Origin of the sequence: Parabacteroides sp. MSK.9.14 (assembly GCF_019041495.1) — a bacterium.
Taxonomy (GTDB): domain Bacteria; phylum Bacteroidota; class Bacteroidia; order Bacteroidales; family Tannerellaceae; genus Parabacteroides; species Parabacteroides merdae.
The window spans coordinates 1-57,671 of the sequence record NZ_JAHPXO010000009.1 but is presented as its reverse complement, the minus strand read 5'-3'; the positions used below and the strand labels follow the sequence as shown (position 1 = coordinate 57,671).

50 protein-coding genes and 1 pseudogene (1 of these 51 running past the window's edge) are annotated in these 57,671 nt (G+C 46.3%); 24 read left to right on the top strand and 27 right to left on the bottom strand.

All coding sequences use genetic code 11. The features are described from left to right. A protein-coding gene (locus KTG12_RS06840) for a hypothetical protein (RefSeq protein WP_005642210.1) crosses the window boundary here: on the bottom strand, positions 1 to 687 show its 5' portion. The gene continues 219 nt to the left of window position 1, outside the view; only the first 687 of its 906 coding nucleotides appear in the window; it begins with the start codon at positions 685 to 687; its stop codon lies off the left edge, out of view. A gap of 99 nt (positions 688 to 786) precedes the next feature. On the opposite strand from KTG12_RS06840, the gene guaA (KTG12_RS06835) reads away from it, so the two are divergent. Further along, entirely contained in the window at positions 787 to 2,307 is a 1,521-nt protein-coding gene (gene guaA, locus KTG12_RS06835; RefSeq protein ID WP_005640163.1) for a glutamine-hydrolyzing GMP synthase, read from the top strand. A gap of 60 nt (positions 2,308 to 2,367) precedes the next feature. Then, positions 2,368 to 3,675 carry a glutamine-hydrolyzing GMP synthase gene (gene guaA, locus KTG12_RS06830; RefSeq protein ID WP_005640161.1) on the top strand — a complete coding sequence of 436 codons (1,308 nt, stop codon included), beginning with the start codon at positions 2,368 to 2,370 and terminating at the stop codon, positions 3,673 to 3,675. A 25-nt stretch (positions 3,676 to 3,700) separates the two neighbouring features. On the opposite strand, the gene KTG12_RS06825 is transcribed toward guaA (KTG12_RS06830), so the two are convergent. The 8 genes from KTG12_RS06825 to KTG12_RS06790 form a co-directional block, all read right to left on the bottom strand. Beyond that, entirely contained in the window at positions 3,701 to 4,261 is a 561-nt protein-coding gene (locus KTG12_RS06825; RefSeq protein ID WP_138272940.1) for a sugar O-acetyltransferase, read from the bottom strand. A gap of 9 nt (positions 4,262 to 4,270) precedes the next feature. Beyond that, entirely contained in the window at positions 4,271 to 4,969 is a 699-nt protein-coding gene (locus tag KTG12_RS06820; protein WP_022322830.1) for a 16S rRNA (uracil(1498)-N(3))-methyltransferase, read from the bottom strand. Between the two features lie 42 nt (positions 4,970 to 5,011). After that, a complete protein-coding gene (locus tag KTG12_RS06815) occupies positions 5,012 to 6,334 on the bottom strand; it encodes a NupC/NupG family nucleoside CNT transporter (RefSeq protein WP_022322831.1) in 1,323 nt (440 codons plus the stop codon). Beyond that, positions 6,331 to 6,960, bottom strand: coding sequence for a bifunctional nuclease family protein (locus KTG12_RS06810; RefSeq protein WP_005640152.1), 630 nt, complete (start codon positions 6,958 to 6,960; stop codon positions 6,331 to 6,333). The genes KTG12_RS06815 and KTG12_RS06810 overlap by 4 nt, the downstream gene beginning before the upstream one ends. A gap of 270 nt (positions 6,961 to 7,230) precedes the next feature. Continuing rightward, positions 7,231 to 8,031 (bottom strand): M48 family metallopeptidase, encoded by an 801-nt coding sequence (locus tag KTG12_RS06805; protein WP_022322832.1) that lies wholly within the window; start codon positions 8,029 to 8,031, stop codon positions 7,231 to 7,233. Positions 8,032 to 8,039: 8 nt separating this feature from the next. Continuing rightward, positions 8,040 to 8,960 (bottom strand): DUF5106 domain-containing protein, encoded by a 921-nt coding sequence (locus KTG12_RS06800; protein ID WP_005640147.1) that lies wholly within the window; start codon positions 8,958 to 8,960, stop codon positions 8,040 to 8,042. A gap of 213 nt (positions 8,961 to 9,173) precedes the next feature. Beyond that, positions 9,174 to 11,162: an OmpA family protein gene (locus KTG12_RS06795; protein WP_046451408.1), complete on the bottom strand. Its 1,989-nt coding sequence runs from the start codon at positions 11,160 to 11,162 to the stop codon at positions 9,174 to 9,176. A 56-nt stretch (positions 11,163 to 11,218) separates the two neighbouring features. After that, positions 11,219 to 12,439 carry an S-adenosylmethionine:tRNA ribosyltransferase-isomerase gene (locus KTG12_RS06790; protein WP_046451407.1) on the bottom strand — a complete coding sequence of 407 codons (1,221 nt, stop codon included), beginning with the start codon at positions 12,437 to 12,439 and terminating at the stop codon, positions 11,219 to 11,221. 118 nt (positions 12,440 to 12,557) lie between these two features. Between KTG12_RS06790 and KTG12_RS06785 the strand changes: the two genes are divergently transcribed. From KTG12_RS06785 to KTG12_RS06770, 4 genes are all read left to right on the top strand, one after another. After that, positions 12,558 to 13,088 carry a GNAT family N-acetyltransferase gene (locus tag KTG12_RS06785; RefSeq protein WP_216945416.1) on the top strand — a complete coding sequence of 177 codons (531 nt, stop codon included), beginning with the start codon at positions 12,558 to 12,560 and terminating at the stop codon, positions 13,086 to 13,088. 254 nt (positions 13,089 to 13,342) lie between these two features. Next, positions 13,343 to 14,419 carry a DUF2027 domain-containing protein gene (locus tag KTG12_RS06780; RefSeq protein ID WP_005642133.1) on the top strand — a complete coding sequence of 359 codons (1,077 nt, stop codon included), beginning with the start codon at positions 13,343 to 13,345 and terminating at the stop codon, positions 14,417 to 14,419. Positions 14,420 to 14,421: 2 nt separating this feature from the next. Beyond that, positions 14,422 to 14,889, top strand: coding sequence for a CYTH domain-containing protein (locus KTG12_RS06775; RefSeq protein WP_036657638.1), 468 nt, complete (start codon positions 14,422 to 14,424; stop codon positions 14,887 to 14,889). Between the two features lie 79 nt (positions 14,890 to 14,968). Beyond that, positions 14,969 to 17,128 carry a S46 family peptidase gene (locus KTG12_RS06770; protein WP_138272941.1) on the top strand — a complete coding sequence of 720 codons (2,160 nt, stop codon included), beginning with the start codon at positions 14,969 to 14,971 and terminating at the stop codon, positions 17,126 to 17,128. A 454-nt stretch (positions 17,129 to 17,582) separates the two neighbouring features. Here the strand turns inward: KTG12_RS06770 and KTG12_RS06765 are convergent, their stop codons facing one another. From KTG12_RS06765 to KTG12_RS06725, 9 genes are all read right to left on the bottom strand, one after another. After that, a complete protein-coding gene (locus tag KTG12_RS06765) occupies positions 17,583 to 18,803 on the bottom strand; it encodes an ABC transporter permease (RefSeq protein WP_046451406.1) in 1,221 nt (406 codons plus the stop codon). Between the two features lie 10 nt (positions 18,804 to 18,813). Beyond that, a complete protein-coding gene (locus tag KTG12_RS06760; RefSeq protein WP_046451405.1) occupies positions 18,814 to 20,013 on the bottom strand; it encodes an ABC transporter permease in 1,200 nt (399 codons plus the stop codon). 2 nt (positions 20,014 to 20,015) lie between these two features. Then, complete coding sequence (locus tag KTG12_RS06755; protein ID WP_022322839.1) at positions 20,016 to 21,011, bottom strand: HlyD family secretion protein; 996 nt, start codon at positions 21,009 to 21,011, stop codon at positions 20,016 to 20,018. An 18-nt stretch (positions 21,012 to 21,029) separates the two neighbouring features. Beyond that, complete coding sequence (locus KTG12_RS06750) at positions 21,030 to 22,463, bottom strand: TolC family protein (protein ID WP_022322840.1); 1,434 nt, start codon at positions 22,461 to 22,463, stop codon at positions 21,030 to 21,032. A 74-nt stretch (positions 22,464 to 22,537) separates the two neighbouring features. Further along, positions 22,538 to 23,743, bottom strand: coding sequence for an MFS transporter (locus tag KTG12_RS06745; protein ID WP_046451403.1), 1,206 nt, complete (start codon positions 23,741 to 23,743; stop codon positions 22,538 to 22,540). A 417-nt stretch (positions 23,744 to 24,160) separates the two neighbouring features. Further along, on the bottom strand, positions 24,161 to 24,694 hold the full coding sequence (locus KTG12_RS06740; protein ID WP_005640122.1) for an FHA domain-containing protein: 534 nt from the start codon (positions 24,692 to 24,694) through the stop codon (positions 24,161 to 24,163). Between the two features lie 176 nt (positions 24,695 to 24,870). Then, positions 24,871 to 25,398: an outer membrane beta-barrel protein gene (locus KTG12_RS06735; protein WP_046451402.1), complete on the bottom strand. Its 528-nt coding sequence runs from the start codon at positions 25,396 to 25,398 to the stop codon at positions 24,871 to 24,873. 27 nt (positions 25,399 to 25,425) lie between these two features. Next, entirely contained in the window at positions 25,426 to 25,956 is a 531-nt protein-coding gene (locus tag KTG12_RS06730; protein WP_005650336.1) for a hypothetical protein, read from the bottom strand. Positions 25,957 to 26,202: 246 nt separating this feature from the next. Further along, positions 26,203 to 26,676 carry a DUF4425 family protein gene (locus KTG12_RS06725; RefSeq protein WP_005650338.1) on the bottom strand — a complete coding sequence of 158 codons (474 nt, stop codon included), beginning with the start codon at positions 26,674 to 26,676 and terminating at the stop codon, positions 26,203 to 26,205. Between the two features lie 892 nt (positions 26,677 to 27,568). Between KTG12_RS06725 and KTG12_RS06720 the strand changes: the two are divergent. Beyond that, positions 27,569 to 28,120 (top strand): annotated as a pseudogene (locus KTG12_RS06720) (sensor histidine kinase); the annotation flags it as partial. Positions 28,121 to 28,138: 18 nt separating this feature from the next. Here KTG12_RS06720 and KTG12_RS06715 read toward each other — a convergent pair. Together KTG12_RS06715 and KTG12_RS06710 are read right to left on the bottom strand one after the other, a co-directional pair. Then, entirely contained in the window at positions 28,139 to 29,017 is an 879-nt protein-coding gene (locus tag KTG12_RS06715) for an NAD kinase (RefSeq protein ID WP_005640113.1), read from the bottom strand. Positions 29,018 to 29,063: 46 nt separating this feature from the next. Then, positions 29,064 to 29,723, bottom strand: coding sequence for a CBS domain-containing protein (locus tag KTG12_RS06710; protein ID WP_005640112.1), 660 nt, complete (start codon positions 29,721 to 29,723; stop codon positions 29,064 to 29,066). Positions 29,724 to 29,808: 85 nt separating this feature from the next. Between KTG12_RS06710 and KTG12_RS06705 the strand changes: the two genes are divergently transcribed. The 6 genes from KTG12_RS06705 (at position 29,809) to KTG12_RS06680 (ending at position 34,514) form a co-directional block, all read left to right on the top strand. After that, positions 29,809 to 30,525, top strand: coding sequence for a pyridoxine 5'-phosphate synthase (locus KTG12_RS06705; RefSeq protein ID WP_022322842.1), 717 nt, complete (start codon positions 29,809 to 29,811; stop codon positions 30,523 to 30,525). Positions 30,526 to 30,574: 49 nt separating this feature from the next. Next, positions 30,575 to 31,285: a MotA/TolQ/ExbB proton channel family protein gene (locus tag KTG12_RS06700; protein ID WP_005640108.1), complete on the top strand. Its 711-nt coding sequence runs from the start codon at positions 30,575 to 30,577 to the stop codon at positions 31,283 to 31,285. 83 nt (positions 31,286 to 31,368) lie between these two features. Further along, complete coding sequence (locus KTG12_RS06695) at positions 31,369 to 31,779, top strand: biopolymer transporter ExbD (protein WP_005640106.1); 411 nt, start codon at positions 31,369 to 31,371, stop codon at positions 31,777 to 31,779. Positions 31,780 to 31,862: 83 nt separating this feature from the next. Then, entirely contained in the window at positions 31,863 to 32,717 is an 855-nt protein-coding gene (locus KTG12_RS06690) for an energy transducer TonB (protein WP_022322843.1), read from the top strand. 56 nt (positions 32,718 to 32,773) lie between these two features. After that, a complete protein-coding gene (locus KTG12_RS06685; protein ID WP_005642098.1) occupies positions 32,774 to 33,319 on the top strand; it encodes a DJ-1 family glyoxalase III in 546 nt (181 codons plus the stop codon). 253 nt (positions 33,320 to 33,572) lie between these two features. Next, on the top strand, positions 33,573 to 34,514 hold the full coding sequence (locus KTG12_RS06680; RefSeq protein WP_122121893.1) for a DMT family transporter: 942 nt from the start codon (positions 33,573 to 33,575) through the stop codon (positions 34,512 to 34,514). A 127-nt stretch (positions 34,515 to 34,641) separates the two neighbouring features. On the opposite strand, the gene KTG12_RS06675 is transcribed toward KTG12_RS06680, so the two are convergent. After that, positions 34,642 to 35,541: a 1,4-dihydroxy-2-naphthoate polyprenyltransferase gene (locus tag KTG12_RS06675; RefSeq protein ID WP_122121894.1), complete on the bottom strand. Its 900-nt coding sequence runs from the start codon at positions 35,539 to 35,541 to the stop codon at positions 34,642 to 34,644. Positions 35,542 to 35,630: 89 nt separating this feature from the next. On the opposite strand from KTG12_RS06675, the gene KTG12_RS06670 reads away from it, so the two are divergent. From KTG12_RS06670 to KTG12_RS06655, 4 genes are all read left to right on the top strand, one after another. Beyond that, a complete protein-coding gene (locus KTG12_RS06670) occupies positions 35,631 to 36,035 on the top strand; it encodes a hypothetical protein (protein WP_005640091.1) in 405 nt (134 codons plus the stop codon). A 113-nt stretch (positions 36,036 to 36,148) separates the two neighbouring features. After that, positions 36,149 to 36,355: a hypothetical protein gene (locus KTG12_RS06665; protein ID WP_005640088.1), complete on the top strand. Its 207-nt coding sequence runs from the start codon at positions 36,149 to 36,151 to the stop codon at positions 36,353 to 36,355. Between the two features lie 32 nt (positions 36,356 to 36,387). Beyond that, positions 36,388 to 36,597, top strand: coding sequence for a hypothetical protein (locus KTG12_RS06660; protein WP_005640085.1), 210 nt, complete (start codon positions 36,388 to 36,390; stop codon positions 36,595 to 36,597). A gap of 201 nt (positions 36,598 to 36,798) precedes the next feature. Beyond that, a complete protein-coding gene (locus tag KTG12_RS06655; protein WP_005640081.1) occupies positions 36,799 to 37,740 on the top strand; it encodes a calcium/sodium antiporter in 942 nt (313 codons plus the stop codon). Between the two features lie 8 nt (positions 37,741 to 37,748). On the opposite strand, the gene KTG12_RS06650 is transcribed toward KTG12_RS06655, so the two are convergent. From KTG12_RS06650 to KTG12_RS06640, 3 genes are all read right to left on the bottom strand, one after another. Then, entirely contained in the window at positions 37,749 to 39,044 is a 1,296-nt protein-coding gene (locus KTG12_RS06650; RefSeq protein WP_005650350.1) for an NCS2 family permease, read from the bottom strand. 11 nt (positions 39,045 to 39,055) lie between these two features. Continuing rightward, positions 39,056 to 39,772: a DUF5020 family protein gene (locus tag KTG12_RS06645; RefSeq protein WP_138272944.1), complete on the bottom strand. Its 717-nt coding sequence runs from the start codon at positions 39,770 to 39,772 to the stop codon at positions 39,056 to 39,058. Between the two features lie 185 nt (positions 39,773 to 39,957). Further along, on the bottom strand, positions 39,958 to 42,003 hold the full coding sequence (locus KTG12_RS06640) for a M13 family metallopeptidase (protein ID WP_155143934.1): 2,046 nt from the start codon (positions 42,001 to 42,003) through the stop codon (positions 39,958 to 39,960). A gap of 196 nt (positions 42,004 to 42,199) precedes the next feature. On the opposite strand from KTG12_RS06640, the gene KTG12_RS06635 reads away from it, so the two are divergent. Beyond that, positions 42,200 to 43,738: an alpha-N-arabinofuranosidase gene (locus KTG12_RS06635; protein ID WP_005642078.1), complete on the top strand. Its 1,539-nt coding sequence runs from the start codon at positions 42,200 to 42,202 to the stop codon at positions 43,736 to 43,738. A gap of 145 nt (positions 43,739 to 43,883) precedes the next feature. After that, positions 43,884 to 44,795 (top strand): nucleotidyltransferase, encoded by a 912-nt coding sequence (locus KTG12_RS06630; protein ID WP_119215688.1) that lies wholly within the window; start codon positions 43,884 to 43,886, stop codon positions 44,793 to 44,795. 549 nt (positions 44,796 to 45,344) lie between these two features. Here the strand turns inward: KTG12_RS06630 and KTG12_RS06625 are convergent. After that, on the bottom strand, positions 45,345 to 46,631 hold the full coding sequence (locus KTG12_RS06625) for a DcaP family trimeric outer membrane transporter (protein ID WP_155143932.1): 1,287 nt from the start codon (positions 46,629 to 46,631) through the stop codon (positions 45,345 to 45,347). Between the two features lie 127 nt (positions 46,632 to 46,758). On the opposite strand from KTG12_RS06625, the gene KTG12_RS06620 reads away from it, so the two are divergent. Genes KTG12_RS06620 through KTG12_RS06600 form a run of 5 tightly spaced genes read left to right on the top strand, consistent with a single transcriptional unit; the run spans position 46,759 to position 52,469 of the window. Continuing rightward, the gene (locus KTG12_RS06620; RefSeq protein WP_005642073.1) at positions 46,759 to 47,430 is read left to right on the top strand and encodes a peptidylprolyl isomerase; all 672 of its coding nucleotides are present in this window, start codon (positions 46,759 to 46,761) and stop codon (positions 47,428 to 47,430) included. A gap of 10 nt (positions 47,431 to 47,440) precedes the next feature. Further along, entirely contained in the window at positions 47,441 to 48,202 is a 762-nt protein-coding gene (locus KTG12_RS06615) for a peptidylprolyl isomerase (RefSeq protein WP_138272946.1), read from the top strand. Then, the gene (locus KTG12_RS06610) at positions 48,199 to 49,536 is read left to right on the top strand and encodes an MATE family efflux transporter (RefSeq protein WP_005640060.1); all 1,338 of its coding nucleotides are present in this window, start codon (positions 48,199 to 48,201) and stop codon (positions 49,534 to 49,536) included. Before KTG12_RS06615 ends, KTG12_RS06610 begins: the two co-directional genes overlap by 4 nt. Before the next feature lie 3 nt (positions 49,537 to 49,539). Next, positions 49,540 to 51,537 carry a fructose-bisphosphatase class III gene (locus tag KTG12_RS06605; protein ID WP_005640058.1) on the top strand — a complete coding sequence of 666 codons (1,998 nt, stop codon included), beginning with the start codon at positions 49,540 to 49,542 and terminating at the stop codon, positions 51,535 to 51,537. Between the two features lie 11 nt (positions 51,538 to 51,548). Continuing rightward, entirely contained in the window at positions 51,549 to 52,469 is a 921-nt protein-coding gene (locus KTG12_RS06600) for a DMT family transporter (RefSeq protein WP_138272947.1), read from the top strand. A gap of 341 nt (positions 52,470 to 52,810) precedes the next feature. Here KTG12_RS06600 and KTG12_RS06595 read toward each other — a convergent pair whose 3' ends face one another. Both KTG12_RS06595 and KTG12_RS06590 read right to left on the bottom strand, forming a co-directional pair. Next, entirely contained in the window at positions 52,811 to 54,310 is a 1,500-nt protein-coding gene (locus tag KTG12_RS06595; protein ID WP_005650356.1) for a RagB/SusD family nutrient uptake outer membrane protein, read from the bottom strand. A gap of 29 nt (positions 54,311 to 54,339) precedes the next feature. Next, positions 54,340 to 57,444 (bottom strand): TonB-dependent receptor, encoded by a 3,105-nt coding sequence (locus tag KTG12_RS06590; protein ID WP_039850142.1) that lies wholly within the window; start codon positions 57,442 to 57,444, stop codon positions 54,340 to 54,342. Positions 57,445 to 57,671 lie beyond the last annotated feature (227 nt).

Below are 57,671 nucleotides of genomic sequence, written 5' to 3'. Positions count from 1 at the left end.
CGGCTTCATGATACGCACAAAGATCGTCTTCTCTCCGACCGGAGCCGTAATGTTCTTGCTGATCCGGAAGTCAACGACAAATTGTTCCATCTTCTTGATCACCTTTGCCTTTTTTCCGCGACCATTGACAGGAGTTACATTGATACCCGTCGCATCCAAACGGCTTGCCAATGTGACACGTTCCGTCAGTTTCTCTTTTTCCTTCTTCAAAGTGGTAGCCGTAGAAGAAGCCTGCTTGTATTTCTTTACCGCTTCATTCTTTTCCACTTTCAATTGTTCGTTAGCACGATTCAGAGAGTCGATCTGAACTACATAATTACGCATGATCTTACGCAATGTCTGCAATTCCTTCTTTAGACGGGCAATCTCTTTCGTATTTGTCGCCTTTACAGTACGAAGTTCTTCCTGTAAGCGTTGTACTTTAGCTTGCTCGGTAGACAATAGATTCAGTAAGGAGTCGTTACCTATATTAAATTTATATCCTTCATATTGGAGAGACAATTCGTTAAATTCGTCTTCCAATGATTCCTTATCCAGAACATAAGCCTGCTCCAAGTCCTCCATCTGCTGATTCTGATGGAAAATATAGTAGGCAGCACCGGCGATAATCAACAATAACACAACCACTGCCATGATCAGCAATGACATCTTATTTATTTCTTTTGTCTCTTTCTTTTCAGCATCCATACGGTTACGATTAAAAATGAACACGCAAAGGTATGAAAAATGATTTAAATTTCGAATATTATTCCTACCTTTGTGCCACTCAATTAAATAATAATTTGCATGCACGAGAAACTTATTATTCTTGATTTCGGCTCGCAAACAACTCAATTAATCGGGCGTAGAGTCCGTGAGTTGAATATGTATTGCGAGATTGTCCCCTACAACAAATTCCCCCACGATGCTACAGGTGTAAAAGGCGTAATCCTTTCCGGAAGTCCCTATTCCGTATATGACGCCAATGCGTTCAAAGCTGACTTAAGTGAAATACGCGGTAAATATCCTGTATTGGGAATCTGTTACGGAGCCCAATTCCTGGCTTATACATCCGGCGGAAACGTTGAACCGGCCGACTCCCGCGAATACGGACGTGCCAACCTGTCGTATATCGACAATACAGACGAATTGCTGAAAGGCATCAATGTAGGTTCACAAATCTGGATGTCACACGGAGACACCATCACGGTCCTTCCTGAAAACTTCAAAGTAATCGCCAGCACGGACGATGTAAAAGCAGCTGCCTATCATGTGGAAGGTGAACAAACCTGGGGCGTACAATTCCACCCGGAAGTATTCCACTCAACTGACGGTACTAAATTATTAAACAACTTCCTGAATATTTGCGGATGCGCCAAAGACTGGACACCGGCCTCCTTTATCGAATCGACCGTTGCCGAACTGAAAGAACAATTGGGAGACGACAAAGTAATCTTAGCGCTTTCCGGCGGTGTGGATTCTTCGGTTACAGCCGTTTTACTACACAAGGCTATCGGCAAGAACCTGACTTGCATCTTCGTCGATCACGGCTTGTTGCGCAAGAATGAATTTGAAAACGTGTTGAAAGATTACGAACACTTGGGACTGAACGTGATCGGAGTCGACGCCAAAGAGAAATTCTATAAGGAACTGGCAGGTGTCAGCGAACCTGAAAAGAAACGTAAGATCATCGGCAAAGGTTTTATCGATGTGTTTGACGAAGAGGCCCACAAGTTGAAAGATATAAAATGGTTAGGTCAAGGTACCATTTATCCGGACGTAATCGAATCGCTATCCATTACCGGAACTGTTATCAAGAGCCATCATAATGTAGGCGGTCTGCCTGCCAAAATGAACCTGAAACTGGTCGAACCGCTACGCCTTCTGTTCAAAGACGAAGTACGTCGTGTCGGTATGGAGTTAGGTATGCAACCACATCTGATCAAACGTCATCCGTTCCCCGGTCCCGGTTTAGGTATTCGTATTTTAGGTGATATCACCCCGGAAAAAGTACGAATCTTGCAAGAGGCCGACGATATCTATATGTCGCTGATGCGTGAATGGGGCTTGTACGACAAAATCTGGCAGGCCGGAGTGATTCTCCTCCCGATCCAGTCCGTAGGTGTTATGGGAGACGAACGGACCTACGAAAATACGGTTGCTTTGCGTGCTGTAACCTCGACGGATGCCATGACGGCTGACTGGGCGCAACTCCCATACGAATTCCTTGCGAAAGTGTCCAACGAAATCATCAACAAAGTCAAAGGAGTAAACCGCGTTGTCTACGACATCAGCTCAAAACCGCCCGCAACAATCGAATGGGAGTAAAATTCCATATCCGCATTTCAAGTATACATAATGTAAAACCAATAAAAAATAAAGAATCGTATGAAACAAGATATGATTGTTATCCTGGATTTGGGCAGTCATGAAAACACAGTGTTGGCACGAGCAATCCGCGCATTGGGTGTCTATAGCGAAATCTATCCGCACGACATTACGGTTGAAGAACTCAAAGCACTTCCGAATGTAAAAGGTATCATCATCAACGGTGGTCCTAACAATGTAATCGACGGTGTCGCCATCGATGTAAATCCGGGAATCTATTCGATTGGAATCCCTGTTATGGCAGCCGGCCACGACAAGGCTCTCTGCGAAGTAAAATTAAATGAATTCTCCAGTGACATGGAGGCTATCAAAGAATCGGTAAAAACATTCGTATTCGACACTTGTAAAGCCGAAGCGAACTGGAATATGACGAACTTCGTCAATGACCAAATCGAACTGGTAAGACGTCAGGTCGGTGACAGAAAGGTATTGTTGGCACTTTCTGGCGGAGTCGATAGTTCCGTTGTTGCCGCATTGCTTCTGAAAGCTATCGGGGACAAGTTGGTTTGCGTACACGTAAATCACGGTCTAATGCGTAAAGGTGAATCGGAAAATGTCGTTGAAGTTTTCAAGAACCAGTTGAATGCAAACCTGATTTATAAAGACGTTACCGATCGTTTCTTAGATAAGCTGGCTGGCGTTGCCGATCCGGAAGAAAAACGCAAAATTATCGGTGGCGAATTTATCCGTGTCTTTGAAGAAGAGGCACGCAAACTGGATGGCATCGACTTCTTAGCGCAAGGTACTATCTATCCCGACATCGTGGAAAGCGGTACAAAGACAGCCAAGATGGTGAAATCCCACCACAACGTAGGTGGACTGCCCGAAGACCTGAAATTCGAATTGGTCGAACCATTACGCCAGTTGTTCAAGGACGAAGTTCGCGCTTGCGGTCTCGAATTGGGCTTGCCTTACGAAATGGTCTTCCGCCAGCCGTTCCCCGGTCCAGGTTTAGGAGTGCGTTGCTTAGGTGCTATCACACGCGACAGACTGGAAGCGGTTCGAGAAGCGGATGCCATCCTGCGTGAAGAATTCCAAAAAGCTGGATTAGACAAGAAAGTTTGGCAGTATTTCACCGTTGTGCCTGACTTCAAATCCGTAGGTGTACGCGACAATGCACGTTCCTTTGAATGGCCTGTTATCATCCGTGCCGTCAATACGGTAGATGCCATGACGGCTACTATCGAACCCGTCGATTGGCATATCCTAATGAAGATTACGGACCGCATTCTAAAAGAAGTCAAAAACGTCAACCGCGTTTGCTACGATATGTCTCCGAAACCCAATGCGACGATCGAATGGGAATAAGATAAAAAGGAAACATTCAAAAATATTACTCGTCTATTCGCTTGATCACCCGGCAAGGGTTTCCGACAGCAAGTGAATAGGCGGGTATATTTTTTGTCACCACGCTACCGGCTCCGATCACCACGTTATTACCTATTGTAACACCAGGAAGGATGATGGCTCCGGCACCGATCCATACATTATTACCGATCGTGATCGGGTAAGCATACTCCAAGCCCTTGTTGCGATCGGATGCACCCAATGGATGTCCTGCCGTATAAATGCCGACATTGGGGGCGATAAAAGCATTATCTCCTATACAAACCTTTGCCCCGTCCAATATAACCAGATTGACATTCGCATAAAAGTTCTCTCCCACTTCTATGTTATACCCGTAGTCACAGGCAAAAGGAGGTTCTATGATCAAGTTCTCCCCGGTCTTCCCCAAAAGTTTTTTCAGAAGTTCCGTCCGCCTGATCTGCTCGAAAGGACGTAAACGGTTATAATCATAAAGTAACTCTTTTGCACGCTCACGATCCGCCAATATTTCTGGATCATAATTAGCATCGTACAACAGGCCGAGACGGCATTTTTCTTTTTCGGTCATTGTTTGTTATTACTGATTCAACACATGTATCGTATGGCAAGCGACCAATGCCGCCGTTTCCGTACGCAAACGACTTTCGCCTAACGAAATAGGTTCGAATCCACATTTTAAGGCAAGCGCTATTTCTTCGGGACTGAAATCGCCTTCCGGACCGATCAGGACAAGTGCGTTTTCTCCCGGATGATACGTTTGTTTCAAAAGAGGTTTTACCCCTTCCTCGCAATGGGCAATAAACTTACGACCGGCAAAAGGCAGACTAACGAACGTGCGGAAATCGGTCATTCCGTTTAGTTCCGGCAAAGTCGCTTTCTGTGATTGCTTCATTGCACTGACCAAAATCTTTTCCAAGCGGGCAGGCTTAATTTCCTTCCGTTCGGAAAAACGACAGTTCAAACAAGTAATGGCATTAATACCGATCTCGGTCGCTTTCTCCGCAAACCACTCCATACGGTCCATATTCTTGGTCGGAGCCACTGCTATATGAAGATTGAAGTTCCATAAAGCAGGCTGTTCCCACTGTTCCAGAATATTCACTTCGCAATGCTTAGGATGGGCACGGCTGATTGCCGCTTTAAAAAAAAAGCCTTTACCATCCGTCAACAAAATCTCGTCACCTTCAGTCAACCTGAGTACACGAATACAATGCCCGGCTTCTTCTTCCGGAAGCTCTAGGTTCACAGCTATCTCCGGCGTATAAAATATCTGCACTTGAATAAATTAAAAGTTAAAAATTAAAAGATTTCCCCATTGTCAATTGACAATTAACATCATTCCTATTATCGTAGCCGAAAGTACCGATACCAACGCACCGGCAATCATAGCCGGAAAGCCGAAACGAGTGATCAGTTCCCTCTTTTCGGGAGCCAACACGCCCATCCCTCCCAGCAAAATACCAATAGACGAGATATTAGCAAAACCACATAAGATATAGGTAGACATTAAAATAGATTTCTGATACAGAAACAAACCGGCATCTTTCCATTCCTGTAACTGGAAATAAGCGACAAACTCGTTTAAAATGGTTTTCTGTCCCAACAAAGAACCGACCAGCATCACATCCTGATAAGGAACTCCGATCAGCCACATAAAAGGAGATAAGATCACTCCCAATATAAACTGGAATGTCAGTCCTTGAGCCTTCCCGCCTGTAATGGATACGATCCAGTCATTCAGTCCGGTATAGCGTCCGATCACACCCTCCAAAATATAATTGGCAAGTGCGACCATTGCTATGAATACAAGCAACATCGCTGCGATATTCACCATCAGACGTACCCCCGTCGACGTACCGGCAGCCAACGCATCCAATACAGTGGAATGCTGTCCGACCTTCTCCATCTTCACCAAGCGGTCGTCGACCTTTTCTGTTTGCGGACAAAGAATTTTAGCCAGAACAATAGAACCCGGAGCAGCCATCAGCGAGGCCGAAAGCAAATGTTTCGCAAACAGAACCCTCGACACAGGATCACCTCCCGCCAACATACCGATATAAGTTCCCATCACTGTTCCGGCTATCGTCCCCATTCCGGAAACCATAACCAGAAATATTTCCGACCGGTTCATCGCCGGCAGATAATTCTTGATCAAAACAGGGGATTCCGTCATTCCCAAAAACACATTGCCAGACGCAACCAATCCTTCGGCTCCGGAAATATTCATGAAACGTCGTAGCAGCCAAGAAAATCCTCCCACTACGCGCTGGATAATCCCCCAATAATAAAATAAGGAAACCAAGGCCGAGAAAAAAATCACCACCGGAAGTGAGTTCAACAAAAAGATAAACCCTTCACTTTTAGTTACCAACGGCCCTAAAAGGAAAGCAACCCCGGACTGAGTAAAATCCATCAACTTAATAAAAGCCTTGCCCACCCATTCCAGAACAATTCCGACTACAGGGACATACAATACGGCAAGAGCAAAGACAAACTGCATAAACAATCCGCCACCCACCAATTTCCAATCGACCCGTTTCCGATCGTAACTCATCAGATAAGCAACCCCCAACACCGTAGAAATCCCTACTATACCACGTAAAAAAGACTCAAGACTAAAACCAAGTTGTTGTTCTATCATCTAGACCTGCCCTCCTCTTCACGACGCCGGATTTCATCTTTGTACATCTTTGCATACTCGTAGTTCTCATCGGCTATCGCTTCATCCAAACGATCCGACAATTCATCGACATCCAAAAGAGAAAGCCATTTTTTCAGCTTTGTTTCATCATGTATTTCCTCCGGCTCCAGAGCCAATATGGAATCATCGTCCTTGTCTTTCTCCTCTGCGGAATTTTCAAGCACGACACCACATTCACGGACAATCTCAGGTGTCGTATAGATATCGCATTTCACACGCAAAGCGATGGCGATAGCATCGGAAGTACGCGAATCCAAGCGAATCTGTTTTATTCCATCCTCAAAAAGCAGTTCGGAATAAAATACACCATCTTCAAACTTATAGATAAAAACCTCACACAAACGAACACCGAATGCCTGTGCAAAAGTTGCAAACAAATCATGCGTCAAAGGACGAGGAGGCGTGATGCGTTCCAAAGCGATCGCAATAGACTGGGCTTCCGACGTCCCAACAATGATAGGTATGCGGCGAACCCCATCTTCTTCAGCAAGAATCAAGGCATAAGCACCTGACTGTATCTGGCTGTTCGTTAAACCTTGCACCCGCAATTTTATTCTTGTATCCACACTATTTAGTTTTTTAGTCAATACACAAAAGTAATATTATTTCGGAATCTTAAAAACTTTCGAAAGAAAAGAAAAATACAAAGGGCCTAAAAAAAGAAAAGGTTGTCATCACGACAACCAATCTTCATTGCTAACCTTAAATCTAATACCATGAAAAACACAGTGCAAATATATAGATTTTATGTTATTCAGCATAGTTTTACGGCAGAATATTTATTTTTTTAGCATTATTTTAGCCTGCAAATCGACTGTTTAAAGGTGATTAACAGTTTATTGCTGATTCTTTGTATATTCATCCGCTTTTTCTTTCATCCTTTTGACACGCTTTTGTGTTTCGGGATGACTCGAAAACAGTTGGCGGAACTTAGATGATTTGGGAGCTTCCACACTTAATTCCAAGAGTTTATTAAGCGAATTATACATACTATAAGGATCGATACCGTTCGCGATACTGAACTCAAAGCCATAATCGTCTGCCGCATTCTCCTGCTTTTGCGAATACTGTGCACTGGCAAGCGTTTCGGCCAAACTCCCCAATTGCGAATCGGTCAGCTTGGCAACCGTATTGTTGGCAGCCCCGACAGCATTCTTGGAGGCCGAAGTCAGATAAGCCTGCTTCATGGCGTCTTTCGAATCCGTATGTAAAACATGACCGATCTCATGACCGATAACGGCCAGCACTTCATTATCATCCATAATCTTCATCAAGCCTCCACAAACACGAACGCTTCCGTCGCCGCAAGCAAACGCGTTCACGTCGATCACATTATACACCTTAAAATTCAGATCGAGACCTTCGACCTTGATATCTTTCGTCAGATTTGCCAAACGCTGTCCCATCGCCGTTTCCGGTCCGGCAATCTCATTATGCGTATCCATCCACTGGATATACTCGCGAGCCATGGCAGCCACGTCCTCGTCCGACAAAGTCACCGCTTTTGCTACATCGGATGCTGCATTCACTAATTTTTTAGTATTGATGGATTTACCTCCGATTTTAAACTGAGCCGAAACATTCAGGCTGACTCCGGCAACTAAAACCATTGATAATAAAATAGTCCTTACTTTCATATCGTTTGTTATTGTTTTAAATAATTCTCTACCTGATTAAATGTCACATCCTTCAATACAACTTTTTTATCCTTGTCCAACAGATAAAGGGTCGGTATCGCTTTCAGATCATAAATCTCATCATTTTTCAAACTCACCGTACTGTCATAAGAATTGATCCAGCCTGCAGGCATATAGGAAATATGTTTTTTCCAGGCCTCCAAATCCTCATCCGGGTAAACAGCCAGGATTTTAAGCTTGTTATTCTTGATCCACTCCGTCACAAACGGCGAAGCAGCGAGCTGATCCGTAATTTCCTTACAGGCATGGCAATCCGGATTATAGAAAAACAAGAGTAGACAATCAGCTTTCGTACGATACAAAGTTCCTTTTTTACCGTCCACCAGCGTGTACGTGAAATCTGTAGCCGGTTCTCCCACCCTGTTCTTAAGAGCTAATTCGAGCAAATGGGCCGGACGTATTTTACTGACTTCATCCAGAAACGGAGCTTCCAATACAGCATCCAATACATAAATATACAAAGACTCATCCCTCATGGGAGAATTCGGATCATAAAGATATTTTTCATACAGGCCGGAAAAATAGACGAACATCGAACTATCGGTCGACGCTTTACTCATCATCTCTTTGATAGAAGAAGCGGCCACTTTCGCCGGGACATATTTCATCATATCGATATAATTGGAAGTCGCTTGCTCCGTAATTTCCGGGAAATGAATCAGAGTTGTATCCGTAAAATCGAACTTATCCCAATAATGTTTTACCAAGTAAGCGGCGCGTTCTTCCGGTTCTGTAATGACACTGGGAACAGAAACCATTTGAAAAGTATGTTCTTTCGTGTTTCCTGCTTCCGTTTTCTCCACCTGTTGGCCGTTGCAGTTGCAAAAGATCAATATAAAAAATAATAGGTAAAGTATTCTTATCCTCATAGTATCTTGTTTTTATTCCCGCAAAGATATGATTTATCAGCAATTAAAAAACCAGAGAAACAAATAATTAACGGTCTTATGGAAAAAAGTAAGAGGTTATCCGAAAACCGACTGGCTCATTCAGAAAAAAAATGTCGGTGTTCTGTAGATAACCTCTTACGAGCTACAGGTTAAAATTCGAGGTACCTTATATTTTTTTACCTTATCGATAAATCAAAATAAATTATAGTTCGTCCGCAAGACTTTAAATTCCGTCCGACGGTTTATCTGATCTGCAATCTCTTGCTGCTCAGGAGTCATTCTTTCTATGAATTCTTCGGTCAGGACATCTCCTTCATTCAGGAAATCATAATTCTTGGCCATCCTCTTATTGATTGCTTTAGGAACACTTTCGCCATACCCTTTAGCCTCAAGTCGGTCTTGGGCAATTCCTCCGGCAATCAGATAGTCGACAACCGACTGTGCTCGCCGCTGCGCCAACCGTTCGTTGTACTGCTCCGAACCTTTCCGGTCAGTATGCGCTCCTAACTCGATCGTTACATTCGGATTGTCGTTCAGCATCTTAATCATTTCATCCAACGCTTTCTTCGATTCCGGACGCAAAGTCGCCTTGTCGAAATCATAGAAAATATTTTCGATCACGACAGGTTTACTGATCGGGGAAAGGAAAAAGTCCACGATATATGTTTCGTTCTTCTCCTCCGGCCCTGTTTTCAACTCAAAATTCTGATTCAAGTATCCACGTGCGCTTGCCATCATCACATAGCGGATATCACGTTCCAGTTCAACCCTGTACTTACCGTCTTTCTTTGCCAAAACTTTTTCGTTCAAACCATCCCTTCCGACAATACGGACCGTAGCATCTTCTATCGGGTTCTCGTCCACATCCGACACGATACCTTCGATAAAGATAGTGATAACCGGCAATTCGAAAGAATACAAATGGTCATATCCACGCGCATCATTGCGATTGGAACTAAAAAAGCCACTTTCTTTATTTCCGGCAAACGTGATACCGAAATCATCGCCGGACGAGTTGATCGGCGCCTTCATATTCTCGACATTCCACTTGCCCGTGCTGTCCAAGGTTGCTTTGAAAATATCCAACCCACCCATTCCCGGATGTCCATCGGAAGCAAAATAAAGCGTTACGGAATCCCGCACATAAGGAAACATCTCATCACCAGGCGTATTAATATCAGGCCCCAGATTTTCCATCGGTCCGAAGTCACTGCCCACGACACGCGCCCGAAACAGGTCTTTGCCTCCATAACCACCTACGGCATCCGACACAAAATACAGATACTTGCCGTCCGGCGATATCGAAGGGTGGCCGAGAGCCGTCACCGAATCTTTTACGATATTCGCCCTGGTTCCTTTTCCCCATTTGGCACTGCTGCGGGAAGATATATAGATTTCAGAAGTACGCGGCCCTTCCGGATCCTGTGCGCAATAGGTGTAATACATCGTATTCCCGTCTTTGGAAAAAGAAGGCGTTCCCTCGTCAAACTCGGTATTCACCTCGTCTTCGAGTTCGACCGGAGCCAACCAAGCTCCATTCTCGTCCTGCTTTACCAGAAATAAATCGTTGTTACGCTGTCCGGTGATGGCACTATTCGTTTCTTCCTTATCTTTCCCGGCTCCTTTCGGGGTACGGGTAGAAGCAAAATACAGTTGATCGTACTTTTCACCGTACAACATCGGACTGAATTCGGAACGGCGGGAGTTAAACTTGTCCATCCGCTTCACCGTATAGCGGGTCGGCGACTGTTTCCATTTCACGGCCTCCTCGCAACCGGTCACGCCGTTAAAGGCCAATACGCTGCCCGGTTCCGCCAGCAGGTAGTCGTTGTAATATTTGACTGCTTCTCCATAACGTCCGCTCTTCTGGTACATCTGCCCCAAGCGAAGATTCACGATACTGTCCGGATACTTATACCTGAGCGCGTTCATATAAGCACTGGTCGCACGCGGTGTATTGTTGATCAGACGGTTACACTCTGCCATCCTGAAAGCGATATATCCACGCAAGTCTCGCTTGGCAGGAGGAGTCTTCGTATATACTTTCCGGTAAATGGCCGCCGCTTCAAAATATTCGCCGATACGCTGCTTCTCTTCCGCATCGCTCAACTTCGCTGATTTACAGGAATACAGAAAAGACGCAGCCAACAACAGGAACAAATATGGGGTAAATTGTCTCATTTGCTATAATCTATGTTTTATATAAACAGGATTATGTACTATTTATTGTATGATCATTACAACAACAGCGAGCTGTCCCCGTAACTCAAAAAACGGAAATCATGCCTTAAGGCATAATCATAAATATTTTTCCAATCCCCTTTCACAAAAGCGGATATCAGCAACAACAACGTGCTTTTCGGCTGATGGAAATTGGTCACAATACCACGTACGATCTTGAACTCATAGCCTGGAGCGATAATGATCCGGGTAGCCGTCACCAACTTGTCCGCCTGGTGTCGGTCCAGATAATCCAAAATATTTTGCAAAGCTTCATCAGCTGTTAACCTGTTATTCGTCTCTTCGTAAGGCATCCATTGTTTGACGATCAGTTCATCGGCTGTGGCATCCGGATTCGAAGCCAACGTGACACCCATATAATAGAGGCTTTCAAGCGTACGGACCGAAGTCGTGCCGACCGCAATAATCTTACCGAGGTTATTCTTGATCCGTTCGATCGAACTCCGGCGCACCGAAATAAATTCGGTATGCATCTCATGCCCTTCGATCGTCTCGCTTTTCACGGGTTTGAACGTCCCGGCTCCGACATGGAGCGTCAGTTCTTCCCGTCCGATTCCCTGAGCATCGATAGCAGCCAGAACTTCCGGTGTAAAATGCAAACCCGCTGTCGGGGCGGCCACCGAACCTTTTATCTTGGAGTAAACCGTCTGGTAGGTCTGCAAATCGCTTTTCTCAGTTTCGCGATTCAAATAAGGAGGAATCGGCAATACGCCCGCTGCATCTAACAGATCAGCAAACGTACAAGTCGGATGATCCCACGTAAACTCGATGAGGTAGCTGTCCCCGCAGGTCTGCAATTTTTCCGCTTTCAGTATAACAGTCTCACCGTCGAGCTGCACCTCCTTCTTCAAAAGTCCTTCTTTCCATTTCTTCAGATTGCCGACCAAACAAGTCCAGCGGCAACATTCAGTCTGTTGAAAAACCAAAGCATAATCATGCGGCTCGACCGGCTCCAGACAGAAAATCTCGATCTTCGCCCCTGTCTCTTTCTGAAACAGAAGACGTGCCTGGATCACCCGTGTATTATTGAATACCATCAGAGAACCCTCCGGCAAATAATCCGTAATATGCTTGAATATACTCTCGCTGACTTTTCCTTCTTTATATAATAAGAGCTTCGATTCATCCCGTTTGGGTAACGGGAACTTGGCGATCCGCTCGTCAGGCAGCGGATAATCAAAATCTTCGATGCGTATCTGTTGCGTCTTTGTTGTCATGACTTTTACTATTACAGGCTCTTTTAATCGAACCGGATTGCAAAAGTACAAATTTATTGACATTTTGTCGTATTCTTCTTATCTTAGCAGAAAATTATAAACCTAAAGATATAAACCGATGGATTTCAATATCAGACAAGAACAGATAAAAGACTATGAAGCAGTTCATAAAGTAGTAGAACTCGCTTTCAGAGATATGGAAGACAGCGACCATAACGAACCTTTTTTAGTAGATCAACTACGTCAAACAGACGCTTTTATCCCAGAGCTTTCATTGGTTGCCGAGGTTGACGAAGAAATTATCGGCCATATCCTGATGACAAAAGTCGAAATCGTTTCAGAAAACAAATCCGTCACCTCTTTAGGGTTAGCTCCCGTTTCAGTTCTCCCTGAATATCAAAATCGGGGGATCGGATCAGCCTTGATCCGTGAAGCACACAAACGAGCCACCGAACTGGGATACGGTTCTGTCGTCTTACTAGGACATAAGGACTACTTTCCGAGATTCGGCTATAAACAAGCCATAGACTCCGGCATCGAATTTCCTTTCGATGTTCCCCACGAATATTGCATGGCAATCGAATTGCGTCCGAAAAGCCTTAAAGACGTACAAGGCATGATCCAGTATGCCAAACCATTTACGGAATAACCGAGAAGAGAAAGCAGGGAAAAAACTATCCGTTTTCATATTGCATGGAGATCAATATCCCGAAAGAACTCAAAAAATAAATACGAATAGTCAAAAACCCTTTCTGCTTTATAAGTGGCTCTTGAAGTTCCAAACCGTTTCATAAGATGAAACTTTTAGTCGGCAAGTGCATTCACCAGAAAATATCAACAAGAACAGGTATTACTCTTCAGGATTTACTACTTTTGTAGCAAATAACAAAAGTAAATAGAATGATGAGTAACATAAAAGTAGGAGACAAAGTGCGCTTCCTGAACAGCACCGGTGGAGGTGTCGTTCGTAGTTTCAAAGGGAAAGATCAAGTTTTGGTGGAAGATGAAGACGGATTCGAAGTACCGGCATTGATCCGCGAATGTGTAGTCGTAGGAGACAGCGAGATGCAGGTACACAGCTCCCGACGCTCACCGCTGCCTTCCGTGACACAGGCTGCTGTCCCGCAACCTAAGAAACCGGAACCTCAACCCGAAGTAGAAAAGGTAACGGAAACCATAGAAGGCGAACGGCTGAACATCTATTTGGCTTACCTCCCGATAGAGCCTGCCAAAGTGATACAGGGAAGCGGCTATGAAACCTATTTTATCAATGACAGCAATTACTATCTGTTTTTCAACTATATGAATCGCCAGAACAATAGCTGGATCAGCCGCTATAACGGCATTGTGGAGCCGAATACACAGATCTTCCTGGAAGAATTCGGTAAAGAAGAGTTGAACGACTTGGAACGTATTTGCGTACAACTGATCGCTTTCAAAAAAGACAAACCTTATTCATTGAAGAATGCCATTTCGGTAGAACTCCATCTCGATACGGTCAAATTTTACAAACAACACTGCTTCATGGAAAATGATTTTTTCGATGAAGATGCAATGGTATACCCAATCGTACGCCAGGACATCCCCGAAAAAGAATTACTGATCTCTGCTGCCGAACTCCAGCAAGCCATGCAGCAGAAGGTGCACGAAGACCGCCGTGTCCCCCAAACGATCGTCAAGAAGAAAGTAACCGACAGCTCAATTCTGGAAGTGGACCTGCATATCACCGAACTGCTGGACAACACCAACGGGCTGAGTAATGCGGATATGCTGGATTACCAGTTGGAGAAATTCCATGAAGTGCTCGCCAAATATGCCGCCAACAAAGGACAGAAAATCGTCTTCATCCACGGTAAAGGTGACGGGGTACTGCGCAAAGCAATCGAGAAAGAACTGAAAACAAAATACAAACAATATTATTACCAGGATGCCTCTTTCCGTGAATACGGCTTCGGGGCAACGATGGTAACAATCAAATGATCATGGCGATTGAAATTGAAAGGAAATTTCTGGTAAAAGGGGATTTCAGCAAACAGGTTTCCAAATCCGAACGTATCATGCAGGGATATATCTGCTCACAACCCGGACGGACGGTACGGATACGCATCCGGGGGGAAGAAGGATTCCTCACGATCAAAGGTGCATCGGACGAGAATGGGTTGAGCCGCTACGAGTTCGAGCAGAAGATACCACCCGCGGATGCGGAAGAACTGTTGAAACTCTGCGAACCCGGTATTATCGACAAAGTACGCAATCTGGTCCCTGTCGGGAAACACACCTGGGAAGTCGACGTCTTCCACGGCGACAACGAAGGACTGATCTTAGCGGAAATCGAATTGGCTTCTGAAGACGAACCTTTTGAACGGCCGGACTGGGTCGGACACGAGGTCAGCGGAGATCGTCGTTACTACAACTCGATGCTGACAAAATATCCGTACAAACAATGGTAAGATTTATGATTTCAGATTTATGAAGACGATAAAGTCATAAACCTGAAATCATAATTTATAAATCACAAATTATAAATCAATGAACAAACTCATCATCTCCCTCGCGGCAGCCATCCTGTCGCTACCGGTAGCAGCCGATGAAGGTATGTGGCTGCTGCCTCTACTGAAAGGACAAAGATTCCCAGAAATGCAAGCTTTGGGACTTAAATTGCAGGATTATGATATCTATAGCCCCGACTCAGCTTCCTTGAAAGATGCCGTCGTCATTTTCGGAGGCGGTTGTACGGGCGAGATCGTTTCGCCGGAAGGATTGCTCCTGACCAACCATCATTGCGGCTACGGTTGCATCCAGCGCCACAGCACGCTGGAACATGACTACCTGACAGACGGCTTCTGGGCCATGTCGCGCGATCAGGAACTTCCGAACCCCGGCATGACCGTCACTTTCATCGATAAAATAGAAGACGTGACCGACTATGTGAAAAAGGAACTGAAAAAAGATACCGATCCTAACAGCATGAACTTCCTATCTCCGAAATTTCTGAACGGACTGGCAAAAGCAAAAGTCGGAGAAAAGTTCCTGCAGGACAATCCAGGCACAGAAGTTGAGATAAAGGCGTTCTATGGCGGTAACCAGTATTTCATGTTCACAAAGAAAATCTATTCCGATATCCGCCTGGTAGGAGCTCCTCCCTCATCGATCGGAAAGTTCGGCGCAGATACCGACAATTGGATGTGGCCGCGCCATACAGGCGACTTCTCCGTTTTCCGTGTCTATGCCGATGCGAACGGCAATCCGGCTCCTTACTCTGACAAGAATGTCCCGCTTCGTCCGAAACGCTGGTTCAAGATCTCATTGAAAGGCGTCCAGGAAAATGACTATGCCATGATGATGGGATTTCCCGGCCGTACCAATAAATATTATACTTCCTGGGAAGTGGCGGAACGCCGTGATATTGACAACACGATCCGTATCCACATCCGTGACTTGCGCCAGAAAGTTATGTTGGACGAGATGTTGAAAGATCCAGCTGTCCGGATTCAGTATGCCAGCAAATATGCAGGCTCAACGAATGCTTACAAAAATGCGATCGGTAGCAACTGGGCCATAAAAAAACGTAATTTCGAACAAATAAAAAAGGAGGAACAGGACAAACTGATTGCCTGGTCCAACAAAATGTGCGAACCGAGCTACCCCGATGCCCTGATGGCGATCGAACAGATCGTATCGGACCGTAAAGACCTACGTTTCCGCAGTTGGATGTTGGATGAAGCGATCCTGCGAGGAATTGAATTTACAAGTGTGCCAACCCAAATGGATATGGTCATAGAAGCCTTGAAAGGGAAAGACAAAAAAGCCAGACAGGAACAACTCCGGCTGTTGGAACGGGCTTATCATGGATTTGCCAACAGCAATTACTCGGCCGACGTAGATAAGAAAATCGCCAAAGTGATGCTGAAAGAGTACCGCAGCCAAGTCGATCCGAAAGCGCAACCGACCTATTTCGAATTAATCGACAAGAAGTTCAAAGGAGACACAGACCGATTCGTCGACTATCTGTTCGAGAAATCCATCTTCGGCAGTGAGGATAATTTCAATAAATTCCTCTCTCGTCCGTCTGTCAAAGCACTGGAAAACGACCCGATGATTCTTTTTGCCAAGTCTGTCCGTGCAGAAGAAGCCAATCTGAAGAATGCGTTAAAAGGATTTGAAGATGGGTATGCAATGGCTCACCGTAGTTATGTAAAAGGTTTGCTGGCCATGTACGGCGATCGTGCCAATTTTCCCGACGCCAACTTTACCCTGCGCCTCACCTACGGACAGGTAAAAGGGTACAGCCCGCGCGACTGCGACTACTATGGCCATCAGACAACACTGGACGGAGTGATGGAAAAAGAAGATTCCACCAACTGGGAATTCGTAGTACCAACCCGCCTGAAAGAACTGTATGCTGCCAAAGATTTCGGACGCTACAAAACTTCCGACGGAAAAATGCCAGTTGCCTTCAGCACAACCACCCATTCGACCGGTGGGAACTCCGGTAGCCCTGTGATGAATGCAGACGGTGAATTGATCGGTATCAATTTCGACCGCAATTGGGAAGGAGTCGGCGGCGACATCCAATATCTCCCCGATTACCAACGCAGTATCATTGTCGACATCCGCTACGTTCTCTTCATCATGGACAAATATGCCGGAGCGGGATATTTGTTGGATGAGATGGAAATTGAAGAATAACTTTACACCAAGAGAGACTTGGCAGGTCATAACGCTATGCATTAACTACCCTAACTCATAAAGATAACACTATGCTTTACGGGTGTTATATTTTGTTTTTCATAAAACAAACTGTCGGCAGCATTCTCAAAAGGGTATAGGCTATTTCCGAAAAGCCTATACCCTTTTTATCATCTCCCTATAGCCTGTCCTCGTATAGGTCATAGGCTATATTTTTTCACCTTTAGGCTATCTTCCAAGGGACAGGAAACCTAATAAAACGACTCACGACTACTTTTGAATAAATGTTTTCGACAACTTTATGGTTTACCATTCACCTTCTAATCATATGCTTTGTTTAACAAGGCTTATGGAAGGTGAAGGTAATTCGTAAGAGTGAAGGAGGACATGAGCTTACCTTCATCTCTTAAACCTTTATGAAACAAAAGGTACAAGCAAAAGGTGACAACAAAAGCTATGACTTATGGGATGAAAAGTCATCAGTTATTGCCAGAGAAGCACTTTTTGCCATCGCTTTCCGGATATTATACCTATAAACCAAACATGCCGTCACAAAATAAAATGCACACTGTACCCACAAGGTAATATATTCGGGGTGTATCTCGCTCATCGAAGCCCCCATCGAGTTCAGCTTGACATAGGCCATTGTCGCCGGGGCTGCCGGGATGAGATAATGCACCAATTTCCAATACCAAGGCATCAGTTCCATCGGGTATGAGACACCGGAAAGAAAGATGAGGCCGACAGAAAAGAAGGCGATCATCAGAAGCGGCGCATCGGAGTCCGTAAAGAACAGGGACGCCGTAAGCCCGAAAAAACTAGTCGCCAACAAGAAAGGAATCATCAGCATAATGACATATAGCGGGTTGCCGATATCTGGGAGGCCGAACATCAAGGGGATCAACCCTAATAGGAACAAAGCGAAAACCGCATACAACATACCATAGACAAATGTCTTGCCGATCACAACCTGCGCCATCCGTTCCAAAGAGAGGTTCACAGGATTGCCGGCAAAACGGACAATCAAGCCGCTATACCGTTCGTCGCCACTAATCATAGCGATCACCATCATCAACGTCTGGAAGATGATCACGACCAGAACCGAAGGAATCAGGTAAGTTCCATAACCCTCAGTCGGGTTGTAGAGGGCAGTCCCGACCACCTCGACTGCCTGGGCAGAGGCTAGCTTCGTGGTAGCCTCCTTAGGCAGGAATACCAACATCTCCGGCCGGTAGTCATCGTTCAGCGCCAACATGGAGGCGGCCGAAGCTTCCTGCATGGCAAGGTAGTAAAGGAAAGCACTTGTCGTCTCGTACATGATGAAAACAGACTCTTCACCACGGGCAACACGATCTTCGAAGTCATCCGGCAGATAGAGAATACCAGCCACCCTGCCCGACTTCATCATATCCTGGGCTTCCGGATAACCGGTAGCCGTAGTCACGACATTGACCTGCGGGGTAGCGTCAAGCAGGCGGACATAGTGGCGGCTCAGTTCACTATGAGAATGATCGACAACGGCAACCGGAACTTTACGGACCAAGTCGGGAGCGTACATATAATTGTAAAGCAAGCCGTAAACAAAGATGCCGCCCATCAGTACAAGCAGGATGGCATAGCTGCCGGCAATCGTCTTGAACTCATCGTGTATAACAGATATTACCTTCATATTCATATTTCTTTTTTTAAGAGACGAGATGCCTCCACATCTCTTCGTTCACAATCGCTTTCTTCAGACGAGGCAACATCAGCAGCGCAGGAAGAAGGAAGCAGAGCAGCGCAACGTAATTCATCCAAGTCCAAGCAAAGCCGTAATCCCCATAAAGCAAGTTCTGGTATATCTCAGTGAAGTGGCGAACAGGGAACAAGTAGGAGGCATAATACACCGGAGCGTACATCGAGGGCACGGGAAAAGTCACCCCTGACAGCGTTGCACCGAGCGAACCGACCATCGACACGATACTGATAATGATACTAAGCACGGGAAAAACGGAAAAGATGAAGACCGCCAACGCTTGTGTCGAGACGACAAACAAGATCGCCGTTAGGTTGAGCGGCCAGAAACCGCATGAGAACGGTATGTGCATAAGGCCGAACATGACGTAGTTCGCCAATATGCTCATCAGGCTAAAGATAACGGTATAGGGCAACAGCTTTCCCACTACCGCCGTCAGGATATTGCCGCCTGCTGTTGAGAGCCACTCCGCCCCTGTCCCGAACTTGACCTCACCACCAATAACATAGACCGTTGTCAGCAGGATAATGACCTGGAAAAGGATAAAGAAGAAAGGATTGCTCAAGTAGACCGAATAGTCCAGATCGGGATTGAACAGAGGATGACTGCTCGCCTTGACGGGGAGCAGAAAGGTGGCAACCCGCTCCTCCCCGATACCCAAGGCGGTGGCTTGCATTACGACCGGAGCCATCGAAAGTTGACGAAGGACGGCTTCGAAAGCGCCGCGCACCTCACCGCCTACGCTCAGAAGAGCATAATGGTAGTAGTAGGCAAGCGTCGCCTGCCGTCCAGCTATAGCATCAGCCGTGAAGCCGGTGGGGATCACGAGGTAGCCGTATATCTCTTTCGATTGGGTAGCACACCGGGCTGCCGTCTCGTCGACATAGCGGTGTGTAACCTTGAAAGTGGGAACGGCTTCGACAGTCCGCACGACTTCCCTCGACATGGAGGTATTGTCTTCATCGACGACACCGACGGGTATGTTCTCCATCTGTCCGTTTCCGAAGATAGTGGACATGAAGAAGATACAGAACAGTGGCAGCACGACGCACACCCCGAAATAGAGACGTCTCGAGACCATCCGTACAAGTTCTCTTCGAAAAACCCGAACAAATTGACAATTCATCACACTATTCTTAAAATTGTTCATTATCAATTATCCATTGTCAATTCAACCAATACCGACATTCCAGGGCGCAGCCCTTCCACCTTTCTTACAGGCAGAGCATGTACCTCGAACGTACGAAGATCGTAGCTGCCCGTCTGCTTAGTCGATTTCCAAGTAGCAAAACTACCTAAGGGGCTGACATAATTGATCTTGAATTCGATGTTCTTCTTGTCAATAGCCGGGATATCGGCAACAAACGTCCCTCCCATCGGAAAGAACGGCAGGCGGTCTTCACGGACATTCAGTACGATATGCACGTCGTCAAGCACGATCAAGTTCATGATAGGCATCCCTGCTCCTACCAGCTCTCCCCTTTTCGGGAAGATTGTCGATATCTGGCCGGATTCCGGGGCTGTCAAGCGGGCGTCCTGCAAAAGGGCTGCAACCTCTTCGACCGTGCCTTTAGCTGCGTTCACCAAAGAGCGGGCACTCTCTCTATCCTGTATTTGGGCGCCGTCGAGCGCCATCTGGTATTGGTTCCAGGCCGCCCGTTCACCGGCTACGGCAGCATCATATAAAGCTTTCACTTCGTCTCGCCGTTGCGAAGAAACAACGCTGTCCCTATACAGGACTTCAATACGGTTGTAGGTGGTCTTTGCCAGTTCGAGGTCCGACTTCGATTTGTTCCAGAGCTGCTGGACAGTGGCAATGATCTGCTTGCGCGTTCCCCCGTCTACCTTCTGGTTTTGGAAACGGGCGATACTTTCGAGAGCGTTCACTTGCTGGTATTTGGCAAGCGCTTCAGGGCTGTTGATGACAACAAGGGTGTCTCCGGCCTTTACATTCTGTCCTTCCTTTACTAGGAATGTATCGATACGGCCAGGCAGTTTTCCGGAGATACGTATCTCGGTTGCTTCGATTTGTCCCTGCAAGATCACAGGTTTATCCTTCAACAAGAACATACCCACGAAAGACAGGATGATTACGGCAATCAGCACTACTATAAAGGAGATCGCCAGATATTTCTTCGATTTGTCCATGATTATACGGTTTTATGTTTATAAGATCTCTGTTTTACCGTCCATCCGGTATTGGTGGAAAGCTTCGGGAATACCACAAATGGACAGGAGATTGGCAAGCGCCACATCGTATTGGTAGTAGGCGAGCAAGAAGGCGGTCTTCACCTTCGAGAGCACCACCTCAGCGTCTACCACATCCGACGAGGTCGCCATTCCTTCCTTGAAGGATTTCTCGCGGATACGAACCAGTTCGTTGCTCATCTCAAGCGTAGTATTTAACGCCTTGACATTGTCCATCGCATTCTGCATCTGGGAGTAGAACTTATCGACTCCTACCTGCAAATCGGTCACGGCTTTCTCTTTCCCGATGGCTAACGACTGACTGGTCAGACGTGCCTGCCGGATACGTTTTTCCCGGTCGAGTCCGTCGAAAATGTTCCAGGTAAAGCCAACCCCGATCATCGTGCGCGGCATGAGATATTTGTCGACTCCATCCGCATAGAGAGTCTGCTTGCCGATCAGGGCGATATTGGGGAGATAACCTGAACGACCGATCTTCAACTGGTCGCCGGCGATATTTTCCTGTAGCTTCAGTTGGTTGACCAAGTAATTGTTAAAAGGGATCATCTCCTTGAAATAGTTGGCCGAGGGGATACTCTCGTTGATAAAAAGGGAAGTCGTCGTGCGGATCACCTGTTCTTCTCCTATGTTGATCAAGCTCTTGAGTGCCTGACTGGCGACTTCGAGGTCTTTCCGGGCGGATTCGAGTTCGCGCTTCGCCTCTTCCATGCTTACCTGGGCTACAAGACGCTCAGCCCGGTTGATCATCCCTTGTTGCTCTAACTTCAAAGCCTGGTCGTAATGGATTTTCAGGGAGTTGTAAGTTTCCGTCTTGACCTCGACAACCCGCTGGCCGAGACGTAAGCCAAAATAACTTTCGATCAGCAAAGCCTGTTGGTTCGCGCTTACCTGTTCGCGGTTGACTTCGGCAACGGAGACAAGTTTCTTGCCGATCTTGCCAGCATAGATGCGCTTGCCGCCAGTAAAAATGGGCCAGGTCAAGTTTGCATCGATCGACGTGACATTTTGCGAGATGAGCGGCAACGTCAATGTGTTTTGTCCAATCTTATCGAGAAGTGATGAGATAAACTGGTCGTTGGGCAGGATGGAATGGACATATTCTTTCGCCGGATCGGTGAACTGGTTCAGGGATTGGCGTACCTCGATCGGGTTCGACATATGCACATAAGCTCCCGCAGCACTGATAGTGGGATACCAAAAAGCATTGAGCTTCTGGTGTTCATTCTTCGCCAGCTCCACTTCCTTCCCGGCAATCCTGAGGCTTTTGTTCTCGCTTCGCAAGAGCGTAAGAGATTGCTCCAGCGACAAATCCATAGGCTCTGTCTGGGCAGAGGAAAAGACAGGAAGAAACCACAGCAGGGCGATGCTGAAGTGAGTAAAGTTACAAATCATAAATGTGTCTAAATTTAGTTTGTGCGAAATTTATGACTTATAACAAGGCGATCGCCTTTATTGTTCCCCAGCTACTACCGTTTCTTCTTAAGGTCAGGCAAGAACCACGTGACCAATCCGATAAGGGGCATATAGCCACATACGTTATAAACCGCCTCTATGCCATACCGATCAGCCATATTCCCCAACACAGCCGATGCAATCCCCGCTACCCCAAAGGCAAAACCGAAAAAAAGACCGGAGATCAGACCTAATTTATACGGTAATAATTCCTGTGCATACACTAGAATAGCCGGGAAAGCCGACGACAAGGTCAAGCCGACACAGAAGCTGAGAACCGTCGTCAGATATAGGTTTTCCACGTGAGGCATGATTAGTGTAAACGGGGCTGCACCTAAGATAGAAGCCCAGATCACGTACTTCCGTCCTACCCGGTCACCGATCGGTCCGCCTAACAGCGTTCCAATTGCCGTCGCAATCAGGAAAACAAAGAGATAAAGTTGAGAAGCTTGCACACTGACCCCGAACTTATGAATCAGGTAAAAGGTGTAATAGCTATTCAAACTCGCCATATAAATATATTTGGAGAAGATTAGGATCAACAGGATCGCTATCGAGAATACGGTCTTTCCCATCGGGAGTGGTCTGCTGACACTCGTCTTAAGCGTTTCTCCTTCCGCTTTCCTCAACCGGAGCAGGAAACTTTTATACCAATGCCCAACAGGGATCATCACCATAATCGCAGTAAAAGCCAGGATCGTAAACAAGGCGATATGCCTCCGCCCGTAGGGGGCGACAAAAACGGCTGCAAGCAACGGTCCCAACGATCCTCCCAAGTTTCCTCCGACCTGAAACAACGATTGCGCCAATCCTCGCTTTCCACCCGATGCGAGTGAAGTCAACCGGGAGGCCTCCGGATGGAAGACCGACGAGCCGATCCCTACCAATGCCACCGAACAAAGGACTAATGGCAGCGTATTGGCAAAAGCCAAGCTCAACAACCCCACAAGCGTAAAACTCATCCCTGTCGGCAACGACCATGCCGAGGGCCATTTGTCAAAAAAAAGTCCAGTCAACGGCTGACATACGGATGCAGCCGACTGGTAGACAAGCGTTATCAACCCGATCTGGGCAAAGCTCAACCCTAAATCTTCCTTAAATAGTGGATAAACAGCCGAGATAACGGACTGTAATGTGTCATTCAAGCAGTGACATATGCTCAAAGCGACCAGTATACGGAAAGTGATCCCCGTAGTGGCCTGTACCTTGTTCTGTTCCATTAATTAACCTCATTGCCTCTTTCGATTACAAAAGTACATATAAAAAAGAGATCTGTCAGAAAGATTGTTCGAAATATCCGATTTAACACTTACATTTTAATACAACGCCAAGATTACAGACTAACTGATAGCCTTTTAAGGTCTATTTGACCATAATTTATGAAACTTTCGTTTAGCATATTTGTAGTTCTTTATGTAAAAGGGCGTGAGCCAAACCCGATATGAGTTGTTTTATATTCGAAGTCGAATACAAAAGCATGAATAATGATTCTTTAGCTTAGCTTACTGCCCCCGGAGTCGAAAAGGATTTTTGCATCCATCTCTCCCGAAACCTACGCCAATTTCCCTATCTCCCTTATCGCCTTGATGTAGAGGTCAGTTTCACTCCGGACAGTATCTAAGTTCAAATAGAAAAGGCTACTCTTCCTCCCCTCCCGGTACATGAAGAATAAAGGTGGTAGCACCGATCGTTACAATGGCGCCTTCTCCAACCCGCACCTGTTCTTTCTTTCCGACAAGTACGCTGCACAGAAATGTTCCGGTAAGACTCGGGAAATCGCGCAATGTATAAATGAGCTTTCCTTCCTTATCTTCTTTCACATTGATCACACAATGTTTACGCCCCATGCTAGGATCGCTTGTGATGATGGGGACATCGACTCCGTCAGTATCTTTATTGCGGCGGCCGATCACGTTATCACCCATTACAAGTGGAAGTTCCTGTTTGAATCCAAAGACATTTTCGATTACCGTAATATAGCCGCAGGAGAAGTCAGGTTCCTTCACCTCTTTTTCCTGTCCCGATTCGGTACGGACTATTTTTCGTCCTAACTTGATCTTAAACTGAGAACCACATTGCGGGCATACGAACGCCAACACTTTACCTTCCGGATATTTCGTTTCGTCAAACGCTAACTGATTATCACACTTGGGGCAGAAAACTCTCTTCATATCTTATTTTTGGATATCGACATATAATTCTGCGCAAAGATACAGTTTTTATTCATAAATAGATTTCATCTCGCAGGTGAAAGAAAGAATATTGGATGCGATTTGGGCTTGATCCGGAATCGCATCCTGTGAATTCTGACAAATTTCCTTTTATAGTTCCTTAATTAAGGAGTAAATTAAAATCGATAAGCAAATCCCAAATTAAAAACAGCTTGATCAAAATCACTAACTAACTGATATCGCAATTCGAAATTCATAATCCAATTATTTGTCAACACAAAATCGGCTCCACCACCAATATTCACTCCTACTCTACATTCATTATGATGGTCATCGTCCTTGTCAATATGAATATGATCTCCATCCACATCTATATCAAATCCATCGCCCAAATCAAACATCCAATTGGAAAATGTAAAACCAAATAAAGGATATAATTTGACACTCCTCCCCACAGGACATAAGTAATGAAGATTCATATTCACGTCCAACATACTAACATTGTCATTTTCTATAAAATAATTCAAAGACGGTTCGAGACGTATGGGGTTAGTTATGTTATATTGGTATTTCAACCCTAAACCAATACTTTCAATTTCTGTCCCATAACTCAATCCGAATCCAATCGCTTGTCTGCCTTTTTGAGCATAAATGTTACTCAACATAACAAACAATAGTCCTAAAAAAATTAAAATCTTTCTCATTTCAATATACTTTTATATCTATAAATGTTAATCATCATCGTCATCCCAATCATCATCGTCATAGCCATCGTGCCATTTATGATGTTTATGATGTTTGTGGTGTTTATGTTTTTTATGATGCTTATAATGGTGTTTATCGTGATGATCACAATACGAGCAATAATGTTCATGCCAACAGTTACTATGATAATGAATCCTGTCATAAAAAGGCTTGTAACATGTTGATCCCGGTCTTATACCTATCTCTATTAATACGCGATCCCAACCATGTCGATGATAACGTTTATAATAATCACAGACATCCCGCATATGCCTACCGGAAGTTCTGGCTATTTCAAGAGCCAAACCGACATTCCCCCAATTTCTTCCGCACCGCCTGTAATAATCATCCAATGAATTATTGGACATATTATATTCTACACATAAACGCTTTCGATAATCTGATAGCTCCACTGAGGCATATTTATTTGCCCTGCTTATAAACAGAGATAACCTATCCTGTGCAAATACGGAACAAGAAAAGGCTACTAATAATAGTATGATTTTAAGCTGTCTCATATTTCGCAAAATTATTGAATTGATAAATACTATTAAAGTTGCAAACATAAGCATAAAAAAAACAATAAACAATCTTTTCTTACTAATCACGGCAAGTCTTAACCATCAATAAAAATAAATATCCAACAGCTGCAATATCATTTTTTGCATTAATCTTTAATATTCAAATACAAACAAAAAAGGCTATCCTAATTTAGACAGCCTTTTTTGATTTCTTATTAAAACAGTATCAATAATACTCCTTATTTACTTTGCAGTTGTCGATACACTAAAATTTTCTATCAATATCTCACCTTTAGTTTCATATTCTTTCACCAATTGGTTTACTTCTTTTCCATCTATATAAGCAGTAACCAGCACCTTCAGTTTTTTACCTGATACATCTGAAGTACTTGTTACAGAACCTGCACAAGTCATAAAGAAAGCATCATCCCCTGTCTGACAGGATACCTTAGCATCTTCCATTCTTGTTACTGAGTGCGATTCTCCTAAATACTTACCGTCCTCATCATACAATTTCGTAGGCCCACTAGTCGTATTAACCGCCCCAAAAACAAGTCCTAATTCAAACGCGTCTATATCACCAGATTGTTCCACTACAATTTTGTGTATACCTGTATCAATTACTCCTCCCTGATCATCATCGTCACTACAACTAACCAATATCAGACCTAAAAACAAAGCAACAATGCCTAACAATGAAAATCTACCTTTCTTCATACTTTTGTCTTTTTTAAATTTACGGCACAAAAGTAATACATTCATTCAAGAATGCAACATTATTCAATTTTAAACAACCCACTTATCTTCAAAAATATAGAAACAAAAAATAACCCTCCCTTTTACATATTCCAATAACATTTGATTATCCGAATATTTCATTCGACCATTTTAAAACATCTATATAAAGTTCCTATCTCTTAACAAAGAACCTACGCTAAAAAAATATTATATACCCAAAATAGCAAAACAAAAAAAGGCTATCCTCACGGACAGCCAATCTTCATTGTTAACCTTAAATCTAATACCATGAAAAACACAGTGCAAATATATGAACTTTATGTTATGTAGCATACATTTTTACTTGGAAAATTCATTTACTTAACCATGTTTAACAAAATCATGCTACAAAACATAATTTTAGATACACATTTGGCTTCTTCGAGAACCTCCAGTTCCGGCTTTGTATACAAAAACAGCATATTCGCATAACTTTATCCGAGTATCAAGAATAACAATCCATTTATATTCCCTAATTTTACAATGTTTTACGAAATCACATGATTATCATAACTTTTATCATAAATAAACAAACCAATAAACGAAATATACAAAAGATCACAAGAGACGGAACAAAAGAAAAAACAGATCTGTTTTGAAATTGGCGTTAGGATCTTATATGCAATAGATTAATGTTTTATATGCAACACAATAGACATCATATGCAAAAAAACGGATATGCCTCATTTTCCTACACACAACCCTTTGAAAAAAGAGCTGAACCTGGAAAATATTTACCAGAAGCTTCCGATAGGTATCGAGCTATACGACAAAGAAGGCAATTTGATCGATACCACGAATGAAATAAATATACGGGAGAAACTGCATGCGGCTGAACAAGAACAGCGACCTGCTCTTACAGCTGATCAACGATATTCTCGATTTCTCAAAAATAGAAGCCAGCACATTCGACATTCATCCGAAGAAGTTCGACTTCAAAGAAATTTGCGAGGAGATCTATGCCGTCCATACCTTAAAAATACCGGATCATGTACGCTTCTCTTTCAACCGGGACTTACCCTCCGTCAAACTTAACTCCGATCCGAAACGGCTCACACAGGTAATCTCCAATTTCCTGACCAATGCAATCAAATTCACATCCAATGGCGAAATCAAACTGGATTACCGATTGAAAGAAAATAAGATATATGTATCCGTAACAGATACCGGCATCGGAATCAGCGAAGAAGCATGCAAAAACATATTCGACCGTTTTGTCAAACTGAATGCCCACAAGCAAGGAACGGGTCTCGGACTATCCATCAGTAAAAGCATCATAGAAAAACTAGGTGGTAATATCGGTGTCTGCTCCACTTTAGGAAAAGGTTCCACATTCTGGTTCACGCTTCCGCTAGCAACAAACGGAGTATCGGACACACGATAACACAAGGGAGAGGAAGGCCTATTTCATCCTCGTATCGGCTCCCCACATGAGTTTTTCACGGAGAGTCTGATAAAAAGTATGGTTATATCGTTTGATCACCTTGGTCGTATAATCGGCTTTACTCACCCGCAGCTGTATGCCGGTCGGGAATATCTCGGAACGCCCATCAAGGGCGATCAGAAAATATTTGTTCCGGCTTTCCACTCCCAGGGTGATCGTAAAGGAATCCGGAATTACCAGCGGACGGACATTCAACGAATGAGGTGCGACCGGACTCAACACCAAATTCTTACTTTGCGGAATGATAATCGGACCGTTCACACTCATCGAATAGGCCGTCGAACCTGTCGGTGTAGAAATGACTAAACCATCAGCCTGATAAGACGTCAGATATTCCCCGTTAAGCGCCGTATGGATCGTAACCATGGAAGAGGTGTCCCGCTTCAGGATCGCAATCTCATTCAAGGCATAATTATAACCGTGAAACACCCGGTCTTCCGTATGAAGGCGCAATAAAGTACGTTCTTCCGTCTTATAGTAGTTTTTAAATAATTCGTCCAGTGTATCTTCAATATCATTGCTCGCCACATCCGCCAGAAAACCGAGGCGGCCGGTATTGATGCCCAAAATGGGGATATCCTGCTTATTCACCCTGGCGGCAGTACGCAGGAATGTCCCGTCTCCTCCCAGACTCAACGCCACATCCAAATCAAACTCGTCGCTTGTCAAGATGCCCGATACCGGCGGTTCATAGTTCAATGCATCCGTAAGGAAGAGATAAAAGTCACGGTCCACGAAAACCTCAGCCTCCAAAGAAGCCAGTTTTTCAAACAAACGCTTAATCACAAGTTGCTTGTCCGCCTGATACTCACTGCCAAATATTCCAACCTTCTTCATCCCCGATTCGTATTTTTCTAATTGTCAATTATCAATTGTCAATTGTTTATATGTTCATATAACGGACCAATTCTTCCATCCGCTGCTGCAACAGGTCGTCCACCATTCCTTTTTCCATGAAATAATAGAGGACAGTATAATTAAAACGCTCAAAACTACGGATCACAGGAGAGACGTCTTCCAGATCTATTTTGATAATCAGATGCAATCGTCCGGTCGTCTTATCCGTATAGGAAAGCAGGCTCAAGATATGCGCATTATTCGCCTCGATCAAACGGGCGATATCCGTCATCGAATAATCCTGCGGCATCACTTCCAGCACAAAAACACTTCCGGCCGTATCGGCATTGCAAAGCTCGGACAGGATATCGATCAGTTTATCGCGCGTAATGACCCCGCGATATTCTCCCTCCGTACTTACGACCGGAAGGAGGCTCAACTGATAGCGAGTGACCAGTGCCAACGCCTCATAGATATGGGTATCTTCTTGAACACTCGGTGAAAACAGAACCGGATCACCGATAATAGCAGTTGGATCAGGCATCGCCAACAGGTCTTTTTCCGAAACCAGACACCGATATATGTTTTCGCTTAACAATGGCAGATGCTTTAACTTAAAATCATCCATCAAGGCTAATGCGTATTCCCCAGTGTCAAAACTTTTTAACACCGGAAGTTCCTTCGTTATGAAATCTTTCACCAACATTCTTCTGTATATTCCCTAAATACTGCTAAATTTGCCGATACTTTTGTGCAAATGTAATGAAAGAAAAAAGATATAACGATATACGATGACAAATTTAAGTGTAAACATTAACAAGGTCGCAACCATTCGCAACGCACGCGGTGGCAATGTACCAAACGTATTAAAAGTAGCATTAGACTGTGAAACTTTCGGTGCACAAGGGATTACCGTTCATCCCAGACCGGACGAACGTCATATCCGATACAGCGATGTGTATGCCTTGAAACCGGAAATAAAAACAGAGTTTAACATAGAAGGTTATCCTTGCGAGAAGTTTATAGACCTGGTTCTGAAAGTAAAACCGACGCAGGTGACACTAGTGCCGGATGCTCCCGATGCCATCACATCAAATGCGGGTTGGGACGTGAAAGCCCATTTCGACCAGTTGAGCGAGTTAGTCGAAACTTTTACCTCACACGGTATCCGTACTTCCATATTCGTCGGAACGGATCTTGAGAATATCGAACTGGCTGCCAAGACAGGAACCGACCGCATCGAGTTATACACGGAACCTTATGCGACCCTCTACCCTGTAAACCGCGAAGAAGCAATCGCTCCTTTCATCTCTGCCGCCGGACTTGCCAAAAACTTAGGATTAGGCGTAAATGCCGGTCATGATCTGAGTTTGGAAAATTTGGCTTATTTCCATCAAAACATTCCGGGGCTGGATGAAGTTTCCATCGGTCATGCCTTGATCAGCGATGCTCTCTATTACGGGCTGAAGGAAACAATCCGTTTATATAAAGAATGTCTCGTCTATTGACAATAGACAATTAACAGATAATTCATAAATCACAAATCACAAATCAAATATGAGCATTTTACTTTCCCTGCAAGCAGTAGGGGCACAAACAGCAGAACAGATGCCGGACCTCACGGCGGTAACAGCACCCACGGAAGCTGAAATCAATGTAATCGACCTGGCTTTTAAAGGGGGGTGGATTATGGTTGTCTTATTGCTATTGTCGCTGATGGCATGTTATATATTTATCCAGCGCCTGATGGTCATCCGCCGCGCCGGTAAGGAGGATGAAACATTTATGAACCGCATCAAAGATTACATCCATGAAGGGAAGGTTGATTCGGCCCTGAACCTGTGCCGAAGCACCAACACCCCTTCCGCCCGTATGATCGAGAAAGGTATCACCCGCTTGGGACGCCCGATGAACGACGTACTGGTTGCCATCGAGAACGTGGGTAACCTGGAGATCGCCAAACTCGAAAAAGGATTCCCGCTGATCGCCACGACAGCCGCCGGCGCTCCCATGTTGGGTTTCTTAGGTACGGTAACCGGTATGGTTCGCGCCTTTTTCGATATGGCTAATGCAGGAACGAATGTAGACGTAACCTTATTGTCGGGCGGTATCTACGAAGCGCTGGTAACAACGGTAGGTGGCCTGGTTGTCGGTATCATCACCCTGTTTGCCTACAACTATCTGGTTTCGCAGGTAGACAACGTGGTAAACAAGATGGAAGCCCGCACGATGGAATTTATGGACTTATTGAATGAACCTGCAAACTAAAGATTTATGATTTATGATTTATGATTTATCCCGACACAGATACAATCATAAATCACAAATCATAAATCATAACTCAAAAAGTTATGGCTTTAAAACGAAGAACAAAAGTAAACGAAAGCTTCAGCATGGCTTCCATGACGGACGTCATATTCCTGCTGTTGATTTTCTTTATGGTTACCTCCACCGTCGTGATTCCGAACGCCATCAAGGTGACGCTCCCACAGGCACAAAAGCAGACTGCTGCCAAGCCACTGACGCGTGTCACGATCGATGCGAATCTGAATTACTATGTCGCTTTCGGTAACCAACGGGAAAAACAGGTGTCTTTCGAAGAGATCACCCCATTCCTGCAAGACAGTTATGCAAAAGAACCGGAAATGTTTGTAGCCTTGTATGCAGACGAGACGGTCCCTTATAAAGAAATCGTACGTATTCTGAACATCGCAAATCAGAATAAATTCAAGATGGTGCTTGCCACCCGATCACAAAAATAGTTGAGATTTATGAATTCTGATTTATGATTGATGCGTCGATGATAAATCAGAATTCATAAATCATAAATTATAATTCATAATTCATGAAGTTAAATAAAGATGACATATATGGCATAGTGGGTTCGGTGGCATTCCACCTGTTCATCCTGCTGATTCTGGGATTCACGGTTCTCAAAACCGTCGTTCCCGATGAAGACGGCGGTATATTGGTGAACTTCGGAAATGTCAATGCGGCAGCCGGGACTTTCGAACCGAAATATACCGGACAGGAACCTCCACAAGAAACGACGACTCCTCCCCCTCCCGTTCCGGAACCGAAGGTAGAAACTCCTAAGGAAGATCTAGTGACGCAGGAGATCGAAGAAAGCGTCGCAATCGAAGAAGCAAAGAAGAAAAAAGAAAAAGAAGAGCAACGCAAGAAAGAAGAAGAGAAAAAACGGAAAGAGGAGGCTGAAAAAGAACGCATCCGCAAGGAGGAAGCCGAGAAGAAACGCCTTGCCGAAGAACGCCGCAAGAAAGAACAGGCCATCAGCAACAAGGTCGCAGGTGCTTTCGGAATAGGCAGCCAAGAAGGGAACAGCCAGGGAGATGCCGGATCCGGAACCGGCAATCAGGGTAGCCCGTTCGGAAATTCCGACCACGGGGCTAATGAAGGTGTTGGCGGATATGGTTCGTTCAACCTGAACGGACGTTCGATCGGAGCGGGAGGTCTACCACGCCCAGCTTACACGATCCAGGAAGAAGGACGAATCGTAATCAACATTACGGTAGATCCGAAAGGAAATGTTATATTTGCAGAAATAGGCAAAGGTACCAACATCGACAACGGTTCCATGCGCAAGAGCGCCCTGGACGCGGCCAAACGCGCCAAGTTCAACAGCATCAGCGGAGCGAACAACCAGAGTGGTACGATTACCTATCTGTATAAACTTAAATAATTTATGATTTATGAGCAGTTGATAAATCATAAATTATAAATCATAATTCATAAATCATGAAGAAAGCAATTGTATTCTTAGCGAACGGTTTCGAAGAAATGGAAGCCCTGGGGACTGTCGATATCCTGCGTCGCGGTGGAATCGAAGTTACAACTGTTTCCATCACAACCGATCCGGTTGTCATCGGTGCACACAATGTTCCGGTCACAGCCGACACGACATTGAACAATGCCCTGTTAAATGATGCCGATGCCCTCATTCTCCCCGGAGGCATGCCGGGTGCATCGAACCTGAACGATTCGGAGGCCGTCAAAGAAGCATTGCTCGGACAATACCGCGAAGGCCGTATCGTAGCTGCAATCTGTGCCGCTCCTATGGTATTGGGCGGACTCGGCTTGTTAAAGGGCCGCAAGGCGACCTGCTATCCGGGTTTTGAACCGAAGCTGATCGGTGCGAACGTCACCGGTGAAGCCGTTGAAGTCTCCGACAATGTGATAACCGGCAAAGGCCCCGGATTAGTCATGAATTTTGGCCTCGCCCTGGTCGCAGCCATCAAGAACGATGCGGTTGCGGAAGAGGTTGCCGCAGGGTTGCTTTTGTAAGAAAAAGATCAGTCCACATTGATAGAAGGTGTCCCCAAAGCCCTTATTCCCATCTTTGGTGTGAGAACAGGACAGTTTTGGGACACCTTCCATCTTTTACTAATTGCAAACATTCCGTAACAATACCGGAGTATCGTCCTCCTTTACCCTTTATATTCCGATACCATATAAAAGACACCGAGCGCAAATTTTGGTGCAAATGTCCGTTTCGACTACCTTTGCATCAGTTTTATCAAAAAGAATACGCAGTACGATGAATAATTTAAAAGGATTTGCCTTTGGTATCTTGACATCCGCAACCTTCGGGTTAATCCCGCTGTTTACCTTGCCCCTGATGGCAAAAGGAATGCAATTCGATTCCATCCTGTTCTACCGTTTCCTGTTCGCGGCATTGGCCCTGGCAAGTATTATGGCCGCAAAGAAAGAATCTTTCCACGCGGACAAGAGAGATATCCCGGTATTAATATTGTTAGGTTTTTTCTATACGGCCTCCGCCATGTTCCTGTTCTGGGGATACAATTTTATGTCGGCGGGGATCGCCACAACGCTGCATTTCACCTATCCGGTATTCGTAACGCTTATCATGCTGTTGTTTTTCCGGGAAAAGACATCCTGGATTACCTTGATGGCGATCGTATTGGCAATCTGCGGGGTGGCACGTCTTTCGATAGGTGAGGAAGAAATAAGACTGAGCGCATTAGGTGTGTTCATCGTGCTGCTGTCGGCCCTGGGATATGCGCTCTATATCACGACCGTCAATAAATTCTTAGCCGGGGGATCAACCTCCAGACTAAAGATGGGCGGACGCAAACTGACCTTCTATGTATTCGTTGTCAGCACGGCTCTGTTTGCCATCAAGGCGGGAACTAACCAGGGCATACAACCGATTCCCGACAGCATGTCATTTGTCAATCTGATACTGTTGGCGATCGTTCCGACAGTTATCTCGAATATCACCCTCGTGCTTGCCGTGCACAATATCGGCGGAACGCTTACCGCCGTATTGGGTGCCGTAGAACCTATCACCGCCGTATGTGTCGGGATATTGGTTTTCAGCGAGCCTTTCACCCCCAATCTGGCAGTAGGCATCCTGCTTATCATCATTGCTGTAACGATGATTATCCTGTCCAAATCGATCCAGGGCACATTACGGAAATTATACAGGAAAGCGGCCCATTTTCAGGTTTCGAAATAAGTCCTTACAATCGGCGTCTTACGTTTATAGTTCTGAGAGCTTGCGATTAAAGTATCGCAGACTCTCAGAACTATAAGTGCGGGCCGACGGTACTTACTCTTGCAAGAGAGAATCTACGGCAGTCCGGCTACAGACTCGATCCCACATATACGAATAAAAGGGAAAGGACTGCCGCAAAAAGAAATACATTGCGTGCCGTATGTCCCAATGTACGGTTTAACGCCCTTCCTTCCAGTGTAAGCAATTCCCGTGTCGTGTAAAAGCAAAGGGCGAACAGGATCCCGAATAAAAACAGAATCCACCAAGGAGCATCCAGAACAAGCGGGAGAACCAAGAGAAACGCCACACATTCATTCAAAATATAAAACACCCGACCGAAACGGCGACCGAACAAAACGATTGTCGTCCGTTTGCGGGCAGCCTTATCCTGCACGTAGTCCCGGTAATTATTGACAACTAAGATATTCACAGACAAAAGCCCCAAGGCCACAGATAGCAAGAAAGACAACAAGGAGAAACTCAACGTCTGTATATAGTAGGTGAAACAAACCGGTATAACCCCGTAAAACAACAATACGCAGACATCCCCCAGCCCGTTATAAGCCAAAGGAAAAGGACCGGCAGAATAGGCCAGCACACATATGGCGATCGCAAGTCCCACCCATATCAGCCGCCAGTCCGCAAAACAGATCAGTAGCAAACCGGACAAGCAAGCCAGTCCCAACATGACGAACGTACCTGCCAGCATGGCTTTCGGAGTGATCCAGCCTTGCGCCACCGCTCGCTCCGGCCCTAACCGGTCCTCCCGGTCGGCTCCCTTCTTAAAATCGAAATAATCGTTCGCAAAGTTACTGGCTATCTGGGCGAAGAGAGCCACAAGGAGGCACAATACTGCCGGTGTTATATCGAACATCCCGTCATAATAGGCCAATGCGCACCCCAATAAAACCGGACTGACAGAGGCCGGCAAGGTCCTGGGACGTGCCGCCTCCACCCAAGCCCCAGCAAGAGATTTTTTATCTTCCATATCTGTTTTCAGCATAATTTGCATGCAAAAATAAAAACAAAAAGGGCACATATTTGTTTTTTACGCAAGAATTCATATATCTTTGCAACATGAAGAATTTTCTATTCATATTGACCCTACTATTCGGAATGTTGCTTTTTGTACCCGAAGACGTACAGAACAACGATACTACACTTGATTTACAAGTGCAGAAAGAGGCTGTTATGATAGAAAAAGGAACAGCTGACATGCAGCATAACCTGGAAATACTCAGCAGCGACTTGAAAGGTTGCAATTGCCTGACACCTCGCAGAAGCATCCAGAATGTCAGCAATACTTTAAACATACGATTACTGAAGATCGAAGAAAAGGCAATCCAGTATTTTCGCTTGAAAGAAATCAATCTTCTCCGGAAAGTATCCGAAGAGGTAACAATATGTCAGACCATTAACTTTTCAACCCTCCTTTGCCGCATGGGATACCATGTGTATGGCCTGCGGAAAATCATTATTTGATCGTAAGTGAATAATCTCTGATTTCGTATGGGATATGAATTCCATACCGTTTCTTTTATTGCATTTTCCGAAATGCGAACAATTTTATTATTCACTTAAAAAATCAAATAATTATGTCTACTAAAAAGAATAAATTCAGTATCTATATTTATGTCGTTATTACTATTATCGGTTGTGTACTCGCTTGCAGTTCCATCGTTCCGAACGATTATCTGAAACTGGTAGTCGTCATGGGAGCCCTCGGTGTAGGCTTGTATGGCATCATGAAAGGCCTTAGCACTCCTTCCACAACGGAAGAAACAGCCAGCCCCGAAAAATAAAAGATCGTTTCACAGCCTAAAAAAATACAGACATGAAAATAAATAAAGATCTTGTGGATGCAACTATGATGTTGTCATTCATTATCTTGGTATTAATCGGAACAAGCGACTTCTCCAATATGTTATTAAAAGAGATAACAATGGGTAGTCTTGCCGTGCTGAGTGTAGCGATGATTGCTTTACGGTTCATTCATATGCGGCAGGAAGCCAATAGTCCGAAGGATGAAGAATACGAATATTAAAGAATAATTCCTAACAACCCTAACTGAATGTCTATTAGCTTCCTGTTGTTTACTTCGTGGTGATCTCGAGGTTTTCCGAGGTACGTTTTTCTGCCTATAAAACAACTTGCTGTTTACTTGGTTACGGCAAATATTCTTTGCCGGGATAACAGGAAGCAAGACATTTTAATAGATTAACAAACGAATAAGGAAAAAAGGGCTATGATTACAAGTTTGACGTTATTGATTCTCTCGCTGGTAGCGCTTTACATAGGGGCCGGTTGGTTAGTTCAGGGGAGTTCCGCTTTAGCTCTCAAAGCCAAAATTTCACCTTTGGTGGTCGGTCTGACCATCGTTGCATTCGGGACAAGTGCCCCCGAACTGGTAGTAAGCCTGAACGCCACGCTCAGCGGACAAGGCGATATTGCGATCGGAAACATCGTAGGTTCGAACATATTCAATATTGGAGTCATATTAGGAGTTTCGGCAACCATTTGCCCGCTTCAGGTAAAAAAGCAATTACTCCGAATCGATATCCCGGTCATGCTGGCCGCAACCGTACTGTTCACCATCCTTTTCTGGAACGGGACATTGGGGCGGACGGAAGGGCTTTTCTTTCTAACAGGTATTATCATTTATACAATATTCAGCCTCTTCTACTCCCGCAAACATGGAACAGAAGGGTCGAGCCAGGAACTCGAAGAACAGCCTAAGCACTGGGCTGTCGATACGCTGGCCATCGTCGGGGGTCTGGTCGTCTTGGTATTTGCCTCTCGATTATTGGTGGACAATGCCGTTTCCATCGCCAAAGAGCTTGGTGTGAGCGAAGCAGTTATCGGGCTTACGATCGTCGCAGCCGGAACAAGTATGCCGGAACTGGCAACATCCATTGTTGCCGCTTACAAGCGTAAAACGGATATTGCCATCGGGAATATCGTCGGCTCAAACTTATTCAATATACTGACCATAGCCGGCTCTTGCTCGCTTATACATCCCATCGAGGCCAAAAATGTAAACTACATCGACCTACTGGTCATGTTGGGCATATCCGTCCTGCTCTTGCCGCTGGTGAAAAGCGGGCAAAAAATATCCCGGACGGAAGGATTCGTCTTGATTCTCTTCTATGTGATTTACATGTTCTGGTTACTTCGCGACACACTCTGACAGAGTATTCATGCAAAAATAAATTTCAAGATGAACAGGGCTGCCAGCACATACATGGTAGGGCTTACCTCCCTATGTTTGCCGCATCCTAACTTGACCAGTACATAGCACAACAATCCTAAAACCATTCCGTCGGCAATGGAATAGGTCAGTACCATCATGATCATGGTGATAAAAGCCGGAAGCGCTTCGGATATGTCATCCATATCGACTTTTGTGATAGAATCCATCATAAACACCCCGACCAGTACCAAAGCCCCCGTCGTTGCCGCACTCGGAATCAGCAGGAACAGGGGAGCAAAGAACAAAGCAAGCAAAAACAACACACCCGTCACCAGCGAAGTGAACCCTGAACGTCCGCCTTCCGCAATACCGGAAGCACTCTCCACATAGGTGGTAATCGTAGAACTTCCCATCATGGACCCTACCGTCGTACCGATCGCATCGGACATCATTGCCTCCTTTACGTGGGGAATCTGTCCGTCTTCTTCCATAATGCCTGTTTTCGAAGCCAGGCCGACCAGTGTACCGACCGTATCGAATATATTCATAAACAGCAAGGTAAAGATGACGATTGCCATATCCAACGTAAAAAACTCATTGAAATCAAACTGGCAGAACGTCGGAACCATCGAATGAGGAATGGAAACAGGCAGGAACCCATCCGGAATTTCCGTCACTCCTAACGGAATACCGATCAACGTACAGATCAGAATGCTGTAGAACAACGCTCCCTTCACTTTCCTCAAGACCAGGATACCGCTCAACAGAATCCCCACCATCGCCAGGATCGAAACCGGAGTGAACGGTCCGAACATCACGAAAGTCGCCGGATTCGGAACGATGATGCCGGCATTCTTCAAACCCACAAAAGCGATGAACATGCCGATCCCCGCCGAAATAGCGAAGCGCAGGTTCATCGGTATGCTATTCAAGATCACCTCCCGGACGTTCAGAAACGTAATCAGGATAAAGATCACCCCCTCCACAAACATCGCTGTCATAGCGGTCTGCCAGGAATAACCCATGCCCTGCACCAACGTAAAAGCGAAAAAGGCGTTCAGTGCCATACTGGGAGCCTGGGCAAAAGGCAGCTTTGCCATAAAAGCCAGCAGCAAGGTAGCGAGGGCCGAAGCCAAAGCGGTTGCAGTAAAAACAGCGCCTTTGTCCATCCCTGTCGTTGCCAGGATAGAGGGATTGACAGCCAGAATGTAACTCATTGTCAAGAACGTCGTAATCCCGGCAATGATCTCCGTGCGCAATGCCATTGTCTGTGGGTCGAACCCAAGTAACTTCTTCAGCATTTCCAATCTGATTAATCGAATGACCACTTAATCGCCAGTGTCGGAATAGCATAAAACCCTTTACGTGCACCGAAATTCTGGCTCAACTCTACCTCACTGCCGACACTCAGCTTGAACTTATCATCAACATGTTTTAGCTTGTTAAGATTCACCCAGAACTGCGGTTCGGCCAAGAAAATAAAGTTCCGGTGACTACCGTCCGCATAATCGGTCCGTTCCCTCCACCAGTCTGCGAAACCGCTGAACGTGCAAAGACCGTTCTTGACAAAATGAACATACCAAGTGCCTGTCAACTGGAAGTTGTTGGGTTCCCGATGTTTCTGGATATATTTATACATAGCGGTAAGCGTGAAACCTTTCGTAAAATCCGGATTATTCCAGGTATAGGTTGCACCGCCAAGATAGGCGTTATTATAGGAGAAACTGCTCGATGCTCCCCCGTTATATTCGACATGTATGGAAAAAGGAGGTTGCCAGAAACGCAGTTCGCGGGCAATCTCCCAATAGCCGGCTGCAACTCCTTTGCTGGTATAATCCATGTCGACAAAAAAATAGGTACTTCCCCATTTATCCGCTTTAAACATTTCCACCGTCGAGGTCAGCACCGGACGGCCATGTAAGTCCTTGTCATAAAGAGCACCTCCGAAATCATAATGTAACTGCACATTTTGCGCTTTCCCGTAACAAACAATCGCCAGCAAAGCCGCCAGCACAAAGAGCCTTTTCATCTTATTATCCTAAATTGTTAAAGTGTTAAAGAAAGATGCAAAGATACATAAATTAATTTTACTTTTACTTCTCTCATTCGTTTGTCAGGCCGGCTAAACAGAGCTGATTTGTATTAAATAAAAATATCCTGATGCAAAATGAATTACATCAGGATATTTCTAATGACAATATAGCTGTCAGGACTCTACCAGATCACCACCCGGTCAGCCGGCAGCATATACATCGGTTCGCCTTCTTTGATATCGAATGCGCTGTAGAAAGCATCAATGTTGCGAAGGGCGGCATTGACACGCCACTTGCCTAATGAGTGCGGGTCGATCTTGGTCAGACGCAGGATTTCTTCGGGACGGATATTCTGTGCCCAAAGATTGGCGTAGCCCAGATAGAAACGCTGTTCATTGGTAAAACCGTCGATCGGGGCCGGTGTCTCTTTTCCTTCCAGAGAATTGAGATATGCTAAATGAGCGACCATCAGCCCCCCCTGATCGGCAATGTTCTCGCCCAAAGTGAAACGTCCGTTGGCATGAACGCTGTCCACAACAATGATATCACTATATTGCTGAGCCAGACGGTCGGCACGTTGCGTAAAGAGAGCGGCGTCTTCGGCTGTCCACCAGTCACTCAGATTGCCTTCCTTGTCATAGTTACGTCCCTGGTCGTCGAATCCGTGAGTCATTTCGTGGCCGATCACGACACCGATAGCACCATAGTTCACGGCATCGTCAGCTTCCGGATTGAAGAAAGGAGGTTGTAGGATGGCGGCAGGGAAACAAATCTCGTTCGTTGTCGGGTTGTAATAGGCATTCACCGTCTGCGGGCTCATTCCCCAACGAGCCTTATCGACCGGTTTGTCTACATCCGCCAACATATAATTGACCTCAAAGATATTGGAACGGCGTACGTTCGCCCAATAAGAATCATTCTTGATCTCCAGACCGCTGTAGTCGCGCCAAGTGTCGGGATAGCCGATCTTGACGATAAAAGCAGCCAATTTCTCCTGCGCCTTCGCCTTAGTGGCATCGCTCATCCATTCCAGGCTGGAAATACGGTCACCCAACGCTTTCTGCAAGTCACCGACCATCTTCAACATCTTTTCTTTGGAAGAAGCCGGGAAATATTTAGCCACATACATCTGGCCGACAGCTTCCGACAGGGCACCGTTTACCGTAGACAGGGCACGTTTCCAGCGTGGCTGCTGCTCTTGACAGCCGGACATCGTCTTCCCATAGAAATCAAAATCGGCAGCGACAAACGGATCACTCAGGTAAGGAGCGGCAGAGCTAAGCAAGTTGAATGTCAGGTAATATTTCTGTTCATCCAAAGTCGTATTCTTCATCAAGGCAGACAGACCTTCATAGAACGAGAGCTGTTTCGCATCCAGATATTTGATATCCATCATCCCCATACTTTCGAAATAAACATCCCAGTTTAACAGATCGTTCTTAGCCTTGAAATCTTCGATAGACATCTTATTATAGTTCTTTTGGGAATCGCGCAGGTCTTCACGGCTGAAAGAAACTTCGGCAATGCCCCTTTCTATCTTCATGATCGCATTGACGGCGGCATCGGCCTGTTCGGGAGAACTTCCGATCAGGGTAAACAAACGGGTAATATAGTTCTTATAGGCTTCGCGCATTTTTTGGCTGCTTTCGTCTTCCAGCAGGTAATAATCGCGATCTCCCATACCCAGTCCAGCCTGGTATAACTGTACGATATTCATGGAACTGTTCTTTTCATCGGCTCCGACATACAAGGCGAAGAAAGGAGCCATCCCCTCCTTATGCAAGGTAGCAACCATCTTGGTCAGTTCGTCCTTCGTTCCTAACTTGTTGATTTCAGCAAGCTGGTCTTTGATCGGGGCATAACCGTCTTCATTCAGTTTCACGCTGTCCATCCCCATCGCGAACAACATACCGATCTTCTGCCCGACGCTCCCCTCCTGCCCGGGTGTCTCACTGAGACCTTCGATAAGAGTACGGATCTGTTCCTGATTGTTATCCCTGAGCTGGTCGAATGTACCGAAACGGGCATATTCCGGTTTCAGCGGATTATTCTTCATCCAGCCACCACAAGCATACTGATAGAAATCGGTCCCCGGAGCCACAGCCGTGTCCAGGTTGGCCAGGTTGATAGCGTCATTCTTTGCAGCCTCCTTCACAGGAGTTTTGCTGCACCCCACCATTGCGGCCATTCCAGCGGCAACAAGCGGTATTACCATTAACTTTTTCATTTTGTTCAACGTTTAATCATTCATTTTATCCGACAAAGGTACACAAATTGAGGCAAATAGTAATATCTTTTTCTTTTTATAATTTCGTTCATAAGTGTATTTTATATACTTTTGTCCTCAGGAAAATACTTATAACCTATAATTTTATATCATGACATAGCTTTCATTCAAACAAAACATAGTAAACGAAAATAACATGAAAACAGTATTAGTAAGCCTAATGGCAGCCGCCACACTGCCCCTCTTCGCCCAGAAAGACGCGAGCATCCGTATCTATCCTGAGCAAGGAAACCAACAGATCAGCAAACATATCTACGGTCAGTTCGCCGAACACCTCGGGACCTGTATCTATGGCGGGCTTTGGGTCGGCCCCGAATCCGAAATACCCAATACACAAGGCTATCGGAACGACGTGCTGAATGCCTTGAAAGAACTGAAAATCCCCAACCTCCGCTGGCCGGGCGGCTGCTTCGCCGACGAATACCACTGGATGGACGGCATCGGCCCGAAAGAAAACCGTCCGAAAATGGTGAACAACAACTGGGGCGGCACGATCGAAGACAACAGTTTCGGTACGCACGAGTTCCTAAACCTCTGCGAACTGTTAGGGTGCGAACCTTATATCAGCGCCAACGTCGGTAGCGGGACCGTCGAAGAGATGGCCAAGTGGGTCGAATACATGACTTCGGAAGGCGACAGCCCGATGGCCCGCCTGCGCCGGCAAAACGGACGCGACAAAGCATGGAAAGTCAAATTCATCGGTGTCGGCAACGAAAGTTGGGGATGTGGCGGAAGCATGCGCCCCGAATACTACGCCGACCTCTACCGCCGCTACTCCACCTATTGCCGCAACTACGACGGCAACCGCCTTTTCAAGATTGCCAGCGGAGCCAGCGACTACGACTACAACTGGACGGAGACGCTGATGAAGAACGTCGGCGGCCGCATGGATGGCATCTCCCTGCACTATTACACGGTCACGGGATGGAACGGAAGCAAAGGATCGGCTACGGATTTCAACAAGGACGACTATTACTGGACAATGGGCAAATGTCTCGAAATAGAAGATGTCGTCAGGAAGCATATCCAGATCATGGACAAATACGACCCGCAGAAGAAGATCGGCCTGATGGTAGACGAGTGGGGAACCTGGTGGGACGAAGAGCCGGGCACGATCAACGGCCACCTGTACCAGCAGAACACCATGCGCGATGCTTTCGTGGCAGCCCTCACTTTGAACGTATTCCATAAATATACCGACCGCGTCCGGATGACCAACATCGCCCAGATCGTCAACGTGCTCCAATCCATGATCCTGACGAACGGCCCGAAGATGTTGCTCACGCCGACTTATTATGTTTTCCAGATGTATAACGTGCACCAGGACGCCACTTTCCTGCCGATGGACTTGATCTGCGACAAGGCCAAAGTGCGCGGAGGCCGAGAAGTACCGATGGTAAGCGCTTCCGCCTCCAAAGACAAGAACGGACGTATCCACATCTCTTTGGCCAATGTAGATGTCGACAACGCCCAAAGCATCACCCTCGACCTGCAAGGACAAAAGATCGGCAGCGTGAAAGGACGTATCCTGACCTCCGCCTCCATCAATGACCATAACACCTTCGAGAAACCGGATGCCGTAAAACCGGCAACCTTCGACGGTGCGAAAATCGAAAAGGGACAGCTCAAAATCGACCTGCCCGCCAAGTCTATCGTCGTACTGGAAGTGAAATGATGCTATGATTTATGATTGAACATAGTGTTGTCTATGGTATCAAGTCAGGAGTAAACGAATAAATCATAAATCATAAATCAAAAATCATATTTATTTCCTACTTTTGCCCGAAGAAAACAAAAACACTATATAAACTTAGAAGATTATGAAACCTACATTATTCTTATTGGCTGCCGGAATGGGAAGCCGTTATGGAGGCTTGAAACAATTGGACGGACTGGGTCCTAATGGTGAAACAATCATGGATTATTCCATCTACGATGCCATTCGCGCCGGTTTCGGCAAACTCGTTTTCGTTATCCGTAAAGATTTCGAACAGGATTTTCGCGACAAAATCCTCTCCAAATATGAAAGTCACATCCCTTGCGAACTGGTATTCCAGGCATTGGACAACCTGCCCGAAGGATTCACCTGCCCGGCAGAACGTACAAAACCGTGGGGCACGAACCATGCCGTCATGATGGGAGCTGACGTGATCAAAGAACCGTTTGCCGTTATCAACTGCGATGACTTCTACGGACGCGACTCTTTCCAGACAATGGGTAAATTCCTGGCTGCCCTGCCTGAAGGTTCCAAGAACGTATATTCGATGGTAGGTTTCCGCGTAGGCAACACATTGAGCGAAAGCGGTACGGTATCACGCGGTATCTGTAGTACAGATGCAAACAAGTTGTTGACTTCGGTTGTCGAACGTACTAAAATCCAGCGTATCGACGGAGAAGTGAAATACATCGACGACAACGGCGAATGGACAGCTACCCCCGACACGACTCCGGTAAGCATGAACTTCTGGGGCTTCACTCCTGATTACTTCGCTTACAGCCAGGAATTCTTCAAGACTTTTCTGAGCGATCCGAAGAACATGGAAAACCTGAAGAGCGAATTCTTCATTCCGCTGATGGTAGATAAATTGATCAGTGACAAGACTGCTACGGTCGAAGTATTGGATACTGCCAGCAAATGGTTCGGCGTCACCTATCCGGAAGACCGCCAGGAAGTAGTAGATAAAATCCAAGCATTGGTCGATGCAGGCGAATATCCTGCTAAATTGTTCTAAACAAACAGGATCAGGTCCAATAAATAAGAATCCCCACAGTGTTCTCTGTTTCACTGTGGGGATTTTATTGTTCACTATGATAATAACTGTTACTTTTGGCTTGACCCAAAAGTAACCAAAAAGTCAAGGCTTAACCGTCCGGTCTACTCCGGGCAAAGGTTCCGCTGTCGCCTGCGAAACTCGCTTCGCTCAAACAGCGCAGGCTCCGGCCGCTCCACCTTTACCCTCCGCTTGACAACCGTCCGCTTAGGCCTTTCATAGAAAGCTCCGCTTTCTCTTGGGATGGCCGATGCCATCTGTTATATAGGTGTCGGTATCGGCCATCCTCAAAGAGCCGTCAGGCTCTATATCCGGCCTAAGCTGGTGAGCGTTAAGCGCAGAGACTGGAGTGAGCGTCCGGAGCGTCTGCTGTTTGAGCGAAGCGAGTTTCAGACGCGACAGCGAACGAAGGGAACGGAGTAGCGAGCCAGCTTAAGCCTTGATCTTTTGGTTACTTTTGGATCAAACCAAAAGTAACAGGTAAATCATCATTTAAAGGTTCTAATCTTCTTAGAAACTATACTGTACCGCCAGATTCACCCGGTTCGCATGACGTGTGTCACCGTTGAAATCCGTACGCCAGCCGCGCAGATATTCGGCTCCGGCCTGCAGGTCGGACGTGATGTTCCAGAAAAGCGTGGCGTTCAGGTATTGTCCGTAGCGGTACTGGTCGGAAGCAGTAACAGGATAACCATCATGGCTATACAAGCGTGACTGCCCGTATGTACTGGTGATAAACACTTTCGGAGAGAAATTATACTGCATCCCAGCAAACCAGCCCATCATCGGGAGCACCTGCATCTTCCCTTCTTTTTCAGGATTCGGGACCACATCGACATTCAACATGCTCATGTCGTTCAGGAACTGCCCGATACCTTTGCCATACACACCCTGTCCATAGACCTGCAAACGGTTCGTCAGGTTAAAAGTGGCAGAAGCCAGAACACCCCATCCGATCTCCGACTCAGCTTTGCAGGCCGTCAAATCATTGTAGGTCATGCTCCTGATAATAGCCGCAGCCCGGAAATGGCTTTTAGGGTTCCAGCTATACTGCACGTAGACCGGGAAGTTCGGCATCCGCTGCTTGGCGATACTGACATGCTCGTTTGTCAGCCCGTCCACAACCGGCATTTCCACACCGATACCGGCTTTCAAGCCTTTGGCGAGCGCATGTTCGTAACGGATCTGTGTGGCATGATAGATCGACATCCCGTTAGGACCGGCAAAGTCGATCGTAGCAGGCACATTGCCCAAGTCCATGAACGAACCGTAATCGTAACCCGCCGTAAAGCCTCGTGCCGACACATAAGCATTCCTCAACTCGAATATCTTGCCGCTTCCACCGCGGAAGTTACCAGCCGTATACACCACGAAATCGCCCAGGAGGTCCGTATGTCCGACCAGCTTCAGGAAGATCGTGCTCGTAGTGGCGTCCATCTGAAACTGGTTCCGTACATACGACTGTCCTCTGCCGGGAATCAATGCCGGGTAAAAGTCGATATTATCGGAAATACCGCCAAAATCATATTCGGCTGCCAGTTTCACATATCCTCCGATACCGAGAGCAAACTTGCCTTTCCGGTCTGTCAGCAGGAAACGGGGCGCTTTCGGTTCGTGGAAACGGGGACTCTGTGACGCATTCATGATCCGGATAATCTCATTGCCCGCCTTATCGATCGTGACAAACATGACGGAATTCGGTTCTTTATCCTCAACCACAACTTTCTGAGCCTGGGAATGGGTAGAAAGCAATCCCATTCCGAGCAGTAGAACTGCGCTTTTCAACAATGTTTTCATAAATATGCTTTTTGTTTAGATGAATTACCAACTTGAACAGATGCCAACGGAAAAGGTTGTGTCAAATGATTGCTTTAACGAGTAAATATCACTATTTTTGTTGCCATAATACAAAAATAAGATGAAGATGAAAAAGCTGTTTGCTATATGTTTAGTGGCCCTCTCGGCTCTGATATCCGTCCATTTGCAAGCGCAAGAGGTTGAAACGCTGGTACTGATCGACACCGATATGGGAAAGATCAAAGTGAAACTTTTTAACGACACGCCCCAACATCGTGATAATTTTATCAAAAATGTGAAGGAACACCGCTATGACGGACTGTTGTTCCACCGTGTCATCAAACAATTCATGGTACAGGCAGGCGACATTAATTCCAAAGACGCCCCGATGGAACAGCACTTAGGTGACGGAGATCTGGACTACACCATTCCGGCAGAGATCGTCTACCCGAAGTATTTCCATAAACGCGGCATGTTCGCCGCCGCCCGTACAGGCGACGACGAGAACCCCGAACGCGCCTCGTCGGCCACCCAGTTCTATATCGTAACCGGCAAGTTCTTTACGGAAATGGAGCTAGACAAGATGGAGAAGGAACAAGGCATCACCTTCACCCCCGAACAACGCCAAGCCTATATGCTGGAAGGAGGCACGCCCCACCTGGACGGTAAATACACGATTTTCGGCGAAGTCGTAAGCGGCATGAAAGCAGTCGACAAGATCCAGTTCACCGAAACGAACGCAGACGACCGTCCTGTCAAGAACATCAAAATCAAGTCAATGAAGATAGTCAACAAATAAACAACAAAGAATGGAAACAAAAGAAACATTAGTGGTGATGGACACCACACTCGGAAAGATAAAATTCAAATTATACAACGATACACCTCAGCACCGCGACAATTTCATCAAGTTGGCAAAAGCCGGACAATACGACGGCCTGCTATTCCACCGCGTCATCAAGGACTTTATGGTACAAGGTGGCGATGTCACTTCCAAAGACGCCCCGATGAACAAGCAGTTAGGAGCCGGCGACTTGGGCTATACCATTCCGGCAGAGTTCAACTATCCCCAATATTTCCATAAAAAGGGAGCCTTGTGCGCCGCCCGCACCGGAGACGAAGTGAACCCTGAAAAAGCATCGTCAGCCTCACAGTTCTATATCGTCACTGGCAAGAAATATTCGGAAGCCGAACTCGGCCAGATGGAAAAGCAGATGGAAGGGCGCCTGAAACAGGCCATCTTCAACCGCCTCCAGACAGAGAACAAGTCCAAGATCATGGAACTCTACCGCAGCGGCAACAAAGAAGAGCTCGCCGTGCTCCGCGACACCCTGATCGGCAAGACCGAACTGGAGGTCGAAAAGCGTAAAGACGAGACGAAGATGCCTTCCGAACTGCGCGAGACCTACAAGACGATCGGCGGCGTGCCCTTCCTTGACAACCAGTACACCGTCTACGGCGAAGTGGTGGAAGGCCTGGACATAGTAGACGCGATCCAGCAAGTAAAGACAAATAAGCAAGACCGCCCGACGGAAAATGTAGTAATCAAGTCGGTAGAGGTTTTGGAATGATGCAACTTTCGGTTTACAAGGAACATTACAAAGAAACGATACGCCTGGGTGTCCCGATCATGTTGGGACAGCTGGGCATTATTGTTGTAGGCTTTGCCGACAACATCATGGTCGGGCATCACAGTACGGCCGAGCTGGCTGCCGCCTCGTTTGTCAACAACTTCTTCAACCTCGTGTTCATCGCGGGGATGGGATTTTCCTATGGACTGACTCCCATCATCGGAGGGTATTTTGCGCAGAAAGAATATGCAAAGGCAGGCGAGACACTGAAAAACAGCCTTTGTATCAACCTCATCGTGGGATTGCTACTCAGCCTCTGCATGTTGACACTGCTTCTGAACATCCATATCCTGAAGCAGCCGGAAGAGTTGATGCCCTATATCGTGCCTTACTATATCCTGCAACTCTTCTCGGTCATTTTCGCCATGCTGTTCAACTCGTTCAAGCAGTTCAGCGACGGCACGACAGACACGGTCACCCCGATGTGCGTCATGTTAGGAGCCAACGTGCTCAACATCATCGGGAACTACTTGCTGATATACGGCAACTTCGGATGTCCTGAACTTGGGCTTACCGGAGCCGGTATCTCGACACTCGCCAGCCGTATCCTGACATTCGGGATATTCTGCGTCCTGTTTGCCAAGCATTCCCGTTACAAACTTTACAGGGAAGGGTTCAAGAAAGGGACAGTCAACCGGGCGAATATAGGCAACCTGGTCCGCCTCGGCCTGCCGGTCGGCTTCCAGATGGGAGTCGAGACAGGCTCGTTTAGTCTGAGTGTCATCATGATGGGGTGGCTGGGAAGCACGGCACTCGCCGCCCACCAAGTGGCAGGCGTGATCACCACGCTCGGCTTCATGGTCTATTACGGCATAGCGGCGGCGGTTACCATACGGGTAAGCAACTTCCGGGGCCGGAACGACTGGCCTGCCATACGGCACGCATCTTTTGCCGGCCTGCATCTGGTCATGGGGACGGCAGCCATCGTTGTTCTCCTGATCGGGATTTTCCGTAACATCATGGGATATATCATCACTCCGGAAAAAGAGGTGGTCGAACTGGTCGCCCTGCTCGCCTGGTCAGTGATCCTGTATCAGGCAGGCGACGGGCTGCAAATCCTCTTCGCCAACGCTCTGCGAGGCATCTCGGATGTCAAATACATGGCTTATATGGCTTTCTTCTGCCACTTCGGACTGGCACTTCCCATCGGTTACCTGTGCGGGTTCACCTTTGGTTGGGGAGCCATCGGCATCTGGTGCGGCTTCCCGATCAGCCTGACCACGCTCGGACTGTTACTTTGGAGACGTTTCAATCGATTGACAATAAAAAAATAGGGTATGACTAAAGATATAACAGCAGAACACGTATTAAACGACCTGCGCTACCTGACGCTGCTGGCACGCAGCTTTCCGACGGTGGCAGACGCCAGCACGGAAATCATCAACCTGGAGGCCATCCTGAACCTGCCGAAAGGGACGGAGCATTTCCTGTCCGACATCCACGGCGAGCACCAGGCTTTCAACCATGTGCTGAAAAATGCCTCCGGTGCGATCAAGCGCAAAGTGAACGAGATATTCAGCAACACGCTGCGCGACTTCGAGAAGAAGGAGCTTTGCACGCTGATCTACTATCCGGAACAAAAACTGGAACTGATCCGGCAACGCGAAAAAGACCTGGACGACTGGTATCTGATCACGCTGAACCAACTGGTACGCGTCTGCCGGAACGTCTCGTCCAAATACACGCGCTCGAAAGTGCGCAAGGCCCTGCCGAAGGAGTTCTCCTACATCATCCAGGAACTGCTCCACGAGTCGAGCGACGAGCCGAACAAGTCCGCCTATGTGGACCAGATCATCAACACGATCATCTCGACCGGCCGGGCCAATGACTTCATCATCGCCATGTGCAACCTGATCCAACGCCTGACGATCGACCTGCTGCACATCATCGGCGACATCTACGACCGCGGGCCGGGCGCCCACATCATCATGGACACGCTTTGCAACTACCATAACTTCGACATCCAGTGGGGCAACCACGACATCCTCTGGATGGGGGCCGCCGCCGGCAACGCGGGGAGCATCGCCAACGTGATCCGCATGTGCATGCGCTACGGCAATCTGGCAACCCTTGAGGACGGCTATGGCATCAACCTCCTGCCCTTGGCGACATTCGCCATGGAAGTCTATGGAGACGACCCCTGCGAACTGTTCATCCCGCGTACGAACGCGTCGGATGCGACCTTCGATGAAAAGACAACCCAACTGATCGCCCGCATGCACAAGGCGATCACGATCATACAGTTTAAGCTGGAAGGCGAGATCATCCGCCGCCGTCCGGAATTCGGGATGGACGACCGCCTGTTGCTCCACCATATCGACCTCCACCGCGGGACGATCCGTATCGAAGGAAAGGAATACGAGTTGAAAGACAAGAACTGGCCGACTCTCAATGCCAAGGACCCCTATGCCCTTTCGATCGAAGAAGAAGAACTGATGCGGCGCATCAAGCACTCGTTCGAATGTAGCGAGAAACTGAAAAAGCACATGCGCTGTCTGTTCACGCACGGCAGCATGTACCAGGTCTGCAACTCCAACCTGCTTTTCCATGCCTCCGTCCCGATGAACCCGGACGGCACGCTCAAGGCGATCCGTATCGAAGGAACGGAATATAAGGGCAAAGCCCTGCTGGATAAAGTGGACCAGTTGGTGCGCACCGCCTATTTCGATGCCGACGACAGCCCGGAGAAGGACTTCGCGATGGATTACATCTGGTATCTTTGGGAAGGCAAAGACTCCCCTCTCTTCGACAAGAGCCGGATGGCGACTTTCGAACGCTGCTTCATCGACGACAAATCGGTGCAGAAGGAGGAAAAAGGCGCCTACTATTCCCTCCGGGAAGAAGAATCGGTCTGTGACATGCTGCTGGACGAGTTCGGCGTCACCGGCCGGCACCGCCACATCATCAACGGACATGTCCCCGTACGCTCCATCAAAGGCGAGAACCCGATCAAGGCAAACGGGAAACTGCTTGTCATCGACGGCGGCTTCTCCAAAGCCTACCACCCGGAGACAGGCATTGCAGGTTATACCCTGGTCTACCATTCGCGCGGCTTCCAGCTTGTACAGCACGAACCGTTCCTGTCGACCGACCAGGCCATCAAGGAGGGCAAAGACATCCGTTCGACCACCATCGTCGTCGAACTGAACTCCCACCGCCAGATGGTCAAGGACACAGACAAGGGGGCGGACCTGCAACAACAGATCCATGATCTCGAAAAACTCCTTTACGCGTTCCGCAACGGGTTTATCAAAGAAAAAGAGCGTTATAAATAAGAACACTTGTCATGAACAGCGAGAAACTGAAAGGTCACATCCTGATATTGATAACCAATATCCTGTTTGCCGTCAACATGCCGATATCCAAATATCTGCTGCCGGCACACGTTCCCCCCGAAGGTCTTACGATCATGCGCATGGCTTTCGCCTGTGTGATGTTCTGGATCGTGTCTCTCTTCACGGTAAAAGAGAAAGTGCCGTTGAAAGACTTGGGGATGCTTTTTGTATGCGCCCTTTGCGGAGTGGGGATCAATCAGGGATTGTTCATCGTCGGGCTGAACCGTTCTTCTCCAGTCGACGCCTCCATCATCGCCACCGCCGTGCCGATCTTCGTCCTGCTGCTGGCCGTCGTCATACTGAAGGAGCCGATCACCCGGAAGAAGTCGTTCGGTGTGTTCATGGGGGTCAGCGGCGGCCTGCTGCTTGTTTTCAGTTCCACGCACGCTACCGACAGTATCAGCAGCCTCGACGGCGACATGATGATGATTGTCAGTGGGTTGATGTATGCCATTTACCTGGTTCTGTCGAAGCCGCTCTCCCTGCGCTATTCATCGGTCACGATGATGAAATGGATGTTCCTCTTCACAACGCTGACGCTGGTTCCCTTCACTTTCCGGCATGTGCTCGACGCTCCTGCATTCCACCGGGAGGTTTGGGACTTCACGGAACTGGGTGCGATCTTTTACGTCCTCTTCGGGGCGACGTTCCTTCCCTATCTGCTCATCCCGATGTCGTTGAAGAGAATCCGCCCGACAACGGTCAGCATGTACAATTACGTGCAGCCGATCGTCGCCTCGTTCATTGCCGTCATGATCGGCCAGGACACCCTTTCCTGGCAGAAAGTCCTGTCGGCTGTCTTGGTCTTCACAGGTGTTTATCTCGTGACACAGAGCAAAAGCCGGGAAGACATGGAGAAAGGGAAACGATGACACATTTGGCACATTTGACATGGGGTTGTAGAAATATATATACGCGAGATAAATAATTAATTATTTAATATACCTATGTAGGTATATATATACCTGAATATATATTATTACCTATATATAGTTTAGCAAACCGATGTCAAATGTGCCAATTGTGTCAAATCCCGTAAGGAATGTCTCCCGACGTTCCTGCAATCACCAGCCTGCGTTCCTATAAACGGCGACCTGCGTTCCTGCAAATGCAGGCCGGTGATCATGGGAATACAAATCCTCCTTTAATCATCGACTATGTCTGTCATCGCTTTGACCAAGAAGGAGGTAGCTCCGACATACCGCCCAAAATCTCACGGTTCATAGACCCCGTCAAACGGATTCTGGTCACCGGCCGGCCAGATTTCATCGACTAAAGATTTGTTGTTCTTCATTTCGGCTCCCGGCAACTGGAAGATGAAACGCCATGATTTGGCGGGCAACGTGATCAAGCCCCCCCAGTCCATATGGTTACCGGTTCGTTCCAGGCCCTTCTGCGTCCGAAGCATATCAAACAAAGAAAAACCTTCTCCATAGAGTTCTTTTCTTCTTTCTTTTAAAATAGCTTCGATCAGTTCATCGCCACTTGCTTCCGTACGCTTGGCATTACGCAAGTCCTGAAGCTGCCACAATAGCGCTTTCGCTTCCGTATCTTTTCCCTGGTGCGCACAAGCTTCCGCCGCATTCAGCAACATTTCGTCGGAACGCATGACAACCATCGATCCGCGGCAGTCCTCATTATCCCTGAACTTATGAGAAATCCAGAATTCTTTTTTCGTCTGGCCAGAACCCGTAGACCAATTCTCGAACTGTTTGAAGCGAATATCATCTTCGTCAAACAAATCCACAAACTGATCAGAGAGGATAAAGCCTGCAAAAGTCCAACATTTACGATCACCGTTGTACCACATAGCAAAAGGAGAATAGTCGCCCATATTCTGCTCTTCCGTCTGTTTAATTCCCCAAATCCAAGATTTGGTAAGGTGGTCATTAAATCCATTTGCATACTCTTCTGCAGTCGTCAAAGGATAAACCGCCAGCACCTTTTTAGCATATTCTTCCGATTTCGCCCAGTTATTCATTACTTGATAGACTTGAGACAAAACACCTTGTACAACCGTTTGGTCAAACACGTTCGGATAGCTGGAACTACGAACAAAGCCCTCCAACATCGATTCGGCAGTCGTCAGGTCTGACAAGATCTGCTGATAGGTTTCTTCCAACGTTCCACGCGGTTTACCTTGTGTACCGTCTACAGTCGGTTCCGTATAAATAGGAACTCCCGGCATGTCCTTTGCGATAGCATAAGTCTGCTGATACAAGCGGGCCAAATCGAAATAGGCCCATCCGCGCAAAGCCAAAGCCTGCCCTTTGATATATTGCTTATCCATATCTTCGCCTTCCGAATCATCGACATAAGTGATTACGGAATTCAAGTTATTGACCAACCGGTAATGGAAGGTCCACAACTGATCTGTACGGAATATATTAGCTTGAGTTTCTCCCCAATAATTATAGTTATATAAATACCATCCACTACCATTATTCATCACATCTTCACCGCACATGTCCGAAATCATCTGGATAGAAGGTATACCGTAGTCGTCACCCCGGTTAGCTCCCCCGCTACCATAGGCACGCATTTGATAGTAACAACCATTCAAAGCAGACTGTGCGCCGGAAGTTGTTTGAAAGACATCCGTATCATCGACAGATGTCGATGGTTTCGTATCCAAAAAATCACTACAGGAAACCATACTTCCCGTCATGAGACCTATAGCCAAAACCGACAATATATAGTTCTTTGATTTCATATTCTTCATCATTTATTTAATTAGACTTCTTACAAATTAAGTTGCAGACCGAATGAAACGGACTTCGTCACCGGGAACCGGTTGGCGGTCGTTCCGGATATGCTTTGTTCCGGGTCCGTACCACGACGGGCTGCACTACCAATCGTAACCAAGTTATCCCCCTGGACGAACAAGCGTAATGAATTGACCTGGAACTTCTTCGTGAAATTTTTAGGCAACGTGTATCCCAACGTCATATTCCTCAACCTCGCAAAAGAGTTGTTGAAAATAAATTTGGAAGTATAGGAACTCATATAATTCGCATAATTATAGTAGGTGGTCAAGCGAGGGAACTCGGCATTCGGATTTTCAGGAGTCCAAGAATCCAACATATCCGGGTGCATGCTATAGCCTCTCCGGTAATACATGGATTGCGCATAGTCGCTGTCATACAGCTTGCCGCCGATACTGTAATAGATCATGAAAGAAAGGTCGATGCCTTTATATGAGAAGTTATTGGTAAAGCCTCCAAACAATTTTGGAATGGCATCGCCCAGATATTTCTGCTGGCTGTCGCTTGTCACCTCATTATAATTTTCGGTCTTTACCCGTTCCTTCACGACTTTTTCTCCTTTGTCGTTTGTTTCGTAAATCGTTTTCCAATATTGGTCGTTTCCGGTTTCAGGGTTCACACCTGCATACTCGATTCCCCAGAAATTATAGCGGGATTCACCTTCACGCCATTTGAAGACACCGGCATTGACTTCGGCCTGCGGCAACTTGGTTATACGGTTCTTATAAGATGTCCCGTTCAAATCGATGGTCCATTTAAAATCTTTATTGGATATGGCAGCATAATTCAAAGAGAATTCGACACCCTGGTTCTTAACGTCACCGATATTACGGTCAATACCGCTCATGCCGGTAGACGGAGCCATCGGCAATGTAAACAACAGGTCTTTAGACTTACGGCTGAACCACTCGACACTACCGCTCAGCTTATTGAACACGGCAAAATCCAACCCGACATTGAACTGCAAATTCGTCTCCCATTTCAAATCCTTGTTTGACAAACGGCTGACCATAACACCTGGATCCCGGTAGTTGTTCATGCCTGTCGCATACAAACCTTGATAAGCATAATAAGTCCCCAAGTTATCATTACCGACAGCACCATAACTGGCTTTCAGTTTCAAATTATCCAACCAGGAACTATAAGGTTTCATGAATTCTTCATTGGATATTCTCCATGAACCACCTAAAGACCAGAATTGCCCCCAACGATTATCGGGATGAAAACGGGAAGAGCCGTCCGTACGGAAGCTACCGGAAATGTAATAACGGTCTTTATAATCATATTCGACACGGCTCAACCAGCTTAACAGACGGTATTTGTCGGTGTAAGAATTCATGCTGCTCATCACGGCTGCCGAACCGATCTCCGTAACACCAGGAAAAGGAAATCCCTGCTTTTCGGCAGATAACAACTTATATTCCAAAGCATAGGCTTCCTGTCCCAATAAAACGGACAAAGAATGATCCCCGAAAGATTTCTCATAAGTCACCAGGTTGTTGATCGTATAAGAAAGATTCCGGTCACTTTCCTTATAGGCTGAACCTTTATAACCGGCAGCAAAGCCATATTCGCTGTTTACATAGCCATCATAATTATACTGATAAAAATCCACGCTGAAATTGGTACGCCACTTCAATCCCGGGATGAATGTTATTTCAAAATAGGTACGATTGGAAACATCGTCATGTGTCCAAGGAGACTTGTTATAGGTATCATCAGCCAACGGGTTAGTCCCACTCCAGGATGTACGGTAGTTTCCGTAGTCAAAAATACGATTGCCGTTCTTGTCCAATCTGTAGGCATTCGTCGCACTGTCCCATTCATAAATAGGATACACTGTCGGCATCGTACGCAAAAGCCATACAGTCTGATCACTGGCAGACCCTTCGCGCACGCTATGAGACAAACTGATGTTGGTTCCGACCTTCAACCATTTGTTTACATTATAATTCAAGTTTGCCCGTGTTGAATAGCGTTCGAAACGCTGGATAGAAAATACACCTTTATCGTTCAGGTAACCGGCTGATATAAAGTAGTCGGCTTTTTTATTCTTACCACTGAAGTCTATCGTATATTCCTGACGCAGACGGGATTTCAACAAAGCGTTTCTCCAATCTCCCCAATAATTCAACTTGGCATCGGGATCCATCTTCCCATCTGTCCCGACCGGCATATCAATGTTATAAGGGTTATTACCGAACTCACCCATCACATAATAAGACGCATAGGAACGGGAATCTTCGTCCCGATAACCTGAATCCAGATAGCCATTATACAAAGCACGCCAAGTCAATTGCGATAGTTGGTCTGGTGACAGTTGATCCGGCAACCCTACAGCCAAACTGGAGAATCCCCAAGTTGAACGGAAATTGATCTGCCCTTTCTCGCTTGCGCCCTTACGCGTTGTGATCATCACGACCCCATTGGCTGCGCGAGAGCCGTACAAAGCGGTGGCCGAGGCATCTTTCAGAATAGTCATGGACTCGATGTCGTTCGGGTTGATAGCATTCAGGTATCCGTCATAAGCCGTTCCGTCGACCACATAAAGCGGAGAGCTGGATGCGTTCATGGAACCGATACCACGGATCATGATCGTCGCATCTTCGCCCGGCTCACCGGAATTGTTCAACACCTGCACACCGCTGCTTTGCCCTTGCAAAGCCTGGGTTACATTGGATGCTTTGATCTTCTCCAGCGATTCTTTCTTGACCACGCTGGCCGATCCTGTAAAGGTCGACTTCTTTCCTGTACCATAAGCAACAACCATCACCTCGTCGATAGCTACCATGTCCGGCTCCATTTCGATCTTCATGCTACGGCCGGAAATGGTGACTTCCTTTGTCTTATATCCCAAGTAAGAGAGATGCAGTGTTTTCGTACGAGGAGAAACGGTCATCGAAAACTCTCCTTTTTCGTTGGTGGTTACGCCATTCATCGTCTGCTTATCTACGACAGCCACCCCGATCATCGGCAAGCCGTCTTCGGTAGAAACTACGATACCTGACACAGCCTTTTCCTGCGCCATCAGCAAATGCCCCCATAAGGACATCACAAAAAGAACCCAAAAGAACCTTTTCATAATCAATAGATTTAAATGATACATTCAAGTATAACCACATTGGCCTATAAAAACGTTTCCTTTTAATTTAAGGTATAGAAAGCATAATGATCCTCAATCAAAGGACGTAGTTCTAACAGGACATTGTATTCGACACACTAATAGACGCAAATATATTAAATTTATAATTAATCCTTAATTCCGCAACACTTTGATTTAACTTTATTTATAAGTACCTGAGCAACAAA

Coding starts and splice junctions, on each gene's coding strand:
- KTG12_RS06760 (WP_046451405.1), bottom strand. CDS start 20,013: ATGAACAATTTTAAGAATAGTGTGATGAATTGTCAATTTGTTCGGGTT.
- KTG12_RS06595 (WP_005650356.1), bottom strand. CDS start 54,310: ATGAAATCAAAGAACTATATATTGTCGGTTTTGGCTATAGGTCTCATG.
- KTG12_RS06705 (WP_022322842.1), top strand. CDS start 29,809: ATGACAAATTTAAGTGTAAACATTAACAAGGTCGCAACCATTCGCAAC.
- KTG12_RS06775 (WP_036657638.1), top strand. CDS start 14,422: ATGGCGATTGAAATTGAAAGGAAATTTCTGGTAAAAGGGGATTTCAGC.
- KTG12_RS06800 (WP_005640147.1), bottom strand. CDS start 8,960: ATGAGGATAAGAATACTTTACCTATTATTTTTTATATTGATCTTTTGC.
- KTG12_RS06740 (WP_005640122.1), bottom strand. CDS start 24,694: ATGAAGAGAGTTTTCTGCCCCAAGTGTGATAATCAGTTAGCGTTTGAC.
- guaA (WP_005640163.1), top strand. CDS start 787: ATGCACGAGAAACTTATTATTCTTGATTTCGGCTCGCAAACAACTCAA.
- KTG12_RS06700 (WP_005640108.1), top strand. CDS start 30,575: ATGAGCATTTTACTTTCCCTGCAAGCAGTAGGGGCACAAACAGCAGAA.
- KTG12_RS06790 (WP_046451407.1), bottom strand. CDS start 12,439: ATGACAACAAAGACGCAACAGATACGCATCGAAGATTTTGATTATCCG.
- KTG12_RS06600 (WP_138272947.1), top strand. CDS start 51,549: ATGAACAGCGAGAAACTGAAAGGTCACATCCTGATATTGATAACCAAT.
- KTG12_RS06780 (WP_005642133.1), top strand. CDS start 13,343: ATGAGTAACATAAAAGTAGGAGACAAAGTGCGCTTCCTGAACAGCACC.
- KTG12_RS06625 (WP_155143932.1), bottom strand. CDS start 46,631: ATGAAAACATTGTTGAAAAGCGCAGTTCTACTGCTCGGAATGGGATTG.
- KTG12_RS06805 (WP_022322832.1), bottom strand. CDS start 8,031: ATGAAAGTAAGGACTATTTTATTATCAATGGTTTTAGTTGCCGGAGTC.
- KTG12_RS06605 (WP_005640058.1), top strand. CDS start 49,540: ATGACTAAAGATATAACAGCAGAACACGTATTAAACGACCTGCGCTAC.
- KTG12_RS06745 (WP_046451403.1), bottom strand. CDS start 23,743: ATGGAACAGAACAAGGTACAGGCCACTACGGGGATCACTTTCCGTATA.
- KTG12_RS06785 (WP_216945416.1), top strand. CDS start 12,558: ATGGATTTCAATATCAGACAAGAACAGATAAAAGACTATGAAGCAGTT.
- KTG12_RS06655 (WP_005640081.1), top strand. CDS start 36,799: ATGATTACAAGTTTGACGTTATTGATTCTCTCGCTGGTAGCGCTTTAC.
- KTG12_RS06715 (WP_005640113.1), bottom strand. CDS start 29,017: ATGAAGAAGGTTGGAATATTTGGCAGTGAGTATCAGGCGGACAAGCAA.
- KTG12_RS06725 (WP_005650338.1), bottom strand. CDS start 26,676: ATGAAGAAAGGTAGATTTTCATTGTTAGGCATTGTTGCTTTGTTTTTA.
- KTG12_RS06695 (WP_005640106.1), top strand. CDS start 31,369: ATGGCTTTAAAACGAAGAACAAAAGTAAACGAAAGCTTCAGCATGGCT.
- KTG12_RS06770 (WP_138272941.1), top strand. CDS start 14,969: ATGAACAAACTCATCATCTCCCTCGCGGCAGCCATCCTGTCGCTACCG.
- KTG12_RS06750 (WP_022322840.1), bottom strand. CDS start 22,463: ATGATTTGTAACTTTACTCACTTCAGCATCGCCCTGCTGTGGTTTCTT.
- KTG12_RS06610 (WP_005640060.1), top strand. CDS start 48,199: ATGATGCAACTTTCGGTTTACAAGGAACATTACAAAGAAACGATACGC.
- KTG12_RS06630 (WP_119215688.1), top strand. CDS start 43,884: ATGAAACCTACATTATTCTTATTGGCTGCCGGAATGGGAAGCCGTTAT.
- KTG12_RS06620 (WP_005642073.1), top strand. CDS start 46,759: ATGAAAAAGCTGTTTGCTATATGTTTAGTGGCCCTCTCGGCTCTGATA.
- KTG12_RS06815 (WP_022322831.1), bottom strand. CDS start 6,334: ATGATAGAACAACAACTTGGTTTTAGTCTTGAGTCTTTTTTACGTGGT.
- KTG12_RS06685 (WP_005642098.1), top strand. CDS start 32,774: ATGAAGAAAGCAATTGTATTCTTAGCGAACGGTTTCGAAGAAATGGAA.
- KTG12_RS06795 (WP_046451408.1), bottom strand. CDS start 11,162: ATGAGACAATTTACCCCATATTTGTTCCTGTTGTTGGCTGCGTCTTTT.
- KTG12_RS06645 (WP_138272944.1), bottom strand. CDS start 39,772: ATGAAAAGGCTCTTTGTGCTGGCGGCTTTGCTGGCGATTGTTTGTTAC.
- KTG12_RS06825 (WP_138272940.1), bottom strand. CDS start 4,261: ATGACCGAAAAAGAAAAATGCCGTCTCGGCCTGTTGTACGATGCTAAT.
- KTG12_RS06660 (WP_005640085.1), top strand. CDS start 36,388: ATGAAAATAAATAAAGATCTTGTGGATGCAACTATGATGTTGTCATTC.
- KTG12_RS06765 (WP_046451406.1), bottom strand. CDS start 18,803: ATGAATATGAAGGTAATATCTGTTATACACGATGAGTTCAAGACGATT.
- KTG12_RS06615 (WP_138272946.1), top strand. CDS start 47,441: ATGGAAACAAAAGAAACATTAGTGGTGATGGACACCACACTCGGAAAG.
- KTG12_RS06590 (WP_039850142.1), bottom strand. CDS start 57,444: ATGAAAAGGTTCTTTTGGGTTCTTTTTGTGATGTCCTTATGGGGGCAT.
- guaA (WP_005640161.1), top strand. CDS start 2,368: ATGAAACAAGATATGATTGTTATCCTGGATTTGGGCAGTCATGAAAAC.
- KTG12_RS06730 (WP_005650336.1), bottom strand. CDS start 25,956: ATGAGACAGCTTAAAATCATACTATTATTAGTAGCCTTTTCTTGTTCC.
- KTG12_RS06640 (WP_155143934.1), bottom strand. CDS start 42,003: ATGAAAAAGTTAATGGTAATACCGCTTGTTGCCGCTGGAATGGCCGCA.
- KTG12_RS06735 (WP_046451402.1), bottom strand. CDS start 25,398: ATGAGAAAGATTTTAATTTTTTTAGGACTATTGTTTGTTATGTTGAGT.
- KTG12_RS06650 (WP_005650350.1), bottom strand. CDS start 39,044: ATGCTGAAGAAGTTACTTGGGTTCGACCCACAGACAATGGCATTGCGC.
- KTG12_RS06680 (WP_122121893.1), top strand. CDS start 33,573: ATGAATAATTTAAAAGGATTTGCCTTTGGTATCTTGACATCCGCAACC.
- KTG12_RS06675 (WP_122121894.1), bottom strand. CDS start 35,541: ATGGAAGATAAAAAATCTCTTGCTGGGGCTTGGGTGGAGGCGGCACGT.
- KTG12_RS06755 (WP_022322839.1), bottom strand. CDS start 21,011: ATGGACAAATCGAAGAAATATCTGGCGATCTCCTTTATAGTAGTGCTG.
- KTG12_RS06665 (WP_005640088.1), top strand. CDS start 36,149: ATGTCTACTAAAAAGAATAAATTCAGTATCTATATTTATGTCGTTATT.
- KTG12_RS06690 (WP_022322843.1), top strand. CDS start 31,863: ATGAAGTTAAATAAAGATGACATATATGGCATAGTGGGTTCGGTGGCA.
- KTG12_RS06635 (WP_005642078.1), top strand. CDS start 42,200: ATGAAAACAGTATTAGTAAGCCTAATGGCAGCCGCCACACTGCCCCTC.
- KTG12_RS06710 (WP_005640112.1), bottom strand. CDS start 29,723: ATGTTGGTGAAAGATTTCATAACGAAGGAACTTCCGGTGTTAAAAAGT.
- KTG12_RS06670 (WP_005640091.1), top strand. CDS start 35,631: ATGAAGAATTTTCTATTCATATTGACCCTACTATTCGGAATGTTGCTT.